At 63.1% G+C, this 56375-nt stretch carries 55 protein-coding genes, 2 tRNA genes and 2 pseudogenes (2 of these 59 only partly in view); 15 read left to right on the top strand and 44 right to left on the bottom strand.

The features are described from left to right. From mqo to AC25ND_RS17420, 7 genes are all read right to left on the bottom strand, one after another. Positions 1 to 603, bottom strand: partial view of a malate dehydrogenase (quinone) gene (gene mqo, locus AC25ND_RS17450; RefSeq protein ID WP_486976458.1) — the beginning only. The gene continues 1035 nt to the left of window position 1, outside the view; only the first 603 of its 1638 coding nucleotides appear in the window; it begins with the start codon at positions 601 to 603; the stop codon falls past the left edge of the window. Between the two features lie 253 nt (positions 604 to 856). Then, positions 857 to 2545, bottom strand: a complete 1689-nt coding sequence (locus AC25ND_RS17445; RefSeq protein WP_028693001.1) for a hypothetical protein — start codon at positions 2543 to 2545, stop codon at positions 857 to 859. 34 nt (positions 2546 to 2579) lie between these two features. Beyond that, positions 2580 to 3746: a hypothetical protein gene (locus AC25ND_RS17440; protein WP_186597193.1), complete on the bottom strand. Its 1167-nt coding sequence runs from the start codon at positions 3744 to 3746 to the stop codon at positions 2580 to 2582. Next, positions 3743 to 4486 carry a phytanoyl-CoA dioxygenase family protein gene (locus AC25ND_RS17435; RefSeq protein ID WP_051555777.1) on the bottom strand — a complete coding sequence of 248 codons (744 nt, stop codon included), beginning with the start codon at positions 4484 to 4486 and terminating at the stop codon, positions 3743 to 3745. The genes AC25ND_RS17440 and AC25ND_RS17435 overlap by 4 nt, the downstream gene beginning before the upstream one ends. Continuing rightward, a complete protein-coding gene (locus AC25ND_RS17430; RefSeq protein WP_486976457.1) occupies positions 4483 to 6903 on the bottom strand; it encodes a hypothetical protein in 2421 nt (806 codons plus the stop codon). Before AC25ND_RS17430 ends, AC25ND_RS17435 begins: the two co-directional genes overlap by 4 nt. Positions 6904 to 6915: 12 nt before the next feature. After that, positions 6916 to 8733: a hypothetical protein gene (locus tag AC25ND_RS17425; protein WP_096049526.1), complete on the bottom strand. Its 1818-nt coding sequence runs from the start codon at positions 8731 to 8733 to the stop codon at positions 6916 to 6918. Positions 8734 to 9106: 373 nt separating this feature from the next. Next, the gene (locus AC25ND_RS17420) at positions 9107 to 9298 is read right to left on the bottom strand and encodes a DUF4223 family protein (protein WP_023630554.1); all 192 of its coding nucleotides are present in this window, start codon (positions 9296 to 9298) and stop codon (positions 9107 to 9109) included. Positions 9299 to 9794: 496 nt separating this feature from the next. Between AC25ND_RS17420 and AC25ND_RS17415 the strand changes: the two genes are divergently transcribed. Both AC25ND_RS17415 and AC25ND_RS17410 read left to right on the top strand, forming a co-directional pair. Beyond that, complete coding sequence (locus AC25ND_RS17415) at positions 9795 to 10031, top strand: hypothetical protein (protein WP_186597187.1); 237 nt, start codon at positions 9795 to 9797, stop codon at positions 10029 to 10031. 28 nt (positions 10032 to 10059) lie between these two features. Then, entirely contained in the window at positions 10060 to 10350 is a 291-nt protein-coding gene (locus AC25ND_RS17410; RefSeq protein ID WP_186597185.1) for a DUF3077 domain-containing protein, read from the top strand. A gap of 67 nt (positions 10351 to 10417) precedes the next feature. On the opposite strand, the gene AC25ND_RS17405 is transcribed toward AC25ND_RS17410, so the two are convergent. The 7 genes from AC25ND_RS17405 to dapA all read right to left on the bottom strand — a co-directional run bounded on the left by AC25ND_RS17405 (position 10418) and on the right by dapA (position 15077). Further along, positions 10418 to 10660 carry a hypothetical protein gene (locus tag AC25ND_RS17405; RefSeq protein WP_028692999.1) on the bottom strand — a complete coding sequence of 81 codons (243 nt, stop codon included), beginning with the start codon at positions 10658 to 10660 and terminating at the stop codon, positions 10418 to 10420. 11 nt (positions 10661 to 10671) lie between these two features. Continuing rightward, positions 10672 to 11148: a hypothetical protein gene (locus tag AC25ND_RS17400; RefSeq protein ID WP_062360536.1), complete on the bottom strand. Its 477-nt coding sequence runs from the start codon at positions 11146 to 11148 to the stop codon at positions 10672 to 10674. Between the two features lie 228 nt (positions 11149 to 11376). Continuing rightward, a tRNA-Ser gene (locus AC25ND_RS17395) sits at positions 11377 to 11466 on the bottom strand. A gap of 91 nt (positions 11467 to 11557) precedes the next feature. After that, positions 11558 to 12268 carry a phosphoribosylaminoimidazolesuccinocarboxamide synthase gene (purC, locus tag AC25ND_RS17390; protein ID WP_004375217.1) on the bottom strand — a complete coding sequence of 237 codons (711 nt, stop codon included), beginning with the start codon at positions 12266 to 12268 and terminating at the stop codon, positions 11558 to 11560. Positions 12269 to 12297: 29 nt separating this feature from the next. Next, positions 12298 to 13056 carry an MBL fold metallo-hydrolase gene (locus tag AC25ND_RS17385; protein ID WP_062360535.1) on the bottom strand — a complete coding sequence of 253 codons (759 nt, stop codon included), beginning with the start codon at positions 13054 to 13056 and terminating at the stop codon, positions 12298 to 12300. Beyond that, entirely contained in the window at positions 13057 to 14172 is a 1116-nt protein-coding gene (gene bamC / locus AC25ND_RS17380; RefSeq protein WP_028692996.1) for an NlpB/DapX family lipoprotein, read from the bottom strand. Between the two features lie 17 nt (positions 14173 to 14189). Next, positions 14190 to 15077 carry a 4-hydroxy-tetrahydrodipicolinate synthase gene (gene dapA / locus AC25ND_RS17375; RefSeq protein WP_028692995.1) on the bottom strand — a complete coding sequence of 296 codons (888 nt, stop codon included), beginning with the start codon at positions 15075 to 15077 and terminating at the stop codon, positions 14190 to 14192. A 260-nt stretch (positions 15078 to 15337) separates the two neighbouring features. Here dapA and AC25ND_RS17370 point away from each other — a divergent pair, with 260 nt between their 5' ends. Together AC25ND_RS17370 and AC25ND_RS17365 are read left to right on the top strand one after the other, a co-directional pair. Further along, complete coding sequence (locus AC25ND_RS17370) at positions 15338 to 15898, top strand: glycine cleavage system transcriptional repressor (protein WP_028692994.1); 561 nt, start codon at positions 15338 to 15340, stop codon at positions 15896 to 15898. 10 nt (positions 15899 to 15908) lie between these two features. After that, on the top strand, positions 15909 to 16382 hold the full coding sequence (locus tag AC25ND_RS17365; protein ID WP_028692993.1) for a peroxiredoxin: 474 nt from the start codon (positions 15909 to 15911) through the stop codon (positions 16380 to 16382). A 30-nt stretch (positions 16383 to 16412) separates the two neighbouring features. Here the strand turns inward: AC25ND_RS17365 and AC25ND_RS17360 are convergent, their stop codons facing one another. Beyond that, the gene (locus AC25ND_RS17360) at positions 16413 to 17483 is read right to left on the bottom strand and encodes an AI-2E family transporter (protein ID WP_028692992.1); all 1071 of its coding nucleotides are present in this window, start codon (positions 17481 to 17483) and stop codon (positions 16413 to 16415) included. A gap of 20 nt (positions 17484 to 17503) precedes the next feature. Next, positions 17504 to 17743 (bottom strand): sulfurtransferase TusA family protein, encoded by a 240-nt coding sequence (locus AC25ND_RS17355; RefSeq protein WP_028692991.1) that lies wholly within the window; start codon positions 17741 to 17743, stop codon positions 17504 to 17506. Between the two features lie 107 nt (positions 17744 to 17850). Here AC25ND_RS17355 and AC25ND_RS17350 point away from each other — a divergent pair, with 107 nt between their 5' ends. Continuing rightward, on the top strand, positions 17851 to 19287 hold the full coding sequence (locus tag AC25ND_RS17350; RefSeq protein ID WP_028692990.1) for a M48 family metalloprotease: 1437 nt from the start codon (positions 17851 to 17853) through the stop codon (positions 19285 to 19287). A gap of 152 nt (positions 19288 to 19439) precedes the next feature. Here AC25ND_RS17350 and nadA read toward each other — a convergent pair whose 3' ends face one another. Further along, positions 19440 to 20498: a quinolinate synthase NadA gene (nadA, locus tag AC25ND_RS17345; RefSeq protein WP_028692989.1), complete on the bottom strand. Its 1059-nt coding sequence runs from the start codon at positions 20496 to 20498 to the stop codon at positions 19440 to 19442. Positions 20499 to 20733: 235 nt separating this feature from the next. After that, on the bottom strand, positions 20734 to 22245 hold the full coding sequence (locus AC25ND_RS17340) for a YdgA family protein (protein ID WP_028692988.1): 1512 nt from the start codon (positions 22243 to 22245) through the stop codon (positions 20734 to 20736). Between the two features lie 429 nt (positions 22246 to 22674). Between AC25ND_RS17340 and AC25ND_RS17335 the strand changes: the two genes are divergently transcribed. The 7 genes and pseudogenes from AC25ND_RS17335 to AC25ND_RS17305 all read left to right on the top strand — a co-directional run bounded on the left by AC25ND_RS17335 (position 22675) and on the right by AC25ND_RS17305 (position 32318). Further along, positions 22675 to 24027 (top strand): APC family permease, encoded by a 1353-nt coding sequence (locus AC25ND_RS17335; protein WP_028692987.1) that lies wholly within the window; start codon positions 22675 to 22677, stop codon positions 24025 to 24027. 56 nt (positions 24028 to 24083) lie between these two features. Then, positions 24084 to 25352: pseudogene (locus tag AC25ND_RS17330) on the top strand (methyl-accepting chemotaxis protein); the annotation flags it as partial. 102 nt (positions 25353 to 25454) lie between these two features. After that, the gene (locus AC25ND_RS17325) at positions 25455 to 26210 is read left to right on the top strand and encodes a methyl-accepting chemotaxis protein (protein ID WP_373875692.1); all 756 of its coding nucleotides are present in this window, start codon (positions 25455 to 25457) and stop codon (positions 26208 to 26210) included. 960 nt (positions 26211 to 27170) lie between these two features. After that, positions 27171 to 28940, top strand: a complete 1770-nt coding sequence (locus AC25ND_RS17320) for a phosphoethanolamine transferase CptA (protein ID WP_082750443.1) — start codon at positions 27171 to 27173, stop codon at positions 28938 to 28940. A gap of 215 nt (positions 28941 to 29155) precedes the next feature. Then, the gene (locus AC25ND_RS17315) at positions 29156 to 29428 is read left to right on the top strand and encodes a hypothetical protein (RefSeq protein ID WP_139121060.1); all 273 of its coding nucleotides are present in this window, start codon (positions 29156 to 29158) and stop codon (positions 29426 to 29428) included. Then, complete coding sequence (locus AC25ND_RS17310) at positions 29425 to 30978, top strand: amino acid permease (protein ID WP_069016685.1); 1554 nt, start codon at positions 29425 to 29427, stop codon at positions 30976 to 30978. The genes AC25ND_RS17315 and AC25ND_RS17310 overlap by 4 nt, the downstream gene beginning before the upstream one ends. A gap of 53 nt (positions 30979 to 31031) precedes the next feature. Further along, positions 31032 to 32318, top strand: coding sequence for an NAD(P)/FAD-dependent oxidoreductase (locus AC25ND_RS17305; protein WP_486976456.1), 1287 nt, complete (start codon positions 31032 to 31034; stop codon positions 32316 to 32318). Positions 32319 to 32402: 84 nt separating this feature from the next. Here the strand turns inward: AC25ND_RS17305 and AC25ND_RS17300 are convergent, their stop codons facing one another. From AC25ND_RS17300 to AC25ND_RS17185, 24 genes and pseudogenes are all read right to left on the bottom strand, one after another. Next, complete coding sequence (locus tag AC25ND_RS17300; protein WP_186597175.1) at positions 32403 to 34349, bottom strand: response regulator; 1947 nt, start codon at positions 34347 to 34349, stop codon at positions 32403 to 32405. Then, positions 34339 to 35202 carry a sensor histidine kinase gene (locus AC25ND_RS17295; RefSeq protein ID WP_069016688.1) on the bottom strand — a complete coding sequence of 288 codons (864 nt, stop codon included), beginning with the start codon at positions 35200 to 35202 and terminating at the stop codon, positions 34339 to 34341. Before AC25ND_RS17295 ends, AC25ND_RS17300 begins: the two co-directional genes overlap by 11 nt. Then, complete coding sequence (locus AC25ND_RS17290; protein WP_062361230.1) at positions 35195 to 36205, bottom strand: ATP-binding protein; 1011 nt, start codon at positions 36203 to 36205, stop codon at positions 35195 to 35197. Before AC25ND_RS17290 ends, AC25ND_RS17295 begins: the two co-directional genes overlap by 8 nt. Then, a pseudogene (locus tag AC25ND_RS17285) lies at positions 36202 to 36606 on the bottom strand (anti-sigma regulatory factor). Before AC25ND_RS17285 ends, AC25ND_RS17290 begins: the two are co-directional and overlap by 4 nt. After that, positions 36603 to 36965 carry an STAS domain-containing protein gene (locus tag AC25ND_RS17280; protein WP_028692979.1) on the bottom strand — a complete coding sequence of 121 codons (363 nt, stop codon included), beginning with the start codon at positions 36963 to 36965 and terminating at the stop codon, positions 36603 to 36605. The pseudogene AC25ND_RS17285 and the gene AC25ND_RS17280 overlap by 4 nt, the downstream one beginning before the upstream one ends. 4 nt (positions 36966 to 36969) lie before the next feature. Continuing rightward, the gene (locus tag AC25ND_RS17275) at positions 36970 to 37821 is read right to left on the bottom strand and encodes an STAS domain-containing protein (RefSeq protein ID WP_062361232.1); all 852 of its coding nucleotides are present in this window, start codon (positions 37819 to 37821) and stop codon (positions 36970 to 36972) included. Between the two features lie 301 nt (positions 37822 to 38122). Beyond that, a tRNA-Lys gene (locus AC25ND_RS17270) sits at positions 38123 to 38198 on the bottom strand. Between the two features lie 61 nt (positions 38199 to 38259). Beyond that, positions 38260 to 38934: a 7-cyano-7-deazaguanine synthase QueC gene (queC, locus tag AC25ND_RS17265; RefSeq protein WP_028690578.1), complete on the bottom strand. Its 675-nt coding sequence runs from the start codon at positions 38932 to 38934 to the stop codon at positions 38260 to 38262. A gap of 10 nt (positions 38935 to 38944) precedes the next feature. Next, positions 38945 to 39592, bottom strand: a complete 648-nt coding sequence (queE, locus tag AC25ND_RS17260) for a 7-carboxy-7-deazaguanine synthase QueE (protein WP_028690579.1) — start codon at positions 39590 to 39592, stop codon at positions 38945 to 38947. Between the two features lie 160 nt (positions 39593 to 39752). Further along, positions 39753 to 40556, bottom strand: coding sequence for a tol-pal system protein YbgF (gene ybgF / locus AC25ND_RS17255; protein WP_186597171.1), 804 nt, complete (start codon positions 40554 to 40556; stop codon positions 39753 to 39755). 6 nt (positions 40557 to 40562) lie between these two features. Continuing rightward, a complete protein-coding gene (pal, locus tag AC25ND_RS17250) occupies positions 40563 to 41060 on the bottom strand; it encodes a peptidoglycan-associated lipoprotein Pal (protein WP_028690581.1) in 498 nt (165 codons plus the stop codon). A gap of 54 nt (positions 41061 to 41114) precedes the next feature. Further along, a complete protein-coding gene (gene tolB / locus AC25ND_RS17245; RefSeq protein WP_051555667.1) occupies positions 41115 to 42365 on the bottom strand; it encodes a Tol-Pal system beta propeller repeat protein TolB in 1251 nt (416 codons plus the stop codon). Between the two features lie 47 nt (positions 42366 to 42412). Further along, positions 42413 to 43489, bottom strand: a complete 1077-nt coding sequence (gene tolA, locus AC25ND_RS17240; RefSeq protein ID WP_186597169.1) for a cell envelope integrity protein TolA — start codon at positions 43487 to 43489, stop codon at positions 42413 to 42415. After that, entirely contained in the window at positions 43489 to 43941 is a 453-nt protein-coding gene (gene tolR / locus AC25ND_RS17235) for a protein TolR (protein ID WP_011535155.1), read from the bottom strand. The genes tolA and tolR overlap by 1 nt, the downstream gene beginning before the upstream one ends. 14 nt (positions 43942 to 43955) lie before the next feature. Continuing rightward, entirely contained in the window at positions 43956 to 44651 is a 696-nt protein-coding gene (gene tolQ / locus AC25ND_RS17230) for a protein TolQ (protein ID WP_028690584.1), read from the bottom strand. Between the two features lie 2 nt (positions 44652 to 44653). Further along, positions 44654 to 45106 carry a tol-pal system-associated acyl-CoA thioesterase gene (gene ybgC / locus AC25ND_RS17225; RefSeq protein WP_062361235.1) on the bottom strand — a complete coding sequence of 151 codons (453 nt, stop codon included), beginning with the start codon at positions 45104 to 45106 and terminating at the stop codon, positions 44654 to 44656. A 125-nt stretch (positions 45107 to 45231) separates the two neighbouring features. After that, positions 45232 to 46278, bottom strand: coding sequence for a Holliday junction branch migration DNA helicase RuvB (gene ruvB / locus AC25ND_RS17220; RefSeq protein WP_028690586.1), 1047 nt, complete (start codon positions 46276 to 46278; stop codon positions 45232 to 45234). Then, a complete protein-coding gene (gene ruvA / locus AC25ND_RS17215; protein ID WP_062361237.1) occupies positions 46275 to 46892 on the bottom strand; it encodes a Holliday junction branch migration protein RuvA in 618 nt (205 codons plus the stop codon). The genes ruvB and ruvA overlap by 4 nt, the downstream gene beginning before the upstream one ends. A gap of 108 nt (positions 46893 to 47000) precedes the next feature. Continuing rightward, positions 47001 to 47525: a crossover junction endodeoxyribonuclease RuvC gene (gene ruvC, locus AC25ND_RS17210; protein WP_028690587.1), complete on the bottom strand. Its 525-nt coding sequence runs from the start codon at positions 47523 to 47525 to the stop codon at positions 47001 to 47003. 133 nt (positions 47526 to 47658) lie between these two features. Continuing rightward, positions 47659 to 48411, bottom strand: coding sequence for a YebC/PmpR family DNA-binding transcriptional regulator (locus AC25ND_RS17205; RefSeq protein WP_186597167.1), 753 nt, complete (start codon positions 48409 to 48411; stop codon positions 47659 to 47661). A 110-nt stretch (positions 48412 to 48521) separates the two neighbouring features. After that, complete coding sequence (gene aspS, locus AC25ND_RS17200; protein WP_028690589.1) at positions 48522 to 50297, bottom strand: aspartate--tRNA ligase; 1776 nt, start codon at positions 50295 to 50297, stop codon at positions 48522 to 48524. A gap of 94 nt (positions 50298 to 50391) precedes the next feature. Beyond that, positions 50392 to 50613, bottom strand: a complete 222-nt coding sequence (locus tag AC25ND_RS17195; protein WP_003254776.1) for an FmdB family zinc ribbon protein — start codon at positions 50611 to 50613, stop codon at positions 50392 to 50394. A gap of 89 nt (positions 50614 to 50702) precedes the next feature. Continuing rightward, positions 50703 to 51023, bottom strand: a complete 321-nt coding sequence (locus AC25ND_RS17190) for a ribbon-helix-helix domain-containing protein (protein WP_051555674.1) — start codon at positions 51021 to 51023, stop codon at positions 50703 to 50705. A 193-nt stretch (positions 51024 to 51216) separates the two neighbouring features. Beyond that, positions 51217 to 51690, bottom strand: a complete 474-nt coding sequence (locus tag AC25ND_RS17185; RefSeq protein ID WP_028690591.1) for a Dps family protein — start codon at positions 51688 to 51690, stop codon at positions 51217 to 51219. Positions 51691 to 51957: 267 nt separating this feature from the next. Between AC25ND_RS17185 and AC25ND_RS17180 the strand changes: the two genes are divergently transcribed. Next, positions 51958 to 52551, top strand: a complete 594-nt coding sequence (locus tag AC25ND_RS17180) for a cold-shock protein (RefSeq protein ID WP_028690592.1) — start codon at positions 51958 to 51960, stop codon at positions 52549 to 52551. A 19-nt stretch (positions 52552 to 52570) separates the two neighbouring features. Here the strand turns inward: AC25ND_RS17180 and AC25ND_RS17175 are convergent, their stop codons facing one another. Continuing rightward, positions 52571 to 52783, bottom strand: coding sequence for a SlyX family protein (locus AC25ND_RS17175; RefSeq protein ID WP_036986089.1), 213 nt, complete (start codon positions 52781 to 52783; stop codon positions 52571 to 52573). Positions 52784 to 52785: 2 nt separating this feature from the next. Then, on the bottom strand, positions 52786 to 53205 hold the full coding sequence (locus AC25ND_RS17170) for an HIT family protein (protein ID WP_182323128.1): 420 nt from the start codon (positions 53203 to 53205) through the stop codon (positions 52786 to 52788). Between the two features lie 761 nt (positions 53206 to 53966). Here AC25ND_RS17170 and AC25ND_RS17165 point away from each other — a divergent pair. Both AC25ND_RS17165 and AC25ND_RS17160 read left to right on the top strand, forming a co-directional pair. Then, positions 53967 to 55283, top strand: coding sequence for an OprD family porin (locus AC25ND_RS17165; RefSeq protein ID WP_028690595.1), 1317 nt, complete (start codon positions 53967 to 53969; stop codon positions 55281 to 55283). Positions 55284 to 55440: 157 nt separating this feature from the next. Further along, positions 55441 to 56375, top strand: the 5' portion of a protein-coding gene (locus tag AC25ND_RS17160) for a proline--tRNA ligase (protein WP_186597165.1). It continues 781 nt past the right edge of the window; the window shows 935 of its 1716 coding nt (coding positions 1-935); it begins with the start codon at positions 55441 to 55443; its stop codon lies beyond the right edge, outside the window.

Raw genomic sequence — 56375 nt, 5'->3', positions numbered from 1 at the left:
GGTGCCGATCGGCGTCCAGGTCACGGCCAGCTTCTGGTTCGGGTCACGGCCTTCCATCATCAGCGGGACCCACTTGGCGATCTGCGCGTGGTCTTCCGAGTACTGCATCGGACGGAACAGCGGGCTGGCCTGCAGGGCGTCGTAGCGCTTCTTCAGGAACTTGATGTTGTCATCGCCCCAGACGAAGCTCATGTGCGGGGTGGTGTTGATGAACGAGTGCGGGTTCTTCAGCACGCCCTGGCGTACCTGCCAGGCCCAGAACTGACGGGAGATCTGGAACGACTCGTTGATCTCGATGGCCTTGGTGATGTTGACCTTGCCGTCTTTGTCTTCCGGAGTGTAATTCAGCTCGGCCAGCGCGGAGTGGCCGGTACCGGCGTTGTTCCAGCCGTTGGAGCTTTCTTCGGCGACGCCGTCCAGGCGCTCGACCATTTCCATCGACCAGCTCGGCTCCAGCTCGTTGAGCCAGACCGCCAGGGTGGAACTCATGATGCCGCCGCCAACCAGCAGCACGTCGACTTTCTTGGTGTCTTCGGCGTGCGCTTGCATGAAGCTCGCCGCGACTGCCAGACCCAGCAAGGTCTTGCCAGCTTTCTTGAACATTGATCGATTCCAGTCAGTAGAACGGAGGGTGGGCCTGTGGCTGGCCCAGGTATTCCATGTTCTTCAGCGCAGGCTTGTTGTGATCATTGTTCAGCAGCCAGAGAGACATTGGACGCGCCAGCCTTTGGTCGGATTGACCGACAAGGCTGAAACGATTTACGGATTGTAACCGAATTGCCAGCACAAACAAACGCGGCCCACCCTGTCAATGCGGCACTTCGCATCAGGGTGGGCCGCGCCGCTTTGTACTACCTCAGGCCTCCGGGAACACACCGTCCTCGAACGGCTCCTCGGTGCCGCCCTCGGTTTCCTCGGCAGTGTCGTTGACCTCTTCGGACAGCTCGGTCGCCTCGGCCTGCACCTCCACGGCCTCCTTCACCTGCTCCGCGAGTTCTTCACTCACCGCGTTGCCCATGTCTTCGACGATTTGCGGCAGTTGCTCATTGACCGTGGTGACGTTGGTGTTGGCCCCCGAGATATCACCGGCCTCGAGCTGGCCCTTGGCCTCGAGCAGGTTGTCGTTAGCCTCTTCCAACTGATCAGTCACCTCGATCTGGGCCAGGTCACTCACCTGTTCGGCGGCACTGTCGATCGCCCCGCCGGTATTGTCGCTGGCCACCGACTTGTACGCCGAACTGCCGCTGGCGCGCACTTCGGACACCGAGGAAGAGAAGTCCGCCTCGCTCGGCACCTCGGCCTGCACGTCGCCCGAAGCGTTGTCGAGCTGCGCCTGGTTGTCGGCACGGGCCTGGTCGCCAACCTGCTGGCCGTCGTTCTGCGCCTCCTGCACCTGCTCGGAAGTCGGGTCCTTGCCATCGTTCTCGTTGGCCTTGTCCTCGGCCAGCTTGTCATTCTTGGCAGTCAGTTTCTGCTTGAGGAAGTCCAGCGCCATCCACAATCCCATGGCTTCCATGAAGTACTTGAACACGGTGCCGAAGGTCAGGTTCGACCAGAACTTGTCCCAGCCAGACTCCGGCGCCAGCGGGATGGCGATCACCGACTTGCCCAGCATCGTGCCGGCCAGCAGGGTCAGGGCCGTGGTGTCCGAATCCTTGCCAGTGAAAGTGCCCTTGTAGCCAAAGGTGCAGTTCAGGGTAATGGCACCGCCGCTGCTGTCGATCAGCTGACCATTGGAGAACTGCAGCGTCTTGCTGCTGCCCTGGGACGTAAGGGTGATGGTATAGGCGCTCTGGCGGTCGCTGGGGTCGGCCGGCGACGGCGCGTTGGGTTTGCGGGTAAAGGTGATGGTGCCCTCGGAAGTCGCGCCCTTGGCATTCTGCCCGGTGGCCGCCGAGTACACATAGAAGGTCGCGCCCGGCTTGCCCTGGTCGTTCATTCCCCACAGATAGGCGAAGCCGCGCATCCAGGTGCTGACCGCGACATAGCTGGGGAAGTCCAGGCCGGCAAATGTCGGATACTGGTTGAAGAACGCCGCCATCTTGGCATTGCCATCGGCGACCGAACCGCTGCTGAAGGCATCTTTCATGGCCGACTGGAAGTTGGCCGACATCTGCGACGAAGGCGAGGTCATGATGTTCTGGCAGAACGTCAGGGCGGTCTGCATATTCTTCGCCGCCGCTGCGGTGATATTGATGTCGGGGTAGGTCTCGGTGTTGAAGTCGAGTTGCTCGCCCACGGTCATCACCGGAAACAACGAGTCGGTCCTGGACACCAGCAGGTTGTAGAGATGCGAAACGGCGGTCTGATGCTGGCTGTTGACGTAGGTGTCATGCAGCGTGGCGGTGGTGCTGGCACCGTTTTTCAGCACGTTGCCGCTGGCCATCGACAGGAACTTGAGGTCCTGCAGATAGCCCTGTTCGCTGGTGCCGCTGGCGGCATGGGCATCGAGCACCACGACATCGACACCGGACTGGTTGCTCAGCTTCACGGTCTCGTTGATTTGCGTGGCGGTGCTCAGTTTGGCGGTATTGGCAGTGTTCACGTTGCTCTCCTTGCTGGTTGCGGTGAATGACACATCAATACGCAATGCACGCCGTGGTGCTGCGCACCCCGGCCTGGTAGTGGGTGGACAGGATGCTGCCGCCGACCGGCAGGCCACGGCTGTCGAACTGCGCCCCGGCATAGTCCACATCGGTCACACGGATCACCCGCTGGCCGTCGCGGGCATACAGGGTCACCAGGGTGCGGCGAGGCGTGCCGCTGCTGCCCGGCTGGGTGAACCAGTCTTCGCGCCGCTGCAACAGGCTGCCGTCCTGGCGCCGCTGCACACTGCAGCGATCGGCGGCACGGTTGGGTGTCCAGGGGGCGCAGGAGCAGAGCAACGGCGCAGGCCTGACCCGCGTCATGACGCCTTCCAAATCCAACCGCTGCCGGCCCACCAGTTGCCCCTGGCGATAGCGCAGGGCCGTGGCGCTACGGGGTTTGCCGCAGGCGGCATAGGTGCGTACCACCAGTTCGCCGCCATGGACCTGGCGGCGGGCGTCGAACAGCACGCCGCCGTAGTCGGAGTTGATGTGCTCCAGCACGGCATTGCCGCCTTCGATGTAGCGTGTGCCGATCACCTGGTAAGGCACCCCAGTGGAACCCAGGTAGGACTTGGCGCTGTAGGTCCGTGTGCCTCGGCCATCGGAATGACTTACGGCAAGCATGCCCCCGGTCAGTCGGGTCCCGGCCATCTGCGCCTGTCCATAGGACACGCAGGTGCGCCCCAACAGACGGCCATCGGCATCGAACTGTCGGGTGCTGTAGCTGGCATAGCACTCCTCGTCATAGGCCATCTGCGCCTGGTGGACGAGACGCCCCTGGCCATCGTTTACCGACAGCGTGGCCAGGCCGTGGGATGGCGTGCCGGCGGCAGTGAGGTGCAGGGCATCGTACTGGCCGAACACCGAGCGCCGCACCTGGCCCTGGTCATCGAGCAGACGGGTGATCGAGGAACGCGCCCGCCCCTGGGCATCGATCAGCAGATGGCTGTCAGCATGGGGGATGCCCCCGCCGTCCACCGAGCGGTAGCGCACCTCCAGGCCGCCATCGGCCTGGCCGTGGTATTCGGCCCGGCCCCGGGTGGCGACGTTCACCCCGTCCGGGCCGTAGTGCACCAGCGACACCGCCTTGGGCGGCCGGGTGCCGTAGCCGGGATCGACCAGACCATCGAGCAGGCTCTGCAAGGCTTGGTTGTTCATGTCGGTACTCCTTCACTGACACTGTCAGGCGCGAGGATCCCGGCCAGGTGGTCGAGCAAGGCGACCCCTTCGGCGCGGGTGGTGGCTTTCTTGTAGGAGAAGCGCATGTCCAGGCTCACCCGGGTACGCTCGCTGTCGTTGCGCATCGAGCCATGTCCCAGGTAGCCGCCATCGAAGATCAACACCTGGCCGTAGCGCAGGCTGACCGGGCTGTAGTCGGCACTGCCATAGTCGCTTTCCAGCCACAGGGCGGCGCCCGCCTCGACATCGGTGAACGGCATCCAGAAGTTGACCTGGTCGATGCGCTCGGTAACACAGATATCGTGGTGGAACGAACTCACGCTGGGCGTGCCGGCCAGGTGCACGCGCAGCTTCGGATGGCTGGTATAGGAAATGCCACGCCCCACCAATGGCGCCAGCACCTGGAGCATGAAGGCATGGTAGAGGGTCCAGAAATCGGCCGTGGCAGGCTGACGCTCCATCATGTCGCTGAGCAGCAGGTTGTCCCTTGGGCGCAGCCGCGCCGGGCGGCCACGCTCGAGGTAGTGCTGGCGCAGATACAGGTGCAGCCGGTCCAGGCGCTGCACCTTGTACACGTCCCGTGTCAGCGCCGCGGCGAAGGGAAAGCGCCGGGTGTCGTAATCTAGGACCAGACGGTTGCGCCGTGGCCGGGCACCGGCCTCGGCCATCAGCCAGGCACGATCCACCCCGGCCAGCAACGGCTGCACGCGCATGTTCATCCGGCATCCTCCATTTCATCCTGGCGCAACCGCGCCAGCGCCTCGCGCAACTGGCGCAGGTTGCCGCGCGCGCGGTCATAGCCATGCCAGAGGAAGATCCCGCCCTTGTCGCTGGCCGCCACCATCACCGCCACCAGGTGCCGCCAGGCCCATTCGGGCAAGCCCAGCCGTGGCTGCTCGAGCAGTTGGTCTATCCACAGTGGCTCGATCAGGGCCATGCCGCGCAGTTGCACCTTGTTGCCCGCGGCGCTGCGACCCTGGCCATGCAACAGCGGCTTGAGCGTGATCGGGTCGAGGGTCACGTCCAACTGGCCGGACTCCACGGCCGGCGGCCCCCCCTGCCACTGGATGCGTCCCTCGCGAAATTCGGCGGTTACCGGCTTGCCGGCGATCTCCAGCCCGTAGGGTCCCAGGCGCAACGCCAGCAACTCAGCCAGGCGACCATGCACCAGGCGCAGGCGGTAAGCGCCCTGGGCCCACTGCGCCAGGTCCTCGAAACGACGCGTCGACAATGCCAGGCGTCGATCACCGATGCGTGTGTCACGTCCGTTGAACAGTACTTCGCCGGGCAATGCCACGCCCTCGCGCAACACATCCACCCCTTGGCTCGCCGAGGCCGATGGCACGATGCGCAGCGCCTCCCCGGCGACTCGATAATCCCCTACCGCCAGGCAGGCCGGACGCGCCAGCGATTGCCCGCGCAAGGCCACCTTGTAACCGCTCCCGGCCTGCTCCCCGGCGGGCCACACCAGCCCGATCCAGCTACGCCCGCCCTGCACCGAGAGATCCGATTGCAGGTAACCGGAACTGCCATTGCCGGCCTCGGCGCTCCAGGTCAGCACGCCCGACTGGTAGCGCACGCCCACCAGCGGTTGGCCATCGAGGTCGACACGCAGACCGGCGTTCTTCATGCGGCTGAACAACGAGAGGCTCATGCGCCGACTGCTGTCGAGATAGAAGCCGCTCCAGGGCGCCAGGCTCGACTGCAGCAGCGCATTGAGCTCGGCATTCATGCCCGGCCAGTCGATGCTCAGGCCAGCCTTGCGCGACCAGGCCGCGGCGGCAGCGCGCAGTTCGCCCGGCGCGGCGGCGCTGAGCGCCCGGTGCAAGGCGCTGCTGGCCGAGGTATAGGTCAACAGGTGCTCGACCCCTTCCCGATTGCCCGGATGACGCTGGGCATCGGCGCCCTTGGCCGCCAGTTGCACCGCGCCCGGGTCGCGTTGCCCCAGCAGATGCCGTTCGCGGGCATCCAGCCCGCCCCAGGCCTGCACCGCGGCCTGGGGGTCGTCGCGGTACTGCCGGCGCAACTCGGCATCGTCGGATAAAGCAAGAATGAAGCGCCCGGCACCGGTGTCGGCCTGCCACTGGTAGCTGGCCGGCACATCGAAGCGGGCGAAATCGCTGAAGGCACGACGTTCACGCTTGTCGTAGCGGTCGATCACCCGCAACGGATCACTGGCGGCGCGCACCGGTTGGCCGGGGCGGATCAATCCCAGCCGCTCAAGCATCTGCGGATCAGACTGCCCGGCGGTGCGCGGCGGCAGGTAGAAGGTGGAGATACCAGTCACCCATGATTGCGCCAGCGGATCGCGCAGGCTGGCCAGGGTCTGCCGGTCGATCAGCGGATCGATCCCCGGGTAGCGCGAACCGACATAGTTGATCACCGGATGCTCCGGGCCGTAGAGATCCTCCAGGTAGTCGAGCAGCACGGCAAAGTTGCTGTTCAGGTATCCCTGGCGTCGGTAGCCCAGTTCACCGATCAGGCCGACCTGCCAGAGCACCAGGTGCAGCCCCGGGTCCGGCTGGCGGCGACGGATCAGCATGTCGGTGGCTTCGTACATCTGCATGCCGGGTTGGCTGGGGTCCACGCCCAGGTCGGCACACAAGGTGTCGAGGGCGCTGACTGCCGCGCGCATACTGGCGTGGTGCCCTTCACGGCGGGCGATGGTCACGGCGCGATGGGTCGACAGCACGAAGACGCCGGGGTGGCCATAAAAGATCGCCACTACATGCTCGCCGTTGCGTACGTGATGCAGCATGGCCTCGGTCATCTGCATGTAGGTCAGGTAACGCGGCTTGCTGTCGTCGTAGAGCACATACAGGTCATAGGCGTCCGGACGCTGCGAGAGGATCCAGATCTTGGTGGCCGGGTCGGCGACGCAATAGAACACATGGTCGGCGGCGAGGATCCGTGCCTCGTCGCTGCGGCTGAAGTCCGAAGCCTCGATGCCCGAGCCGAGGATCTCGAGGGTGCCGGGGCGCTGCGGCGCAACCAGCAGCGCCGGGTCGTCGCTGATACTCGCGGCCCTGGCCGCGATGGCCTGGGCCAGCCGCCGCCAGCGACGACGGTGCTCCTCGGCACTCGGGTAATGGGTAGCTTGCGCGTGTTCGCGGTTGTTGCGGGTCGTCATGCTCATGCGGTTCGCTCCTCAGGCGCCTTGCGCGGCCAGGTACTTCATCGCAACACTCGCCCCCACCTTCACCGGCAGTGGCTTGCCCTGGTAGGTAGCGTTGCCGAGTATCACGAAGGCCTTGCAGGCCTGGTCACCGGTGTAGGGCGCCATGCTGGCCACCACCTGGTTCTCGTCGTCACTGGACCAGCGCCAGTTGGCCGCATCGTTGTCGGCCTTGGTGTTGCCGGTCTGCAACAGCGTGGAAATCGTCACCCCGACGGTCTTCGGATCACCCTGCACTTCGGCCACGTACTGGCTGAAGGTCTGCCAGCGAGCCGCCACCGGCTTGTCGTCCTGCAGCATGTAGTTGACCAGCACGCCCACCCCGGTGCTCTGGCGTGGTTGCAGGTTCTCGATGTCCTTCTCGTCCTGGTTCTTCCAGGCCTGGAAGATCGCGCCCACGCTCTGGAAGGCGACGTAGATCACCGCCCCTTCGATCAGGGTCGGCAAGGCCTTGGTCATGATCCAGTTGCCGACGCCGTTGACCACCTTCATCAGCGCGCCGGGCTCGACGTTCACATCGGTGTCGATGTCCACGTCGACGTCGATGTCGATATCCGTCTCGGTGTCGGTCACCACATCGATGTCCACGTCGATGTCCACATCCACGTCCACATCGACCACGGCGATGAAATCGACGTCCACATCGATGTCGATATCCACGTCGACGTCCACATCGATGTCGATGTCGATATCCACGTCCACATCGACGTCGATATCCACGTCGATGTCCACGTCGACGTTGACAGGATCCGCCGCGTCGCCCACGCCACTCCCGGCGCCGGCGGTGTCACCGGTGCTGTTGAGGCTGTCCTGGATGCGGCTGATCAGCTTGCCGGTGTTCTGCGCCAGCCACTGCATGCCGTTGGCCACGGTGCCCAGCAGGTTGATCGCGGCGTCGAGGGTCATCGCCAGCTGCACGGTGAACAGCGCGCCGTAGGCCATGTCGTAGGCCACCGCGTACCAGGGTAGTTGCGGGTTCTGGTAGGACTGGGCGATGAACTGCTGGCCGTCATAGGTACCGACGAAAGCCCAGGTGATCACGTCGGGTTTGCCCTCCCACGTGAGGTCGCGGATGAACCCGGTGGTGTTGAAGCCGTGCTTGTCGTCGGCGCCAGGGCTGGTCAACTGGCCGTACTGGAACTGCAGCGCAGTGCCGCCGCCCGTGCTGGGGCTGTAGTTGGCCTTGCCGCCGGCGATGGTCAGCGTGCCCACAGAGGTGGTGGGCAGGATGAAACCCATGGAGTTGCCGCTGGGCGGCTCGTAGCAGTAGTAGGTACCCGGATAGGCGTACAGCTGGTTGTTGGCCCAGTAGCCCAAGGCCGAGAACAGCGCGAAACTCACCCCGGGGTAGCCATTGGCGGCGAAGAAAGAGGCAGCCTTGTCGTTGAGGGCGTTGGCCGGGGTTTCACTGACCAGCTCGGAGAATTCCAGGGCGGTGGGGGTGAAGGGCTGGCTGATGAACGACTGGTAGAACGCCCAACCGGAGTTGGCCGTGGTCACATCCTGGTTGCCGACCTGAACCTGCTCCGAATCCGGCAGCAAGGCATTGGCCACCTGCACCAGCAAGGGAAACTGGTCGCTCTGGCGCACGATCACCAGTCGCGCCAGGCTCTCGGTAAGTGGCAGCGTGGTGCTCTGGTTGGCGCCCACCGAGCCTTGCAGGGTATACACGGCGGTATAGTCCGCCGGATTGGTGGAAGGCGGATCGGTCGCTGGGTTCTTGTTGAGGGTGGTGTAGATGTCCAGCGCCAGGTTGGTGTTGTTGGTGATCTGGACGGGGTAGGTGGCCATCTCGATGCATCTCCCTTGCCTTCGAACAGCGCCAGGGCGCCGGGTTGAGACTCGACGGGCCAAGGAAGAGGAAAGGAGCGCGAGCGCGCAGGCGTGCAGACGGCATACGCAGTGGGATGCGGGCCGTATGCCGTCCATGGTCGGGGATCCAGACTCGTCCTGAGGCTGTCAGTCAGGGTGTCATGCACTATAGCGAGCGGCCGAGTACGGCAATGGAACAGTTGGCGATATGCCAGCAGCGTTCAATTGCCAATGCGTACCCAGGGCGGAATTGTCAGGAAAGGCGGCCCAGACAAACAAAAACCCCCGGCCACATCCATGGTCGGGGGTTTTGGATCAGGCTGTGAACAACCCGATCAGGGTATTTCCAAGATTACTGCTGCTGAGGCAGTTTATCGATCGGGCCGCAGCCGCCGATGATCTTGGAGATGGAAACCGATGGGTGGAACAGGTAGTCGTACGAGCAGTTCTTAGGCTGGTTGTAGACTTGGCCAGTGCAACCGGACAGCAGGGCAACGCCCGAAACGACAGCAACAGCGACAGTAGCTTTGATCAGCTTTTTCATAAAAATCCTTTAAGTCCATGATCCACCATCAAACGGATGGCGCGCGGATCATACGGGAAAGGGCGGTGAGAATGAAAGGCGTTAGTACAGGTGCACTAGTTGACAGGGGTCAACTAACAAGTTGTTGGCACGGCAACTAGCGGGTTGAACTATTTGCTAAAACGTTACAGGCGGGTAATTCCTTTCAGCTTCCTACAGATTTTCATCAGATTTTCCTGATTCCCTGTAGTCCATTTCCCAAGCACACTTTTTCCCCATTCAAGCCGTTGCAGCTGCTCGATCTGCGACCTAGTCTCGACCCGTCGTTGCCAACTCAACGACCGGCTTTGACAGGCCGAATCTTACTCCGAGCACGTGCGCCCCTTATGGCGGCAGTACGTGGGGCACCTTGTGTGCGCCGGGTCTCGGAGTCCTCGGTCTGTCAACCCACGTACCGCTGCCACCCCCCTTGTTTGACAGCAAGCTTGTTGCAGCACCACCGACTCCGGAGATGCTTATGCGCAAGATGGTTCCAGATCCGCCAAACAGCTTTGGCGACGCTCCACATCAGATTGAAGATTTACTCGTTCAAATCGCCGAGTACCTCGTCTGCGCCCTCGCCGCCGCCCAGCACGCCGCCATGATCCACACCAAGCTGCCGGGCCAGGTCATGGCCCTGACCGCCGTGCACGAAATCGACAGCGCACGCAGCTTGGTCGAAATGGCCCTGAGCCGTGTACAGGCAAGGCATTGATCGCGCCCTGAGAACAAGGAGAACCGGCATGACTCAAGACAAGCGCATCACCACCGTGGGCATCGGCAGCTTTGGCGAAAGCGGTGAAGTCGACAACGAAACTCCACTGTTCCAGGTCGTTGCTGGCCACCCCATGGACTATGCCCTGGAACAATCCACCCACTTGATAACCTGCGCCTACACCCTGAGCGATATCGCACTGACTCAGGATCTGAAGAACGCGCCTACTTTGTTAGCCGCCGCCCACTACCTCACCGGCATGGCCAAAGCACTGTCGCAAGATGTCTCTCACGCAGTGACGAACTGCCCCGCTGTTTGATGCAAAAAGCCCCGTAGCGCGAACTACGGGGCTTTCAGCAAAGATATCGGTAAAGACCTTTATCGCATCAACCAAGCTGTTCGAATCGCCGCCGCCTGACGAACAGGCCCACGCCCAACCCCGTGGCAAGGACCGACAGCAATCCCAGGTCCAACCCGAACAAACGGGCTTGGCTAACAATGATGCAACCGACGACACCAATCACCACCAGCGCCACCCCCAGCCACTTGCGCAGCGGGTAAGGCCTGAGGAACCGATCCAGCAGGCCATAAAGCAACAGGCCGATGACCGCATAGGTAATTTCGGACACAGGCGCCTCCCTCAGGTCTTGATGATCAGGGTCGAAGTGGAGTGCTGCGGACCGATGCCGCCATTGACCTGCGCCTCGATGCTGACCAGCACATCGCCAGCATGGTAGGTAGGCAGGACGTCATTGGCATAGGCACGCACCCCCGCGCCCACCGGCACGCCAACGTAAGGAGAGGCTACAGAGCTGGCGGCGGCGAACGCCGAGGCGGCAAGGTTGGCAACCTTGGTGCGCTGGGCATTGAGGGTATCGCCCTGCTGGCGGGTCAACGGCTTGGAGATACCGATCTTCATCACGCACGGCAGCCCTTTGGCCAGCATCTTGTCGTACACCTCGACGACCTTGCTGTTGACCTCGTAGTGGGCACTCTTCGCTTCGCCAAAATGCAGCTCGCGCAATCGCCCGCGCTCGCTGTCGGTCAGGGTGATCTGCGAGACGTTGAAGACGATCCCGTGATTACCCATGTATTGAAAAGTACCCTCGAACTTCATTGCACGCGTCCTTACGAAACAAAGGTCGCGATTCTCTACGAGAGCAGCGCCGCTGCAAATCGTGGCAGGTTGCCAGCAAGCGCCGAAGGCCCGCGGTTTTCCTGCTGCCGGTATTCCTTTTTTCAGGACCGCGGACCCGATGCTGACGCACGCTATCAGCAAGTTGCCATAAAAAACACGGGCAATGAAAAAAGCCCCGAGACATTAATCTCGGGGCTTTTCCATGTATGGCGGAGAGATAGGGATTTGAACCCTAGGTACTGTTGCCAGTACAACGGATTTCGAATCCGTCCCGTTCGACCACTCCGGCATCTCTCCAATGGCGCGCATCATACCAGCGATTTCGTTTCTGGCAAACCTTTTTTGAAAAAAATTCGCGTGGTATCAGGCGCTTGCGTGAACGCGCCGCTTACAGCGGCACGCCCAGGCGTTTGGCAACTTCTTCGTAGGCTTCGATCACGTCGCCCAGGCCCTGACGGAAGCGGTCCTTGTCCATCTTCTTGCGGGTCTCTTTGTCCCACAGGCGGCAGCCGTCCGGGCTGAATTCGTCGCCCAGGACGATCTGGCCGTGGAACACGCCAAACTCCAGCTTGAAGTCGACCAGCAGCAGGCCTGCGTCGTCGAACAGCTTGCTCAGCACTTCGTTGACCTTCAGCGACAGCTTCTTCATCTCGGCCAGCTGCTCGGCGGTGCCCCAGCCGAAAGCGACAACGTGGGATTCGTTGATGAAGGGGTCGCCCTTTTCGTCGTTCTTCAGGAACAGCTCGAAGGTGGACGGCTCCAGCTTGATGCCCTCCTCCACGCCCAGGCGCTTGACCAGGCTGCCGGCGGCGTAGTTGCGCACCACGCACTCGACCGGGATCATGTCGAGCTTCTTCACCAGGCACTCGTTGTCGCCCAGCAGCTTGTCGAACTGGGTCGGCACGCCGGCTTCTTCGAGCTTCTGCATGATGAAGGCATTGAACTTGTTGTTCACCATGCCCTTGCGATCCAGTTGTTCGATGCGCTTGCCGTCGAACGCCGAGGTGTCGTTACGGAACAGCAGGATCAAGCGGTCGGCGTCGTCGGTCTTGTAAACCGATTTGGCCTTGCCGCGGTAGAGTTCGTCGCGTTTTTCCATGATGGGCTCCGCTTGCTTGAGTGGGTGGGCTAGGCGATTTGACGCCAGTCGAGCCCATGATCCTGATTCGCCACCTGGAGCCAGTCCGGGTCGCACCCGAGGGCGTCGACGAAGCACTGGCGGGCCAGATGTGGCAGGTTGTTCTTGCTGCTGAGGTGGGCCAGCACCAGGTGCTGCAGGTTCTGCCAGCCCAACTCGGCCACCAGGCTCGCGGCCTGGTGGTTGTTCAAATGTCCCTGGCTGCCGCCGACCCGCAGCTTGAGAAAGTGCGGGTAGTGCCCACGGGCCAGCAGGTCGCGGCAGTGGTTGGCCTCGATCAGCAGGGCATCGAGCCCCTGATAGCGCTCCAACAGCCGCGCGTCGTAACTACCCAGGTCGGTGAGCATGCCAAAGCGCCGACGACCATCGCTGATCACGTACTGCAGCGGCTCGTAGGCATCATGCTCGACCCGTGCCGCGCTGACCTGCAGATCGCCGATCTGCAGCACATCGCCACAACCGAGAAAACCGGCCACCTCGACCGGCTTGCGCATGCCGCGCAATGTGCCCTGGCTGAGGTAGACCGGTACATTGTAGCGGCGCGAGAGCAACCCCACCCCATGCACGTGGTCGGCATGTTCGTGGGTCACCAGCACCGCGCTCAACTGCGTGGCCGCCACCCCGAGCAGCGCCAGGCGCCGCTCGGTCTCGCGAAGGGAAAAGCCGCAATCGACCAGGATGAAGGTATCACCACTGGCGACGAGCGTGCCGTTTCCCTGGCTACCGCTTCCTAGAACTGCGAAGCGCACTTAGCCCAGGTGGTCCTGGATCGCGCTCAGCACGCGGCGGGCGACATCGGCCGGGGCCACGGTGTTGATGTTCTTCTCGACGGTCACCTGGACGTTTTCGCCGACCTTGCTCAGGCGCACCTGGTAGCGCTCGGCACGGGCTTCACGCTCTTCCTTGCTCGGCTCGCTGCCGAACAGGCGGCTGAAGAAGCCAGGCTCCTTCTGCTTGTCGTCGGGCTTCTCGGACAGGTTGATGTAGTACAGGCCCAGGCTGCGGTTGATGTCCTCGACACGCCACTCGCCCTGCTCCAGGGCGCGGCCGACGCCAGACCAGGCGCGGTCCAGGTCGGAACCCAGGAACAGCACCGGGTTGCCGCTGCCGTCCTCGCTCAGGCTGACCTGGCTCGGGGCATCGAAGTCGCGCGCGGCCAGCAGCGAGACCGAACCGCCCTTCTCGGCGCTGCGGTTCATGCTGGCGAGCATTTCGTCGACCAGCAGCGCGTCGGTGCCGGTGTTACTGGAGGCGGACGGAAAATCAGGCTCGGCAGTGCTGCCGGCCGGACGCTCGACGCTGACCACATACACCTCGGAGGTGTTGCGCTGCACGCCGGGCTCCATGCGCACCCGCACGCGGACTTCGCTGTCCGGGCTGCTGGAGGTACTGGCCAAGCGCTGGCCGAGGGAGGCCGACAGCTCGTCGAAGCGCTGCCAGGTGGTGTTGAATTCACCGGTCTGCGGGCGCTCTTCAGCGATGCGGAAACCGTTGTCCTCGAAGAACTGGCGGGTCACCGGCCAGACTTCGGCGGGCGAGCGCTGGGCCAGCACCCAACGGCTGTTGCCGCTGCGCTGCAGGCTGAAATCGCTGATGTCGGCGGTGGCCGACAGCGGCTGTGGACGGGGTACCTCGAACTCGCCGGTGGCGCGATCGTCGGCCACGTTGCGCGGGATCGGCAGCAGCGGATCCAGGCGCTTGACGTTGCTGGCGTCCGGCGGCAGCTGCATCGGCGCGGTCGGTTGCGCCTGCAGGTAGTCGCTGCCACGGTCGCGGAAATAGCCATCCTCGCCCCACAGCCAGCCGCACCCGCTGGTGCTGGAGATGATCAGGGCGAGAGCGGAAAGACCAGCCAGTCGCTTCATGCGGTGTACTTCCTCGATTAAACCAGTACGCCGGACTGGCGCAAGGCAGTACGGACTTTTTCGTGACAGCCTTCGCTCAGCCAGGTCAGTGGCAGGCGAATGCCCTGCTGCATCAGGCCCATTTCCACCAGCGCCCATTTCACCGGAATCGGGTTGGCTTCGCAGAACAGGTCTTTGTGCAGCGGCATGAGTTTTTCGTTGATCGCGCGGGCCTTCTCGGCATTGCCCTCAAGGGCGGCCTCGCACAGATCGGCCATTTCGCGCGGGGCGACGTTGGCGGTGACGGAGATGTTGCCCTTGCCGCCCATCAGGATCAGCTCGACGGCGGTCGGATCGTCGCCGGACAGGACGATGAAGTCCTTGTCGACGCCGTCCAGGATGGCCTTGGCACGGACCAGGTCGCCGGTGGCTTCCTTGATCCCGATGATGTTCTTGACCTTCGACAGGCGGATCACGGTGTCGGCCTGCATGTCGCAGGAGGTGCGGCCGGGGACGTTGTAGAGGATCTGCGGGATGTCGACAGCTTCGGCGATGTGCTTGAAGTGCTGGTACAGGCCTTCCTGGGTCGGCTTGTTGTAGTACGGGACCACCAGCAGGCAGGCGTCGGCGCCGGCATTCTTGGCGTTCTTGGTCAGGTGCACGGCTTCGGCAGTGGAGTTGGCACCGGTACCGGCGATTACCGGGATCCGCTTGTTGCTGTGCTTGACCCGCTCGACCACGTGCTTGATGACCAGGATGTGCTCTTCGACATCCAGCGTGGCGGACTCGCCGGTGGTGCCGACAGCTACGATCGCGTGGGTGCCGTTTTCCAGGTGGAAGTCTACAAGCTTGTCGAGGCTGTCCCAGTCCAGACGCCCTTGTGCATCCATGGGAGTGACCAATGCCACCATACTGCCCGCAATCATGTAACTGCTCCTGCCGGAAAAAGAGAGCGGTAATGGTACTGGCGCCATCGGCCTTGCACAAGCGAAGCAGGCGGGCGGAGCATTCCCCTTCGCGCCGCTTTTCGCTACCCTTGATCCTTTGATCGGTGCAGCACGGCCCGCCGGGCCGTCGACAGTGCTACCGGCCTGCGTCCACAGCCGCCAAAACCGGCCCGGGCCCTGCTGATGCAGGAGGCTTGCCCCCGTCCTGCACCGACCGCTCATCGCTTTAGGAATGCTGCATGTCCACCCCCACCGTTCGCGAACAATTTCTCGTCATCAGCGCCTTGGGCCCCAACCCCATGGAGCTGGCCAACGTTCTCAGCCGCGCGGCCTTCGACAACCGCTGCGCGGTAGTCACCTCGCGTCTGTCGCGCCACGGCGAGACCAGCGCCCTGGTGCTGCAGGTCGGCGGCAGCTGGGATGCCCTGGCCCGCCTCGAAGCCACCCTGCCGGGCCTGGGCAAGAAGCACGGCCTGACCCTGGACGTGGTGCGCAGCGCCGACCAGGAAGTACGCCCGCAGGCCCTGCCTTATGTGGCCTACGTCAGCGCCGCCTATCGCCCGGACATCATCAACGAGCTGTGCCAGTTCTTCCTCGACCACCGCGTCGAGCTCGAAGCGATGACCTGCGACACCTACCTCGCGCCGCAGACCGGCAGCAGCATGCTCAACGCCCAGTTCACCGTAATCCTGCCGGCCGGCACCCAGATCAGCTGGCTGCGCGATCAGTTCCTCGACTTCGCCGACGCCCTGAACCTGGACGCGCTGATCGAACCGTGGCGCCCACAGAACCCCATGTAAGGAAGCTCCCATGGCCGTAGCACTCGACCAACCCGTCGCCGATTTCCAGGTCCAGGCCACCAGCGGCCAGACCGTCAGCCTTGCCGACCTGAAGGGCCAGCAGGTGGTGTTGTACTTCTATCCCAAGGACAGCACCCCGGGCTGCACCACCGAAGGCCAGGGCTTCCGCGACCAATACGCGGCGTTCCAGGCGGCCAACACCGTGGTGTTCGGCGTGTCGCGCGATGGCATCAAGTCGCACGAGAACTTCAAGGCCAAGCAGGCGTTTCCCTTCGAGCTGATCAGCGACAAGGACGAAGCACTGTGCCAGCTGTTCGACGTGATCAAGCTGAAGAAGCTGTACGGCAAGGAGTATCTGGGCGTGGACCGCAGCACCTTCCTGATCGACAAGGACGGTGTGCTGCGCCAGGAATGGCGCGCAGTGAAGGTGCCGGGGCATGTGGATGCCGTATTGGTGGCGGCGCAGAACCTCAACAAGGCTTGAGATCGTTGGGGCTGCAAAGCAGCCCCAGACCTACAGCATCGGCGCCACAGACCTGTCCTGCCGCGGCCAGGCATCCAGCACCGCCTTGAACAGCGTCGCCAGCGGGATCGCGAAGAAGATCCCCCAGAACCCCCACAGTCCGCCGAACAGCAGCACCGCGCAGATGATCGCCACCGGGTGCAGACTCACGGCCTCGGAGAACAGCAGCGGCACCAGCACGTTGCCATCGAGTGCCTGGATGATCGCGTACACCGCCATCAGGTAGATGAACTGATCGCCCCAGCCCCACTGGAACAGCGCGATCAGCGTCACCGGCACCGTTACCACCACCGCGCCGACATACGGCACCACCACCGACAGGCCCACCAGCAGCGCCAGCAAGGCGGCATAGTTGAGGCCAAGGCTGATGAAGGCGATATAGGTGGCAATCCCGCAGATCAGGATCTCGATGCCCTTGCCGCGAATGTAGTTGGCGATCTGCCGGTTCATCTCGTCGCCCACCCGGTTTAGCAGCGTACGCTCGCGCGGCAGGTAGCCGCTGACCCAGCGCCCGATCAGCTCGCGGTCCTTGAGGAAGAAGAACACCAGGATCGGCACCAGCACCAGGTAGATCATCGCATTGACCAGCAACGGCAGGCTCGACAGCGAGAAGGTCAGCGCCCACTGGCCGAACTTGCCGATCTCGCCGCGCACCGATTCGATGGCACGCAGCACCTGCTCATCCGACACCAGGTGCGGATAGCGCTCGGGCAACAGCAGCAACAACGACTGCCACTTGCCGAGCATCCCCGGCAACTCGTTGAACAAGGTGATCAGCTGATGCCAGAGCAGCGGCACCAGCACCAGCATGAACACTGCCAGCGCACCCATGAACAGGGCGAACACCAGCCAGACCGCCAGCCTGGACGGCACCTTCAAGCGCTCCAGGGCATTGACCAGGCCCTGCATGAGAAACGCCAGGACCATGCCCGCCAGCACCGGCGCGAGCATGCCGCCCAGGGTCAGCACCACGGTGAAGGCCAGGAACAGCAGGACCGCCAGCACCACGGCCTCCTCGTCGGAGAAGTAGCGCTGCATCCAGTCGCGAAGCACTTTGAACATTGACGATCCTTGGAAAAGACTCAGGCCTTGCGCAGCCAGTAGGTGTAAACGCCGGCCTCGGCCGTTTCATGCAGCAGCGTATGGCCGGCCAGTTGGGCGAAAGTGCGGAAGTCGCGCTGGGAGCCGCCGTCGGTGGCGATCACCTTGAGCACCGCGCCACTGGCCAGGCGATTGAGTTCCATCTTGGCCTTGAGCAGCGGCAACGGGCAGTTCAGCCCGCTGGCGTCAAGCTCGGCGTCGCTGGTCGGGGTATCACTCATCGGGCGCGTCTCCGGGGTATGGACAGAAAGGTCCGGTAGGATACCGCCACTGGTCGGCATCGCGCGACCCGGCTACAGTAAGGCTTTTGACCGACGCGAGCTTCTGCATGAATCTACTGCGCCCCACCCTGTTGACGCTGGCCTGCCTGATGGCCCTTCCCGGCCACGCCGACGACCTGCCGTCACTGGGCGACGCCAGCTCCGCGATCGTCTCGCCGCAACAGGAACACCAGCTCGGCCGCGCCTGGCTGAGCCTGTTGCGCGGCCAGGTCAACCAGCTGAACGACCCGCAGCTCAAGGACTACGTCGAGACCACCGTGTACAAGCTGGCCGAGACCAGCCAGCTGCAGGACAGGCGCCTGGAGTTCATCCTCATCGACAGCAAGGAGCTCAACGCCTTCGCTGCCCCGGGCGGTATCGTCGGCGTCAACGGCGGATTGTTCCTCAATGCGCAATCGGAGGGTGAATACGCCTCGGTACTGGCTCACGAACTGGCGCACTTGTCGCAACGCCACTTCGCCCGCGGCGTCGAGGCCCAGCAGCGCATGCAGTTGCCGATGATGGCGGCCCTGCTGGCCGGTATCGTCCTGGCCGCGGGTGGTGGTGGCGATGCCGGCATCGGCGTGATCGCTGGCACCCAGGCCGCCGCGATCCAGGAGCAGCGGCGCTTCTCACGGCAAAACGAGCAGGAGGCCGACCGCATCGGCATCCTCAACCTGGAGAAGGCCGGCTACGATCCGCGCAACATGCCCAGCATGTTCGAACGCCTGGCCCGCCAGTACCGCTACGATGCCAAGCCGCCGGAGTTCCTGCTGACTCACCCGGTCACCGAATCACGTATTGCCGACACCCGCAACCGCGCCGAGCAGGCGCCCAAAGGTGGCGTCGAGGATAGCCTGCGCTACCAGCTGATCCGTGCGCGGGTACAGCTCACCTACGAAGGCACCCCGGGCCTGGCCGCCAAGCGCTTCCGCGCCCAGCTCGACGAGAATCCACAGATGGACGCCGCGCGCTATGGCCTGGCGCTGGCGCAGATCAAGGGTGGCCAGCTCAACGAAGCGCGGGAGAACCTCAAGCCGCTGCTGGCCAAGGCGCCCAACGACATTACCTACAACCTCGCGCAGATCGACCTGGACATCACCAACAACCGCCTGGCCGATGCCCAGCAACGCGCCCAGCGCATGCAGGCGCTGTACCCGGCCAACTATCCGTTGAAACAGGTGCGCGCCGACCTGCTGATCAAGCAGAACAAGCCGGCCGAAGCGGAAAAGGTGCTGGACGACCTGGTCAAGAATCGACCCGACGACCCGGACGTGTGGTACGACGTTGCCGAAGTGCGCGGGTTGTCGGGCAACACCATCGGCCTGCACCGTGCCCGCGCCGAGTACTTCACCCTGGTCGGCGATTTCGACCAGGCGATCCAGCAGCTCGACTACGCCAAGCGCCGCTCGGGCAGCAACTTCCCGCTGGCCTCGCAGATCGACCAGCGCCAGCGCGAGATCATGGAGCAGCAGCGAATGGTCAAGGAGATGATGGGGCGCTAGGCCTGGCACTGATCACGCTGTAGGAGCGGTCTTGTGTCGCGAAAGGGCCGCGAAGCGGCCCCTGTTTCCTGCGTGAACCTGAACATCTTGTGGCCGCTGTGCGGCCCTTTCGCGACACAAGGCCGCTCCCACAGGATGATGCTCACCTTGCTTCAGGCGTTGCCCGACAACTTCAACCGCGCCGCCTGGGTGAAATCGAGCATGCGGTTCAGCGGCTTGATCGCCTTGGGAATCAGCGCAGGCTCGACGAAGATCTCGTTGCTGCCCTTGCGCAGGCAGTCCAACGTGCGCTCCAGGGTGTTCATCGCCATCCACGGGCAATGCGCGCAGCTGCGACAGGCCGCGCCATTGCCGGCGGTTGGCGCCTCGACGAACTCCTTGTCCGGGCACAGCTGCTGCATCTTGTAGAAGATGCCGCGGTCGGTGGCGACGATGAAGGTCTTGTTCGGCAGGGTCTGCGCCGCCTTGATCAGCTGGCTGGTGGAGCCCACCGCGTCGGCCAGCTCGATCACCGCTTCCGGGGACTCCGGATGGACCAGGATCGCCGCGTCCGGGTACAGCGCCTTCATGTCGGCCAGCTGGCGCGACTTGAACTCTTCGTGAACGATGCAGGCACCGTCCCACAGCAGCATGTCGGCACCGGTCTGCTTCTGGATGTAGCGGCCCAGGTGCTGGTCAGGGCCCCAGATGATGGTCTCGCCGTTGTCCATCAGGCTTTCGACGATCTCCAACGCGCAACTGGAGGTCACCACCCAGTCGGCACGGGCCTTCACCGCAGCGGAGGTGTTGGCATAGACCACCACGGTACGCTCGGGATGCTGGTCGCAAAACGCCGAAAACGCCTCGACCGGGCAACCGAGGTCGAGGGAGCAGGTCGCCTCGAGGGTAGGCATCAGCACGCGTTTTTCCGGGGTGAGGATCTTCGCGGTTTCGCCCATGAAACGCACACCCGCCACCACCACGGTCTCGGCCGGGTGGTTCTTGCCGAAGCGCGCCATCTCCAGCGAGTCGGACACACAGCCGCCGGTTTCCTCGGCCAGGGCCTGGATCACCGGGTCGCAATAGTAGTGGGCCACGAGCACGGCATTCTGCTTTTTCAGCTCGGAGGCGATGGCCGCACGGTATTCGGCCTCCTGCGCGGGCGTCAGCGGGTTGGGCTGCTTGGCATCGAGGTGGGCCTGGACCAACAGGCGTTCGGAAATCTGGGTCATGATCGCTGGACCTGCGGGGCGCTTGAGCGCGTCAGTCGAGTGTATCACCCGGCCCTGGCAGATCGGCTAATGGTGCCGGACGGCCAGCGTCTCGGCCCCTCTGCGGGCGCGGATTCTTATCGGACGCGAAGGCTACAGGCAATCGGAGGGATGCAAAAGGGGTTTTTGCGGGGAGGGCCCATCGCGGGGCAAGCCCGCTCCCACGAAGACGACGGGAGCGGGTCTGCCTGAGGGATCAGCCCTGCGGCTGGAGCGCGGCCAGGTGGCCGCTGATCAGCATGGCGAACTCTTCGACAGTCATCTTCTTGCCGTTGAAGTCGACCATGCCGTCGGCGTATTGCAGGCTCGACACCACGTCGCTGCCCTGCACCGTGGCCATGCCGCTCTGCAGCGCCATCATGCCGACCATTTCACCGGCCTGGCTGGACTGCTGGGCGATGGCCTGGGCATCGGTCTCACCCTCAAGCAGCGCCTGCAAGGTGGCCAGGTCGGCGACCATCGGCTTGGAAACGCTGAGCTTGGCCTTCAGTTGCGTCAGCAACTGCTTGCCCAACTGATCAGGCGGCAGGTCGAACGAGCTCGGGCTGGCAAAGTCCATCGCCAGGTTGAAGCGGCTCTCGCCATTGGCGGTCTTGAACGCCAGCTTCTCCACCGCCACCTGCGGCTTGGCCACCAGCAGCTTCTGCAGGTCACCCTGGACCTTGGCCTGCTCCTCGGGGGTCATTTCCAGCGACGGCGCCTCGCCATCGGCGGCGGCCTGCTGCATCTGCGGCAGCTGGGTCTGGTACCACTCCATCAACGCCTGCATGGCCGGGATGTCGATGGATTTCATGGTCAGGACCATTTCCGCGCTGCCCACCTTGCGACCGGCGTAGCTGATCTCATCGACCTTGTATTCCAGGCGCCCGGCCAGCTTGTCCTTGGCCTCGCCCTCGGCGTTGTACAGGTTGTTCTGCTGCAGGCCCTTGAGCACCAGCACTTCCTGCTTCGGCCCGAAGGTCACCTGGGTGTCGGCCAGGGCCAGATCGAAGTTGCCGACATAGACCATGTCATGGGCGGTCTCGCTGAGCTTGCCACCGGCCTTGAAACCGTTGAGCAGGATCTTCACTGGCGCCTGCTGCTCGTCGACGAAGTTCAGCTCGAGGTGCTCGGCGCTGCTGTGGATCTCCACCGCCTTGCCTTCACGGTCGCCGCGCAGCTTGAGCTGCAGGCCGGAGAAGTCCAGGACATTGCCGCCGTCTTCCTTGAGCGTGACCGGCGCCAGGCGAATGTCGCTGTCGACGCTGCCGCCGTAACCGAGGCTGACCTGGGCGGTGACCGGCGACTTGTCGCCGGCGGCGGTGAACCAGCCGCTGGTGAAGTCATCCTTGTCCAGCGCGCTGTTGCTGGTGGCCATGACCGGCATCAGCTTGAAGGCCTTGACCCGCGACCAGGGGAACGGGCCGTGCTCGATCTGGTCGGTCACGCCCACCTGGAAGTTCAATGCCTCGGCTTCGCCGAGCTGGACGTTCTCGGCCTTCAGGCGGTAGTGCGCGGTACTGGTAAAGAAGTGCTGGTCCAGCGAGACCAGTTCGATGGTCATGCTGCCGCCGTTGCCGGCCAGGGCTTTCTTCAGCTCTTCGTTGCCGCGGGCGACGGAGCGTTCCAGCTCCGCGGGCAGCTGCTTGCCGGTGTACCAGGCGCCAGCGGTGGTTGCGACGGCGATGGCCACGGCCAGACCGGAAAGGATGCCTACTGATTTCTTCATGAATAGAACCGATTGCTGTCCATAGGGAGATCGTTGGAGCGGTCCACGGAAACGAGGCCGCGCTGGAGATGGCAAGAATACCACTGGCACCCGGCCCACGCGGTAATGCGTGAGGCATTTTGTCTGTCGCCACACCGCCGGGCACGGAGCTCACCGGAACAAGGCTTGTAAATTTTTACGAACATCAAAATCGACTTACGATCTGCTCAATCGGCCAAAAGCGCTGCATAACGGCCAAATAAACCGATTAACCTCCCATCCGTTTGGCACTCTGTCATGTTTAACTTGACACTCAAACGACCATCGTTGTTTATTTCGCGCACCCCGCAGCTCCAACATAAAAGGTGAACAACATGGAGCCCATCCGCTCGACCTTGTCGTGCCCGTCATCTGCCGTGCCCGTTGTTTCGATCAAGGAGCAGCGCCCGCATGCAGCCTGACCACAGCGCCCCCGGCAACACCCAGTTCCGCAAGTCCCTGCGCCTCTGGCATGTGGTGATCATCGGCCTGGCCTACCTCACCCCGATGACCGTCTTCGACACCTTCGGCATCGTCTCCGGCATCACCGCCGGACATGTACCCAGCGCCTACCTCCTGGCCCTGGCCGGTATCCTGTTCACCGCCGTGAGCTACGGCACCCTGGTGCGGCGCTTCCCACAGTCGGGCTCGGCCTATACCTACACCCAACGCGCCATCAACCCGCACGTGGGCTTCCTGGTGGGCTGGTCGTCGCTGCTGGACTACCTGCTGCTGCCCATGGTCAACGCGCTGCTGGCCAAGCTCTACCTATCGGCAATGTTCCCCGAGGTACCGGCCTGGGTATGGGTGGCCGGGTTCGTCACCCTGATCAGCCTGATCAACATGCGCAGCGTCAACCTGGTGGCGCACTTCAACCTGCTGTTCGTCGCCGTGCAGGTGGCGATCATCGGTGTGTTCATCTACCTGTGCTGGCGTGGACTGGGCCACGGCGAGGGGCTGGGCACCGCCTGGAGCCTGGTGCCGTTCGCCGACGACCAGACCCAGTTCGCCGCCCTCGCCGCCGGTGCGACCATCCTGTGCTTCTCGTTCCTGGGCTTCGACGCGGTGACCTGCCTGTCGGAAGAGACTCGCGACCCGGGCAAGACCATCCCACGGGCGATCTTCCTCACCGCGCTGATCGGCGGCGTGGTGTTCATCGGCGTGTCCTACTTCATCCAGGCCTACTTCCCGACCATGGCACGCTTCCACGACCAGGAGGCGGCCCTGCCGGAAATCGCCCTGTACGTCGGCGGCAAGTTGTTCCAGTCGATCTTCATCGCCTGCACGGTGATCAACACCATCGCCTCGGGCCTGGCCTCGCAGACCAGCGTGTCGCGCCTGCTGTACGTGATGGGTCGTGACAACGTGATCCCGGCCGGTGTGTTCGCCCGCCTGCACCCGCGCTACAAGACCCCAGTGCTGAACATCGCCGTGGTCGGCCTGATCTCGCTGTCGGCAATCTTCTTCGACCTGGTCACCGCCACCTCGGTGATCAACTTCGGCGCGCTGGTGGCGTTCAGCTTCGTCAACCTGTCGGTGATCAACCACTGCTACATCCGCGAGGGCCAGAACAAGGGCCTGACGAACAACCTCAAGTATCTGGTGGCGCCGACGATAGGCTTCTGCATCATTGTCTCGCTGTGGCTGGACCTGAACGAACACTCGCTGTTGTTCGGCGGTGTCTGGGCCCTGCTTGGCGTGCTCTACCTGGCCTGGCTGACCAAGGCCTTCAGGGTAGCGCCACCGAACTGCATCGCCGACTGACCCCACCGACGCCCGCCTGACCGCGGGCGTCCTGTTTGCCCGAGAAGGAAAAGCCCATGTTGCTGCGCCGTCTCTCCATCCAGTGGAAGATCACCCTGCTCGCCGGTCTGTGCCTGCTGGCCATCGTCGCCCTGCTGGTGGCCACTTCGCTCACCCAGGCCCGACGCAGCGCCGAGCAGGTGTTCCTGGCCAACACCGAGCTGCTCGACCACAGCGCCCGCCTGCGCCTGCAGGCCCACGGCGAGACCCAGGCCCTGCGTATCCAGCGCTACTTCATGGACGCCTACCAGTACGGCAACGGCTTCGCCCGCCTGGTGCAGGCGCTCAAGGCCCGTGGCGGCAGTGACCTGCGCGCCGACCTCAGCCGCGAGGCGCGCGCCGCCCTGGCTGGCAACGCCGACCTGATCGGCCTCTATCTCGTGTTCCAGCCCAACGCCCTGGATCATCAGGATGCTCGCTTCGTCGGCCAGGCCGACAACGGCAGCAACGACAGCGGCCGCTTCTCCCTGTACTGGTCGCAGCCCGGCACCGGTACCCTCGAGGTGGAGGCAATGCCGGAGTCGATGCTCGCCGACACCAGCATCGGTGCCAACGGCTCGCCCTACAACCGCTGGCTGACCTGCCCGCTGGAGACCGCCAAGGCCTGCGTGCTCGACCCGTACTTCGACGAGGTCAACGGCCACCAGGTGCTGATGACCAGCATCGCCCTGCCGCTGCTGGAAAACGGCAAGGTGGTGGGCGTGGTCGGCCTGGACATCGGCCTGGACAACCTGCAGCAACTGAGCCTGGCCGGTCGCCAGGAGCTGTTCGATGGACAGGGCCAGGTCAGTATTGTCAGCCCTTCGGGCCTGCTCGCCGGCCACAGCCAGGACGCCAGCCAACTGAGCAAGACCTTGCAGCAGGCCTTCGGCGCCAGCGCCACCGCGCTGCTCGGCCCGCTGCGCGCCGGCCAGGCGGTCGAGCGCCTGGACGGCGGCACCATGCGCATTTCCCGGCCTTTCACCCCGATCCCCGGCGCGGCGCCATGGCAGGTCCTGCTCGAGCTGCCTGAACAAGTGCTGCAGGCCCCCGCTGTCGCCCTCAATCTGCGCCTGGACAGCCAGAACCAGAGCGCCAACCTGGTCAGCCTGCTGATCGGCCTGGGCGCCGCCGTGCTGGGGCTGCTGCTGGTGTGGCTGACTGCCCGCGGCGTGACCCGGCCGATCCTGGCCGTGGCTGCCCGCCTGCAGGATATCGCCAGTGGCGAAGGCGACCTGACCCGTCGCCTGGACTACGCCCGCGACGACGAACTGGGCCAGCTGACCGGCTGGTTCAACCGTTTCCTCGACAAGCTCCAGCCGGTGATCGCCCAGCTCAAGGGCTCCCTGCAAGAGGCCCGTGGTACGGCCGACCAGTCGGCGCTGATCGCCAGCCAGACCAGCGACGGCATGCAGCAACAGCACCGCGAGATCGAGCAGGTGGCCACCGCCGCCAATGAGATGAGCGCCACTGCCCACGACGTCGCCCACAATGCCGCCCAGGCAGCGCAAGCGGCGCGCGGCGCCGATCAGGCGACCCGCGACGGCCTGGCGCGGGTGTCCGCCACCCGTGAAGCGATTGGCGCACTGGCCGGCGGCATGGACGCGGCCATGGAAGAGGCGCGTGCCCTGGAAAGCCGCGGCGAGCAGATCGGCTCGGTGCTCGAGGTAATCCGTGCCATCGCCGAGCAAACCAACCTGCTGGCGCTCAACGCCGCCATCGAGGCCGCCCGCGCCGGCGAGGCTGGGCGTGGTTTCGCGGTGGTCGCCGACGAAGTGCGCAACCTGGCCCAGCGTACGCAGGTCTCGGTGGAGGAGATCCGCCAGGTGATCGAGGGGCTGCAGCAAGGCACCCAGGACGTGGTGGGCGCGATGCACGCCGGCCAGCGTCAGGCCCAGGACAGCGCCGCGCAGATGGAACAGACGCTGCCGGCGTTGCAGCGGATCGGCGAGGCGGTGGCGGTGATCACCGACATGAACCTGCAGATCGCCTCGGCGGCCGAGGAACAGAGCGCCGTGGCCGAGGAGGTCAACCGCAACGTGGCGGGGATACGTGATGTGACCGAGTCGCTGGCCGGACAGGCCGACGAGTCGGCGCGGATCAGCCAGGCGCTGAACCGTCTGGCCAACCAGCAGCAGGTGTTGATGGAGCAGTTCCGGGTATAGCCGTTGTTTGATCTTGATCTTGATCTTGATCTTGATCTTGATCGCAAGGTTAACCCCTTCCCCACTAGCGACAGCTACGCCAGTCCAGGCGCCGCCCGTAACTTCGCGACTTCAGGAGGCCGAACGCAGGCCTTGCGCAGGGAGGTGACGGGCATGGATGCCCGTCAAGCGCTGGGGCCCAGGATGGGCCCTGCAGCGCGGTCCTCCCGGGAGCAAGGCCGGAGTGAGGGAACCCCGGAGCGAAGCGTAGGGGCCGGATGAACGGAGCGCAGCGTTTTTTGGTTACTTTTTGTCGCGTTTGACAAAAAGTGACTCGCCGTAAGGGCGAAAAGGTGACTCTGCGTCACCATCGCAAATGAATGCGCTTACAACAATAAATACCGACACCGACCGTCTTTGACTTTGACTTTGACTTTGACTTTGACTTTGACTTTGACTTTGACTTTGACTTTTAAATAGTTTGTTTTAAAAGTTATACGCGCATCCATTTACGATGGTGACGCAAAGTCACCTTGCCGCCCTTACGGCGGGTCCCTTTTTGAAGGATCAAAAAGGAACCAAAAAATCCTCGCTCCATTCATCCGGCCCCTACGCTTCGCTCCGGGGTTCCCTCGCTCCGTTCTTGCTCCCGGGAGGACCGCGCTGAACGCCCCATCCTGGGGCGCAGCGCTTGACGGGCATCCATGCCCGTCACCTCCCTACGCAAGAACTCCACTCGGCCTCCTGAAGTCGCAATTGGTGTTGCCTGATCTACCGCGCGCTTAAAAGCAAACAGCAAACAGCAACAACAAGAGCGAACAACAAGAGCGAACAACAAGAGCGAACAACAAGAGCAAGTTACTCGTATCTCACTCGTCGGCCTCTCCAGGACTTTCATGAATTGTTGACGATCTTTTCACACGGTCCCCTTTAGCGTCGCCTGCCAACCGATCCGGCAGGCAACCGCGCTCTGAGGCACACGTGTCCCGTACAACTCCCCCCGCTAGAAAATCCATCGACTGGCCCGGCCTCGGCTGGCTCCTGCTGTTCTTTTGGTACTTCTCCGGCATCACCCAGGCTCTGCTGTTGTTCAGCGGCACCACCGGCTTCGCCGGCTTCCGTGACGCCCTGTTCCTCAGCAGCCTGTGGCTGGCACCGGTCCTGCTGCTACCCCGCCTGACCCGCCCCCTTGCCGCCCTGATCGGGCTGGTGTTGTGGGCCAGCTCGCTGGTCGGCCTGAGCTATTTCGCCATCTACCGCCAGGAGTTCTCGCAAAGCGTCATCTTCGTGATGTTCGAGTCCAACACCGCCGAGGCCGGGGAATACTTCAGCCAATACTTCAGCGTCTGGCTATGCCTGGGGCTGCTGCTCTACAGCGCGATCGCCGTGCTGCTGTGGCGGCGCATCCGCCCGGTCACCCTGCCGCTTTACAGCCGCCTGCCGGTGGTCGCCGTGTTACTGACAGCAACCCTGGGTTACCCGTTCTACAAGCAGATGGTCTCCCAACAACGCAGCTTCGCCGACGCCCGGGAAAAGGTCGAACAGCGCATGGCGGCCGCGGTACCTTGGCAACTGGTGGTGGGCTACCGGCAATACCGCCAGCAACTGGACAACATGCAGGCTCTGCTGGAGCAGAACGCCGCCCTGCCGCCACTGCAGAACCTCAAGGATGCCAGCGGCGACGCGCCACGCACCCTGGTGCTGGTACTGGGTGAGTCCACCACTCGCGAGCACATGCACCTCTACGGCTACAACCGCGACACCACACCGAATCTCGACACCCTGGCCGCCAGCGACAAGGGCCTCACCGTGTTCCGCAACGTCGTTTCGCCACGCCCGTACACCATCGAAGTGATGCAGCAAATCCTGACGTTCGGCGATGAACAGCATCCTGATCGCTTCCTCACCGACCCGTCGCTGATCAATTTGATGAAACAGGCCGGCTACAAGACCTTCTGGATCACCAACCAGCAGACGATGACCAAGCGCAACACCATGCTCACCACCTTCTCCCAGCAGACGGACATGCCGGTCTACCTGAACAACCAGCGCAACCAGAACGCCAGCCAATACGACAGCGTGGTCCTGGCGCCTTTCGAAAAGGCCCTGCAGGACCCGGCCGGCAAGAAGCTGATCATCGTCCACCTGCTCGGCACGCACATGGATTACCGCTACCGCTATCCGGCCGGCTTCGACCACTTCAAGGACCACACCGGCGCGCCGGCGGCGCTGTCCCCCGACCAGCTACAGACCTACAACTTCTATGACAACGCCGTACGCTACAACGACTTCGTCGTGTCCGACCTGATCAAGCGCTATTCGGCCAGCACACCGAACGGCTTCCTGCTGTACCTCTCCGACCATGGCGAGGATGTCTACAGCTCAGGCAATCATGATCGCCTTGGCCGCAACGAAGCCGACCCAACCCGGCCGATGTACACCATCCCCTTCCTGCTCTGGACCTCACCCAGCTGGCAGGCGGCGCACCCGCGCGACCTGCAGTCGATGGCCAACCGCCCTTACAGCAGCGCACACTTGATCCACACCCTGTCCGACCTGGCGGGCCTGAGCTACGACCGCTACGAGCCGGCCAAGAGCCTGGTCAACGAAGCGTTCACCGCCAGCCCACGCTGGATCGGCGACCCGTATGCGAAAAACGGGCTGCATGAATTCGACAAACTGCCCGGCGCCCGAACGAAACAGGAGCAGCGGACCGCCAGCAGCGACACGGTTCGCCCTGACGAAGGCTGACGACTCGGGCACGGCCTACCATTCATCCCCACCCCTTCACTTGAAGGGATACCTTTCGAAAACCGATATCTGGTCCCCCAGGTATCGGTTTTTTGTTGCATCGATGATGAATAATTTTCCGCCATATTGTTTCGTACATTTCCTGAGAATTACAAAATGACAATATCGCGCTCCAGAATGACGGACTCGTGCCTCAGTAATCATGGGAAACTCAGATGAATACGGACAAACATCACCTTTCGCATAGGATCAAAACGACGAAATTAAACATTCCAAAAGGGAATGATGTAGCAACTAATTGTCGTTTGTTGAGAACGCCTTTCAACGCCAATACTGATTTCAATCAAAGCAATCGCAACTGCCACGGCATTGGAGAAGCCGTCAGCCGACCGGCGCCCAGCCCGCGCCCGTCACCTGCAACTGGAAGTGGTCAGATCACAACAAAAACAACAACTCACCCGAATGCAGATCCAATAGGTTGCCCATGACCCATTCGAACAACAATGCAAACTTGACTGCCGCAACCCCGCCTTCCGGACACCTCAAACGCACCCTCACCAGCCGCCACCTGAACATGATCGCCATCGGCGGCTCCATCGGCACCGGCCTGTTCGTCTCCTCCGGTGCCACCATCGCCCAGTCAGGCCCCGGCGGCGCGCTGCTGGCCTTCGCGGTAATCGGCCTGATGGTCTACTTCCTGATGACCAGCCTCGGTGAAATGGCCGCGTGCATGCCGGTCAGCGGCTCGTTCTCCACCTATGCCTCGCGCTACGTGGAAGAAAGCTTCGGTTTCGCCCTGGGCTGGAACTACTGGTACTCCTGGGCCGTGACCATCGCCGTGGACCTGGTGGCCGTGCAGATCATCATGCTCTACTGGTTCCCGGACACCCCCGGGGTGATCTGGAGCGCGGCCTTCCTGGTGCTGCTGTTCGCCCTCAACGTCGCCTCGGTGCGCTTTTTCGGCGAGGCGGAGTTCTGGTTCGCCCTGATCAAGGTCATCACCATTCTCATCTTCATCGCCGTGGGCGTGCTGATGCTGCTGGGCATCCTTGAAGGCGGCCAGGACGGCGGCGCCCACCTCTGGCAGATCGGCGACGCGCCCGTTGCCGGCGGCCTGCCGGCGCTGATCGGCGTGGCGATGATCGTCGGCTTCTCGTTCCAGGGCACCGAATTCGTAGGCATCGCCGCCGGCGAAACGGAAAATCCGGGGCGCAATATTCCCAAGGCCGTGCGTCAGATCTTCTGGCGCATCCTGCTGTTCTACGTGCTCACCATCGTCGTGATCGGCCTGCTGATCCCCTACACCGACCCACGGCTGCTCAAGGACGGCCTGTCGGACGTCACCATCAGCCCGTTCACCCTGATCTTCGCCAAGGCCGACATGCTCGCCGCCGCCGCCGTGATGAACGCAGTGATCCTGACCTCGGTGCTGTCCGCCGGCAACTCGGGCATGTATGCCTCCTCACGCATGCTCTACAGCCTGGCGCTGGAGCGCAAGGCGCCGGCCATCTTCGCCCGGGTAACCCGCAGCGGCACGCCGGTCTGGGCGCTGCTGGCCACCGCCGCAGTCGCCGGCCTGTGCCTGCTGAGCTTCCTGTTCAGCCCTGGCAAGCTCTACCTGTGGCTGCTCAACACCTCCGGCATGCTCGGCTTCATCGCCTGGCTGGGCATCGCGATCAGCCACTACCGTTTCCGCCGCGGCTACCTGTTCCATGGCCACGACCTGGCGAAACTGCCGTATGTCTCGAAGTACTTCCCGTTCGGCCCGCTGTTCGCCTTCGGCCTGTGCATGGTGGTGATGCTCGGGCAGAACTACCAGGCGTTCATCGGCGGGCAGATCGACTGGATCGGTGCCTTCGCCACCTATGTCGGCCTGGTGCTGTTCGTGGTGGTCTGGTTCGGCCACAAGCTGGTCACAGGCTCCAGGGTGGTGCGCTACAGGGAAATGGACTTCTCCAGCATCGAGATGCGCAAGGCCGAACGTAGCAAAGCAGAGCCTTCCGGCAACGCGGTCGCGGCCAGTCAGCAGCCCGCCTGAAAACTCCATTGGCGGACCCGCCCCGGTCCGCCCATCACTGCTCCGGGACCCTGATGAACAGCACCTTCGACTCTTACTACGAAGCCACCGCCAGCAGAACCCTCTACCCTGACCAGAGTGGGCGCACCGATACCCGCGTGTGCATACTCGGTGGCGGCCTGGCCGGCCTGTCGACCGCGATAGGGCTTGCCGAGCGCGGGGTGAGCGATGTGACGATCCTCGAGTCGCAACGCATTGGCCATGGTGCATCGGGACGCAACGGCGGCTTCGTCTTCGGCGGCTACAGCCTTGGCAACGCCGACCTGCTATCGGCGCTGGGCGCCAACGAGGCACGCAAGCTGTATCGACTGACACTCGACGCCGTCGACCTGATCCGCGAACGCACCCGCCGCTACACCATCGACTGCGACCTGGTCGACCAGGGCGTGATCCTCGCCAACTGGTTCAACGACCCGTCGCGCCTGAAGAATCCGCGCCAGCTGATGAAGCAGGCCTATGGCGTCGACTGGCAATACATCGCCCCCGGCGAACTGAAGGAACAGCTCAGGACCGAGCGCTATTACGGCGGATTGCTGGAGCGCAACGCATTCCACTTCCACCCGCTCAAGTACGTCTGCGGCATCGCCCAGGCTGCCGCCCAGGCCGGGGTGACGATCTACGAGCAGTCGCCGGTGACCGGCATCGAGAAGAAGGCAGGCGGCTACATCGTGCGCACCGGCCAGGGCGAAGTCCATGCCGAGGAAGTGGTGTTCAGCGCAGGGGGCTATGCCCGTGGCATCTACGCCCCGATCGAACGCGCCGTGCTGCCGATCGCCACCTACGTGGTAACCACCCCGCCATTGGGCGCGCGCTTGCCGGACGCCATCGACTGCCAGTCGGCCATCTACGACACACGCTTCGCCTTCGATTACTACCGCCCACTGAAAGACACCCGAATCCTCTGGGGCGGACGCATATCCATCCTCGATCGCGGGCCACAGGCCATCGCCAAGCTGCTCAAGGCCGACCTGGTGAGCGTCTATCCGCAACTCGAGGACGTGGCGCTGGAATACGCCTGGGGCGGCCTGATGAGCTACGGACGCCACCAGATGGCGCAGATCGGCCAGGACGCCAACGGCATCTGGCACGCCGTCGGCTTCGGCGGCCACGGCATGGCACCGACCACGGTCGCCGGCGAAGTCCTGGCGGACGCCATCGCCCGTCGCCTGCCGATCCCGAGTGGTTTCAGCCGGTTCGGCCTCGAACGCACCTTTGGCCTGGCCGGCCTGGTGGCAGCTCAGGCCACCTACACCGCCTACCAGGCACGCGATGCCTTCGATGCTCGGCGGCTGAACCGTTGACGCCGGTATTCCATTGATGGCATGCCGATCATGCGCATCGGGGTAACCCAAGCGCGTACAGCGGCGAGAAGGTCACGGCGCCCCTCAGCCCAAGCGCACTACCGCGTGCTTGACCTTGTCGAGCAACTCCGACATTTTGAATGGCTTCACCAGCATTTCCATCCCTGTCCCCAGGAACGCCTGGCGGTCCAGCGCCGCATCGGCGTACCCGGTCATGAACAGCACCGGCAACCCTGGTCGATGCAACCGTGCGATGTCAGCCAGCTCTCGCCCACTCATGGTCGGTAGTCCGACATCGGTCAACAGCAGGTCGATGCTCTCCTCCTGCTGCAGGTATTGCAACGCCTCATCGATGGTCGACGCCAAGGTGCATCGGTACCCGGCCTCGCCCAGCGCCTCGGCCACCGACAGTCGGACCGAGGCCATGTCCTCGACGATCAACACGTGCTCGCCATTGCCCTGCTGGTCATTCCCGACCTCGCGGTCCAGGCTGACCGCCGCCTCGTCGCTGGCCGGCAGCAACAGCGTCACCTCGGTGCCCTTGCCAACCACACTGCGCAGCTCCACATGGCCACCCGACTGTCGGGCGAAACCGTAGATGGTCGACAAGCCCAGGCCAGTGCCCTGGCCGAGAGGCTTGGTGGTGAAGAACGGATCGAAGACCTTGTCGAGCAACTCGGCCTCGATTCCACTGCCGTTGTCGCGCACGGTCACGGCCACGTAGGCGCCATCGGCGAGGTTGGCGTCGCCGTGGCACCAGGCCGCCGAAGTGTTGACCCAGATTTGCCCGCCCTTGGGCAGCGCATCGCGGGCGTTGATGACCAGGTTTAGCACCGCGCTTTCCAGTTGCACCGGATCGACCAGGGCGATGGCCGGCAGGGTGGACAGCTCCAGGGTGAGGGTGACTCGCTCACCGATCGTGCGGGTCACCAGTTCCTCCAGCGAGCGTATGTGCTGGTTGACGTCCACCGGACGGGTGTCGAGCGGTTGCTGGCGGGCAAAGGCCAGCAGCCGCTGGGTGAGCACGGCGGCGCTGTTGGCCGAGCTCAGCGCCACCTCGGCATACTTCGGCACCTTTTCCACACGGTTTTCCGCCACTCGTTTGCGGATCAGCTCAAGGCTGGTGATGATGCCGGTCAGCAGGTTGTTGAAATCGTGGGCGATGCCACCGGTGAGGCTGCCCAAGGCATCCATTTTCTGCAACTGCAACAGTTGCGCCTCGGTGCGCACGCGCTCGGCCACTTCCCTGGCCAACTGGCTGTTGGCATCTTCCAGGCGTGCCAGGTGCGAGCGCTCGCGGTGACGGTGTTCGGTGATGTCCTCGACGAACACCAGACACAGACCAGGCGCCTGGTACGGCGACAGTTGCCACTCGGTGTCGCGCGGTTGCCCCTGCAGGCGCATGCCCAGCGTGCCTTTCCAGCGCTCCCCCGCCGCGAGGTGCTGGCGCAACTCCTCGAGCGCCTTGACCTGGCCTTCGGCGAAGCACTCGTGCAGACACAGCGGGTCGCGGTTGTCCTGCACCAGATGGGCGAAGGCGTGGTTGCATTCGTGCACCTTCAAGTCGCCATCGAGCACGGCGATGGGGGCGGACACACCCCGGAAGATTTCCTGGAACCGCGCTTCGCTCTGGCGCAAGGCCCGCTCGGTGTCGCGCACTCGCAGCAGGGTGCGCAGGGTGGCGAGCAGCACGTCCGGGTCCACCGGGTGGATCAGATAAGCATCGGCACCGGCGTTCAGGCCAGTAATGATATCGCCGCTCTGGATCGATGCCGCCGACACGTGGATCACCGGCAACAGCGCCGTGCGACTGTCCTCGCGCAGCAACCGGACAATGTCGAAACCGCTCATGTCCGGGAGGTTGACGTCGAGAATCAGCGCATCCACTTGCTCGTCACGAATCAGCGCCAGCCCCTCCCCGCCGGTGCCCGCTTCGAGCACTTCGTAGCCGTGCGCGCCGAGGCGGCGGCGCAGGGCGTAACGGGTGGCGACGTTGTCATCGACGATGAGCAGGCGCAGGTCAGGTTTCATCCACACTCTCCTGGGCTAACGCCAGCGGAATGATCACGAAGAAAGTGGAACCGACCCCTGGCTCGCTGTGCACGCCTACCTCCCCGCCCAGCAGCGTGACGAAACGCTTGCATAACGACAGCCCCAGGCCGGTGCCACGCAGGCGTTTCTGCAAGGGTGAATCGAGCTGTGCGAAATCCTCGAACAACGTGCCCAGCAGCTCCGAGGCAATGCCAATGCCTGTATCGCTGACGGCGAAGCGGATGTGCTGCGCATCGACGAGTTGCGCCGACACTCGCACTTCACCGCGGGTAGTGAACTTCAAGGCATTGGAGATGAAGTTGCGCAGGATCTGCGCAAGCTTCTTGTCGTCGGTATAGAGGCGCGGCAGGCCCACCGGCTCTTCGAAAATCAGGTCGACCGCCGTGGCGTCGACGATCGGCCGAAACATCCCGCGCAGCGCCGCGAACAGGTCGAACATATCGAACCAGGCCGGCGAGATGGTGATGCGCCCGGCCTCGATCTTGGCGAGGTCGAGGAGGTCGTCGACCATGTCCGACAACTCACGGGTCGCATTACTGACAAATGCAACCTGGCGGTGCTGCTCTTCCGACAGCGGCCCGTCCAGCTCGTCGGCCAGCAGGCTGGTGATGCTCAGTATCGAGCCCAGCGGGGTGCGGAACTCATGACTCATGTACGACAGAAAGCGACTTTTAAGGTCGGACGCCTGGCGCAAGTGCTCAGCCTGGATGTCCAGCTCGGCATACAAGGCCAGCACGCCTTGATTGGTTTCTTCGAGCTCGGCGCGCAGGGCCTCGTTTTCGGCCTGCAGCCGCGCGAACTGCTCGGCGTCTCGCATGGTAGGCTCAGCCATGGTCTGGCTCCAGGTCGATCACCAGCACCGTCACATCGTCCCGCCCCCGGCAGAAATCCCGATGCAGCACGGCAGCAATCACCGCCGGGTGGCGATGCACCAACCCAGGGTAGTCTTGTAGATTCCAGCGCGACTGCAGGCCGTCGCTGTAGAGGATCAGCAGGTTGCCCGTCACGTCAGCGTAGTCGAAGACCTGGGCTTTGCGGTATTGCCCGCCGACGATACCTGGAAGCGAGGGCATGCCGCGCATGCGGGTCGGCGCCACCAGACTGGCGCCGATGTTGCCGATGCCAGAGAAGGCCATATGGCCGCTGTGCTGATCGTGCTGTGCGATGGCAACCGCGCCGCCCCGGGTGCTGCACATCGCCAGGTGCAGCCGCTCGATCAGCAAAAGTGGGTCGAGAAAGGCATCCTCGGCGAATGCCGCTGCCGCGCTCTGGGCCGCCTCCTCGGCATCCGGGCCATGCCCCAGGCCGTCGACCAGCAAGGCGCTGAGACGCCCGTGGGTGAGCGCGACGTGCCAGGTGTCGCCGCAAGCCGGGTCGTCATGCAGCGCGTGATGGCTGACGCCGATGCGCAGGTCACGACTTTCGGCAGCGCGTTGGTACACGCGGGCCATGATTACCGAGCCGCGGGCGTCGGTGTGCATGTCGAACACCTTGGCCATACGTGCCACCGCGCCCAGGCCGATGCCCTGTGTACCACCGGTGGAGTAGCCATCGACGAGGCATGTCTGGGCATCGAACCCTTGGGCCCGGTCCACTGCCAGCAACTCGATGCCCAGGCCGTTGGCACCGGGCACGCTGCGCAAGTGCAATGCACCCGCTCCGGCGTGCTTGAGCACGTTGCTGGCCAGCTCGGTAGCCAGCAACGCCACACGGCCGGCGTCCTCGCTGTCGAAGCCTTGTTGCTCGGCCAGGCGCTGAGCGGTGCGCCGGGCGTGGCCGATCTGGGTGCCCTCTTCCAAGGGCAAGACCAGCGTCCTGCTGGCAGAAATATTCATATCCATCGCGTGATCGTCACCCGCGTGCCCTCGCCTGGCACGCTGTCGAGCTCGAACTCGTCCACCAGACGGCGAGCGCCGGTCAGGCCCAGGCCCAGGCCATTGCCGGAGGTCCAGCCATCGGTCAGGGCCAGCTTCAGGTCGGCGATACCCGGCCCTTCGTCACGGAACAACAAGCGCACTCCGGTGCGACCCGCTTCCTCGAGCACCTGCCAATCCATGTCGCCCCCGCCGCCATAGATCACGGTGTTGCGCGCCAGCTCGCTGACAGCGGTGACCAGCTTGGTCAGGTCCACGAGGCGCATGCCGCAATCGCTGGCCAGTTTGCGCGCCAACTACCGGGCCAGTACCACGTCCTGCTCGATGCGTACCGGCAGGCTGCCACTGTGCTCGCCGCTCATGGGTGCCTCACGTGCTGGCTGAGCCGCTGCATGCCTCGCTCCACATCCAGTGCCGTGCTCACCCCAGGCAGGGTCAAGCCCAGTTCCACCAGGGTAATGGCCACGGCCGGCTGCATGCCCACCACCATCACCTGGGCATCCATCAGCCGCGACAGGCTGGCGATGTCAGCGATCATCCGGCCAATGAACGAGTCGACCATGTCCAGCGCCGAGATGTCGAGCAACACGCCCCTGGCGGAGGTGGCGCTGATGCGGTCGGTAAGGTCGTCTTGCAAGCACATGGCCAGCTTGTCATGCATGTCGACCTGGATGGTCACGAGCAGAAACTCGCCCATCCGCAGAATCGGGATACGGTCCATGGGCTCAGGCCTGCTCGCCCAGGTTCACACCCAGGCGCTTGAGCGCGAGCTTCAGCGCATCAGCGAGGTTAGCCTTGGTAGTCAGGGTGCCCAGGTCCAACCCCAGGTGCACGATGGTCTGCGCGATCTGCGGGCGCACCCCGCTGATGATGCAGTCGGCGCCCATCAGCCGGATGGCGGTGACGGTCTTGAGCAGATGCTGGGCGACCAGGGTATCGACAGTCGGCACACCGGTGATGTCGATGATGGCGATTTCCGAGCCGGTGTCGACGATACGTTGCAACAACGACTCCATCACCGTCTGGCTACGCTGCGAATCGAGCGTGCCAATCAGCGGCAGGGCCAGCACGCCATCCCACAGCTTGACCACCGGAGTGGACAACTCCAGCAGCTCTTCCTGCTGGCGCTTGATAACCGCTTCGCGGGTCTTTTGATAGGTGCGGATGGTGTGCATCCCTAAAGTGTCGACCAGCTCGGAGATCAACCACAATTGCTCGGCCAAGCGAGCCGGGTCGTCGCTGAAATGCGTTTGCAGCAGGCTGAACAGCGGCCCCTTGAGGGCGAAGATGAAATACACCGCCTGGTGCGAGTCGTGCCCCAGTTGGGCGCGGCTGGCCGAGAGTTTTTCCAGGAACCGGCGGGTTTCATCCCAGTCGCTGATGGCGATGTCATTGCCACTGCCTGTCTGCAAGACATCGACCAGCAGTTGCAGGAAATCGCGGGTTTCCTGCAACAGGGTCTGTTCCTTGATATTGCGGGTAGCGCCATTGGCCTCAAGCGCTGCCGTCCATTGCTCCAACAACTGCGCCTGGTTGTGCTTGATGGCTTCCAATGTGCTGCCGTGCAGTGCTGCCATGTGTGTTCGCTCCTATGCGGTTAGGCCGGCATCCCCATGAACAGCCGACCTGCAAAGAATGACATTTAGCGCTGCAAATAGTTGTAGAGTTTGAAAAGATAATTGCAATGAGCCACCGCGTCATGGCTCCTGGCTTGGGGCAGAGGAAAAGTGAGTGAGGAACGGGTTCCGCGGCAACGCGCAATAGAGCGTGTAAGCTCAAAAAGCGCCAAGTCCTTGCTTATTTGGCCTGGAAACGAAAAAACCCGCCTATAGGCGGGTTTTTCGTATCAACCATTCCAGACTGGAACGGTTGAGAATATGGTGGGTCGTGTAGGATTCGAACCTACGACCAATTGGTTAAAAGCCAACTGCTCTACCAACTGAGCTAACGACCCGTTGGATGGCGCGTATATTACTGATTTCTCAGAGGAAATCAACACCCCATCGCAACTTTTTTCAAAAATACCGGGTGGGATCCTCTACACCGGCCGCCTTGAAGCCGTCGGCCCGCAGGCGGCAGCTGTCGCACTTGCCACAGGCACGCCCGTCGTCGTCGGCCTGGTAGCAGGAAACGGTGAGGCTGTAGTCCACGCCACGGGCAATGCCCGCCTGGACGATCTGCGCCTTGCTCAGGTTCTGCAACGGTGCCTGGATGCAAAAGCCCTGCCCTTGCACGCCGGCCTTGGTGGCCAGGTTGGCCATGCGCTCGAAGGCTTCGACAAATTCCGGGCGGCAGTCCGGATAACCGGAATAGTCCACGGCGTTGACACCAATGAAGATGTCACGGGCTTCGAGCACCTCCGCCCAGCCCAGGGCCAGGGAAAGGAACACGGTGTTGCGAGCCGGCACGTAGGTGACCGGAATTCCCTCGCTTGGGGCCTCGGGCACATCGATGCTGCTGTCGGTCAGGGCCGAGCCACCGATGCCGTCGAGGTTCAGGCCGATCACCTTGTGTTCGACCACGCCCAGGTCACGGGCCACCCGTGCCGCGGCGTTGAGCTCGGCGCGATGGCGCTGGCCGTAGTCGAAGCTCATGGTGTAGCACTGGTAGCCGTCGGCCTTGGCCATGGCCACCACGGTGGCCGAGTCCAGGCCACCGGACAGCAGGATTACCGCGCGTTTGTCAGTCATGTTTTTCTCCTCAACGTCCGGGTTCGTCGTTCCACAGCAACTTATGCAACTGCAGCTGGAAACGCACGGGCAGGTTGTCGGCGACGATCCAGTCGGCCAGGTCGGTAGCGCTCACCTGATGGTGGCTGGGCGAGAACAGCACCTCCCCGGCACGCTCGGCCAGGTTGTACTGAATCAGCTTGGAAACCGCCCAATCGTAGTCCTCGCGGGAACAGATGACGAACTTGACCTGATCGTTGCCGGTCAGCAGCTCGATGTTCTCGTAGCGGTTGCGATGGGACTCTTCCGAGCCTGGGGTCTTGAGGTCAACCACACGGCTGACCCGGGTGTCGACGCCACTGATGTCGAGGGCGCCGCTGGTTTCCAACGACACGTCATAACCGGCATCGCACAGGCGCTGCAGCAACGGCAACGCGTTGGGCTGGGCCAGCGGCTCGCCGCCGGTCACGCAGACGTAGCGCGGCCTGAAGCCGGCGACCTGCTCGAGGATCGAATCGAGGGTGCGAATAGTGCCGCCACTGAAGGCGTAGGCACTGTCACAGTACTGGCAGCGCAGGGGGCAACCGGTCAGGCGCACGAAAACCGTGGGCAGCCCGGCCGTTCGCGTTTCACCCTGCAACGAGTAAAACACTTCGGTGATGCGTAATGTGTCTTGCATGTTCGCCACGGGCGTGACAGCTGAACAGGCTGTCCGCCTCCGTCAGGCACTGTCGCGGACTCGACATGGCGTTATCCGCGGCAGCGTGTTTACGAAAAAAGGGCCGTGATTCTAACGAAAAAACCCGCGGCAGGCGCGGGTTTCTTCATCAACGGATCGCTCAGAGCTTCTGCAGGTCGCGCTGGGCCAGTTGTGCGGCGGAAGTGCCGGGGTACTGGGTGATGACCTGCTGCAGGATGCCCTTGACCTTGTCGGTGTGGCCCATGCGGCGCTCGACATCGGCCAGCTTGTACAGCGAGTCCGGCACCTTGCTGTGTTTCGGGTACTTCTGGCCGACTTCGGCGAAGGCCTGGCTGGCGCCTTGCAGGTCGCCCTTGGCCAGGTTGACCTCGCCGAGCCAGTACTGGGCATTGCCGGCGTACTGGCTGTTGGGGTACTTGCGCAAGAAGGCGTTGAAAGCCTGGCTGGCCTTGTCGAAGTCTTTCTGCTTGATCAGGTCGAAAGCGGCGTCGTAATACAGCTTCTCTTTCGCCGGATCACCCGGCTCGCTGCTGGCGGCCGGTGGCTGCGCGGCGCTGGCGCCGGCACCCGTGGCTGCGTTGTTCGCGCCACCGGTGGAGGAATTGTCTGGAGTCGCGGCAGGCGCGGCACCGCTGCTGATGCGGCGGTCGAGATCCTGGTAGCGCTCGAGGTTTTCCTGCTTCATGCGCGACACATCGTTCTGCAACTCTTCGATGATGCCTTGCTGGCGGGAAATCTGGTCCTGCATCTGCTGCAGCTGCATGAACAGCTGGCCATTTGCAGAAGCAGGGGCCGAAGCCCCTGCTCCGGCATAGGCGCCGCTCGTGCCATAACCCGCAGGTGGATAGCCACCCGCGTTGTCATCTACTACGGGAACCGCAGCCCACGCCGAAAGGGGCAGGCTGAGTGCGAGGACGGTTACAGCACGACGGCACATACGCATAAGAACTTACTTACGCAGTTCTACGCGACGGTTCTGAGCCCAGGACTGCTCGTCGTTGCCGGTGGCAACTGGACGCTCTTCGCCGTAGGAAACCAGTTCCAGTTGAGCAGGGGAAACGCCCTGCAGAACCAGGTAGCGCTGAACGGCCTTGGCACGACGCTCACCCAGAGCCATGTTGTACTCGCGGGTGCCGCGCTCGTCGGTGTTGCCTTCCAGAACAACGCGGTTGCCGTTGGCTTTCAGGTCCTTGGCGTGAACGTCCAGGGAGCGCATGGCTTCTGGCTTCAGATCCGAGCTGTCGTATTCGAAGTAGAAGGTGGTGATTGCGCGCAGGGCGGCTTCTTCGCTCAGGGAGCCGTCGACAGCGCCAGTGTTGGCACCGTAGCCAGCGTTCGGGTCAACAGCGCCTTCACCAGCGTTGTCACCGCCCTTCGAGGAGCAACCTACAGCTACGGCCATGGCCAGAGCCAGCGCAGCGAATTTACCAAACTTCAGCATTTCCATCGTGAAACTCCTAATGAAACCCCAGTGTGTTAAGCAAAAAATGTTACGCCGCAATCAGTTCAGGTAAGGGGACCAGGACGGTTCTCTGACTTCGCCTTGAGCGGTAGGAAGTGGGAGCCTCACACGGCCGTTAAGCGACACGAGCATCAAGACTCCCCGGCCCTGCTGGCGGGTGGCGTAGATTAGCATGGTGCCGTTTGGCGCAACAGTGGGAGACTCATCAAGACTGGTCTCGGAGAGAATCTTTACACTTCCGCGTTGCAGGTCCTGAGCGGCCACCTTGAAGTTGGTGAAGCCCTGCTGGCGATGGATCATCACCAGGGTCTTCTCGTCCGCCGACAGTTTCGGGTTGGCGTTGTAGTTGCCAACGAAGGTCACGCGCTCGGCACCACCGCCACCAATCGACTGTTTATAGATCTGCGGCTTGCCGCCACGGTCGGAGGTGAAGTACAGGGTGTTGCCATCCTTGCCCCAGAACGGCTCGGTATTGATGCCCGGGCCTGCGGTCACGCGAGTGATCTGGCGCGAGGCCACGTTCATCACGTAGATGTCCGGGTTGCCATCCTTCGACAGCACGAACGCCAGACGGGTACCGTCAGGCGACCAGGCTGGAGCGCCGTTCAGGCCTTCGAAGTTGGTGATCTGCTCGCGGCGGCCGGTGTCGATGTGCTGGATGAATATGCGCGGGCGCTTCTGCTCGAACGAGACATAGGCGATACGCTTGCCATCCGGCGCGAAACGCGGCGACAGGATCGGCTCACGCGACTGCAACAGGGTCACTGCACGGGCACCATCGTAGTCCGAACGCTGCAGGGTGTAACGGGTGTTGTTGGTCGAGAAACGCTCGGCGGTCACGTACAGCATGCGGGTGGAGAACGCACCCTTGATCCCGGTGAGCTTTTCGAACGACTGATCGGCGATGTAGTGAGCCATGTCGCGCAGCTGGTCGACGCCGCCAGCAACACTGCCGGTCAGCACTTGCTGCTCGGTGGCGACGTTGAACAGCGCGTAGCTCACCTGCAGGCGACCACCTGCCGGCACGATGTTGCCGACCATGACGTACTGGGCGCCCAGGGCTTTCCAGTCACGGAAGATCACTTCGCTGGCCTGGGTAGGCAGGCTGATCATGTTCTGCCGCGGAATCGGCCCGTAGTAACCGGAGTTGCGCAGGTCGTTGCTGATGATGTCAGCCATGTCCTCGGGCAGCACGCTGCCGCCCTGCACGCCGAACGGCACTACCGCAATGGGAGTTGCCCGGTCGCTACCACTGGTGACCAGGATGTTCTTTTCTTCTGCCATGGCCATGCCTGCCACGCAGCAGAGCAAGACCAGGAGTCCTCTCAGACGTTTAATCACAACGCTAGATCCTCAGGTGTAAATGTCATCTTGAATGAACGATACGGATTGAAATCGCTCGGCTTCAAGCCCTGCATCTCGGTCAACCGACCAATGTTCTTCACCGCGGCCACGGCCGAGCTGTCGAACGGGGCGTCGCCGCTGGACTTGGCCACACTCACGTTGGTGATGGTGCCGTCCGGCAGCATGTTGATCTGCAGAACTACCGTCATGCCCTTGCGCGCAGATGGCGGACGCGCCCAACCTTCGGCCGCGCGCATGCGAATCAGGTCGTCGAAGTCGCCGGCCACCTGGTCACCCTGCTCGTCGGCCAGCGCCTGCTGCCGCTCGGTGGTGTCGGACAACAGCTCGGCGAGCGCCTGGGCCTTCTTGTCTTCCGCCGCTTTGCGAGCTGCTTCCTGTGCCTTTTTCTTCTGGGCGTCTGCCGCGGCCTTTTTCTTGGCCTCTTCAGCTGCCTTCTTCTTCGCCTCCTCGGCCGCCGCTTTCTTCTTGGCGTCCTCGGCTGCTTTTTTCTTCGCGTCTTCGGCGGCTTTCTTCTTCGCCTCTTCCGCGGCTTGTTTCTTGGCTTCTTCCTCGGCCTGCTTCTTGGCCTCTTCCTCAGCCTTCTTCTTGGCGATGTCGGCCTGTTGCTTTTCAGCGGCCTTCTTCGCTTCCTCGGCTTTCTTGGCCTCGGCGGCTTTCTTCTGCTCGGCGGCCTTGGCGGCCTCCTCAGCCTTCTTCGCCTCGGCGGCTTCGCGAGCCTCCTCGGCCTTTTGAGCGGCGTCGGCTTTCTTTTGTTCCGCGGCCTTCACGGCCTCCTGCTCGACCTTCTTCTGCTCCATCTGCTCGACCTCGGTCTGGCGCGAAGCGGTCTTCTTCGCCTCCCCGGCAATCTTCTGATTGGTCTGGGTAGTCGCCTGACTCTTGGACTTGAGCTGGTAGAGCGTGGCCTGGACGATAGGTTTGGCAGGCGGCAGCTCTGGAGTCATGGCGAAGCTGACGAACAGCATGCCGAACACCAGCACATGCAGCGCAATGGCCCAGACACTGGGCCAGAAGTAGCTTTCCGAGGCGGATGGCTCTCGCTGTTGCATCAGGGCGCCTCGGTAATCAGGCCAACGTTACCGACACCGGCCTTCTGCAACCCGCCCATGGCGCCCATGACCGCGCCGTAGTCGACGGCCTTGTCGCCACGGATGAAGACCTGGGTCTGCTTGCCCTGATCACGGCCGGCGGCGATGATCTTGGTCACCGCCCCAGTCATTTCCGGCAAGGTCATGGCCTTGTCCATCTGCTTGTCGGTGTCGACTTCGCTGCCAAGGTTCCAGTAGTAGGTCTTGTCGGCCTTGATCGAAATGGTCAGGACCTGGACGTTGTTGTCCTGCGGCAGGGCTTCGCTGGAAACCTTGGGCAGGTCCACCTTCACGCCCTGATTGAGCATGGGGGCGGTCACCATGAAGATGACCAGCAGCACCAGCATCACGTCGATGTAGGGCACCACGTTCATCTCGGCGACCGGCTTGCGTTTGTGGCGAACTCGGGCCATGGGTTTCTACCTGATCACTCTTCGCTGGTGTGTACTTTGCGGTGCAGGATCGCCTGGAACTCATCGGCGAAGGTGTAGTAGCGGCCAATCAGCACTTCACTGCGCGCGGCAAAACGGTTGTAGGCGATAACGGCGGGGATCGCGGCGAACAGGCCGATCGCGGTGGCAACCAGCGCCTCGGCGATGCCGGGTGCCACGGTGGCCAAAGTAGCCTGCTGGGCGCTGGCCAGGCCGCGGAACGAGTTCATGATGCCCCATACGGTACCGAACAGGCCGATGTACGGGCTGGTGGAACCGACGGTGGCCAGGAACGGCAGGCTCTGCTCAAGCTTCTCTTCCTCGCGGGAGATGGCTACGCGCATGGCACGACCGACACCTTCCATGACCGCGTCCGGGTCGACACCCGGCTGCTGGCGCAGGCGCGAGAACTCCTTGAAGCCGGCGCGGAACACCTGCTCGACACCCGAGTCCGGATCAGGGTTGCTGCCCGCCTGACGGTAGAGCTTGGACAGGTCGATGCCTGACCAGAAACGCTCTTCGAAAGCGTCCAGTGCACGACGACCGGCGCGCAGCATGGTGCTGCGCTGGAAGATCATGATCCAAGAGGTCACCGAGGCTGCCACGAGGGTCAGCATCACCAGCTGAACCACGATACTGGCATTGGCGACCAGGCTCCACATGGAGGTATGGTCGACGACGTTTGCTTCCACGCTTATTCTCCTGCGTTCGATTGAGTACCCGTGCCGTCCGCCAGGAAGGCGTCGCGCAGTTCTGGCGGAATGGCCCGGGGTTTGAAAGTGTCGGCGCGCACGGCGGCCACCAGGAACTGCCCCTCGCAGAGCAGCACTTCATCCTGTGTTCGCCACACCTGCTGCACGAAGCGCAGGCTGGCACGATTCAATTCAAGCACTTGCGCGGTCACCCGCAGCTCATCGTCCAGGCGGGCCGGCGCGTGATAGCGCGCCTCGCTGGAATGGACCACGAACAACAGGTTGTCCTGCGCCAGCTGGGCCTGGGAGAACCCAAGGTGCCGCAGCCGCTCGGTGCGGGCGCGCTCCATGAACTTGAGGTAGTTGACGTAATACACCACGCCACCGGCGTCGGTATCCTCGTAATAGACGCGACAACGGTGTGCGAACGGTTCCAGCCCATTTTGCGCGCGCATACTCTAGTGGTTACTCCTGAACTTGCCAATCCGCCCCGGCAACTGTTTTTGCATCGATAATGTCGTATTGCCAGCGAGCCTGCGCCGTGCCAGCGGTAGGACCACGAAAAACCCGATTTGATCTGTCATATGTCGTCCTGGGCGGCATATTCACCACCTTCGCAGAAGCGCCCGGGGATGTTCAGGCCGAAATGCAGGTAGGCGTGCCGGGTCACCACGCGGCCTCGCGGAGTACGCATGATGTAGCCCTGCTGGATGAGATAGGGCTCGAGCACGTCCTCGATGGTGTGACGCTCCTCGCCGATCGCCGCGGCAATGTTGTCGAGCCCCACCGGGCCGCCGTCGAACTTCTCGATCATGGTCAGCAGCAGACGGCGGTCGGAATGATCAAAGCCACGTTCGTCGACATCCAGCAGGTTCAGCGCCATGTCCGCGACCGCCTTGGTGATTTCGCCCTTGCCACGCACTTCGGCAAAGTCGCGCACCCGCCGCAGCAGGCGATTGGCGATGCGTGGCGTCCCCCGCGCCCGGCGGGCGATCTCGAAGGCGCCCTTGTCGTCCATCGGCAGCCCGAGAATGCCGGCCGAACGGCTGACGATGGTGGCCAGGTCCTTGTTGCTGTAGAACTCCAGGCGCTGGACGATGCCGAAACGGTCGCGCAGCGGGTTGGTCAGCATGCCGGCACGGGTGGTGGCGCCGACCAGGGTGAACGGCGGCAGGTCGAGCTTGATCGAGCGCGCGGCGGGGCCTTCGCCGATCATGATGTCCAGCTGGAAGTCTTCCATTGCCGGGTAGAGCACTTCCTCGACCACCGGCGACAACCGGTGGATCTCGTCGATGAACAGCACGTCATGGGGTTCGAGGTTGGTCAGCATCGCCGCCAGGTCACCCGGGCGTTCGAGAATCGGCCCCGAGGTGCTCTTGACCGACACGCCCATCTCCTGGGCGATGATGTTGGCCAGGGTGGTCTTGCCCAGGCCTGGCGGGCCGAAGATCAGGGTATGGTCGAGGGATTCGTTGCGCCCGCGCGCGGCCTGGATGAATAGCGCCATCTGCTCGCGCACCACCGGCTGGCCGATGTATTCGTCCAGGCGCAGCGGGCGGATCGCGCGGTCCTGGACTTCTTCACGGTCGCGGCCACTGGCGGCGATCAGGCGGTCGGTCTCGATCACTTGGCAATCATCCCTTTAAGGCTGCGACGGATCAGTTCCTCGCTGCCAAGGCCAGCCTTGTCCTTGATCGCGGCAATCGCCTTGCTCGCTTCCTGTGGCTTGTAGCCCAGGGAGACCAGGGCGCTGACCGCGTCGGCCTCGGCCGAGGACTCGCTGGCCACCGGCAGCGGGCCGTCGGAGACCAAGGTGAACATCGCCGGGGAGGTTTCCCACGCCTTGAAGCGATCCTTGAGCTCGACCAGCAGGCGCTCGGCGGTTTTCTTGCCGACGCCGGGCACGCGCACCAGGACCGAGGCGTCCTGGGCCTGCACACAGCGCACCAGCTCGTCCACTTCCAGGCCGGACATCAGCGCCAGCGCCAGCTTCGGCCCCACGCCGTTGAGACGGATCAGCTCGCGGAACAGCTCGCGCTCGCGCTTTTCGGCAAAACCATAGAGCAGGTGGGCATCTTCGCGCACCACCAGGTGGGTGTGCACGGTCACTGGCTCGCCGACCTTGGGCAGGCGGTACAGGGTAGTCATCGGCACTTCCAGCTCATAGCCTACGCCGTTGACGTCGATAATCAGGTGCGGCGGCTGTTTTTCCGCCAGGGTGCCACGCAAACGTCCAATCACGTTCCGTTCCTTCCTCTCGGGCGCCGGTCGAAAACCGGTCCACCCTATCAGCAAATGCGCCGGGAGCGCGCGCCCCCCGGACAAAATGTGTATCAGCGCATGAAGCGGTTACAGACGCAAGCGCCCGCCACGCCGCCGCGCTGTCGCCAACCCATGGGGAATCAGGCTGGAACGGGTATGGGCGTGGCACAGGGCGATGGCCAGGGCGTCGGAGGCGTCGATCTGCGGTTTCTGGGTCAGCTTGAGCAGGTGCATGACCATCATCATCACCTGCTCTTTATTGGCCCCGCCGGTGCCGGCAACGGCCTGCTTGACCTGGCTTGCGGTGTACTCGGCGATCTCCAGGCCGGCCTCGGCCGCAGCGACGATGGCCGCGCCCCGGGCCTGGCCCAGTTTGAGCGCCGAATCGGCGTTGCGCGCCATGAACACCCGCTCGATGCCCATGGTCACCGGGCCATGCTCGCGGATGATCTCGCTCACCCCGCGAAAGACGATCTGCAGGCGCTCGTGCAGCTCGCCGCCGCCGGTGCGGATACAACCCGACGCCACGTACTCGCAGCCACGGGCGGTCTGGCGGACCACGCCGAAGCCGGTGATGCGCGAGCCAGGGTCGATACCAAGAATGAGAGTCATAACGCCTACAAAGATGTGCGAATTTGCCGGCCATATCGCAGGACAAGCCCGCCCCCACAAAAACTACACCGCCATCTGGCGCACGTCTTGTGGGAGCGGGCTTGCCCCGCGATCAAGCCGATAGCCGAAACGATCAGCCCAGCGTTTCCATGATCTCATCGGAGATCTGTGCATTGGAGTAGACGTTCTGCACGTCGTCCAGGTCCTCGAGCATGTCGATCAGCTTGAGCACCTTCTCCGCGCCGTCCTTGTCCAGCTCGGCACTGGTGGTCGGCTGCATCACGATCTCGGCGTCCGAGGCCTTGAAGCCAGCCTCTTCGAGCGCATTGCGCACGGCATAGAAACTGTTGAACGAAGTGAACACCTCGAAGGAGCCATCGTCGTTGGCCACCACGTCATCGGCGTCGGCCTCCATCGCGGCTTCCATCAGCGCGTCCTCGTCGACCGTAAGCTCGGCGGCGAAGCTGATCTGCCCCTTGCGCTCGAACAGGTAGGCCACCGAGCCGTCGGTGCCCAGGTTGCCACCGCACTTGGTGAAGGCATGACGCACGGCGGCGGCGGTACGGTTGCGGTTGTCGGTCATGGCCTCGACCATGATCGCCACGCCGCCCGGGCCGTAGCCCTCGTAGCTCAGCTCTTCGACGTTGTCGCTTTCGTTGGTGCCGGCACCACGGGCCACGGCGCGATCGATGATATCGCGGCTCATGTTGGCCCCCAGGGCCTTGTCCAGCGCCAGGCGCAGCCGCGGGTTGGAGGCCGGGTCAGGACCGCCCTGCTTGGCCGCGACGGTCAGTTCGCGGATCCACTTGGTGAAGACCTTGCCTCTCTTGGCATCCTGGCGCTCTTTGCGGTGCTTGATGTTCGCCCACTTGGAATGACCAGCCATAACGACTCCGAATCCTTGAAACAGAAACAGGTTCCGCCCCGAAGGGCGGAACGTGAAAAATCCTGCGCCTCAAGCGCGGGGGCACCCCGTTGCCGGGGCACCCCGGTCGATCACTCGACCTTGGTCTGCTCGCGCAGACGGATGTGCAGTTCACGCAGGGCCTTGGCGTCGACCATGCCTGGGGCCTGGGTCATGACGCAGGCGGCGCTCTGGGTTTTCGGGAAGGCGATCACTTCACGGATCGACTGGGCGCCGGTCATCAGCATGACCAGGCGATCCAGGCCGAAGGCCAGGCCACCGTGAGGTGGTGCGCCGAACTTCAGGGCGTCGAGCAGGAAGCCGAACTTCTCTTCCTGTTCTGCCGCTTCGATACCCAGCAGGCGGAAGACCGCTTGCTGCATCTCTTTACGGTGGATACGAATCGAACCGCCACCCAGCTCGGTGCCGTTCAGGACCATGTCGTAGGCACGCGACAGCGCGGTGGCCGGGTTGGCCTCCAGCTCTTCAGGGGTGCACTTCGGCGCGGTGAACGGGTGGTGCAGCGCGGTGAAGCTGCCGTCTTCGTTCTCTTCGAACATCGGGAAGTCGACGACCCACATCGGCGCCCACTCGCAGGTCAGCAGCTCGAAGTCGTGGCCCAGACGGATACGCAGCGCGCCCAGGGCCTCGCTGACGATCTTGAACTTGTCGGCACCGAAGAACACGATGTCGCCATCCACGGCACCCACGCGGTCGAGGATGTTGTTGAGGTTGGCCTCGGGGATGTTCTTGACGATCGGCGACTGCAGACCCTCGACACCCTTGGCGCGCTCGTTGACCTTGATGTAGGCCAGGCCCTTGGCACCGTAGATGCCGACGAACTTGGTGTACTCATCGATCTTGCTGCGCGGCATGCTGGCGCCGCCTGGCAGGCGCAGGGCGGTGACGCGGCACTTCGGATCGTTGGCAGGGCCGGCGAAGACCTTGAAGTCGACGTCTTTCAGCTGGTCAGCGACGTCCACCAGCTCCAGCGGAATACGCAGGTCCGGCTTGTCGGAACCGTAGCGGCGCATGGCTTCTTCGAAGGTCATGTGCGGGAATTCACCGAACTCCAGGTCCAGCACTTCCTTGAACAGCTTGCGGATCATGCTTTCGGTCAGGCCCATGATCTCGGACTCGTCGAGGAAGCTGGTCTCGATGTCGATCTGGGTGAATTCCGGCTGGCGGTCGGCGCGCAGGTCTTCGTCGCGGAAGCACTTGGCGATCTGGTAGTAGCGGTCGAAGCCGGCGACCATCAGCAGCTGCTTGAACAGTTGCGGCGACTGCGGCAGGGCGAAGAAGCTGCCAGCGTGGGTGCGGCTCGGCACCAGGTAGTCGCGCGCGCCCTCAGGGGTGGCGCGGGTCAGGATCGGTGTTTCGACATCAAGGAAGCCGTTCTCGTCGAGGAAGCGACGGATGCTGCTGGTGATGCGCGAACGCAGGCGCAGCTTGTCGGCCATTTCCGGACGGCGCAGGTCGATGAAGCGGTAGCGCAGGCGGGTTTCCTCGCCGACGTCGGAGTATTCGTTCAGCGGGAACGGCGGGGTTTCCGCTTCGTTGAGCACGTTCAGCTGGTAGCCGAGGATCTCGATGGCGCCCGAGGCCATGTTGGCGTTCACCGCGCCTTCTGGGCGCTTGCGCACCTTGCCGGTGATCTGCACGACATATTCGCTGCGCACGCGGTCGGCGGCGGCGAAGGTTTCGGCGCGATCCGGGTCGAACACGACCTGGGCCATGCCTTCGCGGTCACGGATATCGAGGAAAATCACCCCGCCGTGGTCGCGGCGACGATGGACCCAGCCGCAAAGGGTGACTTCCTGGCCGTCCAGGGACTCGTTCAGTTGGCCGCAATAATGGCTGCGCATCATGATCGTGGTTTCGCTTCTCGTGATTCGTGTGTTCGGTGGAGGTCTTGGCCGCCCAAGGGGCTAATACTGCAAGACCCGGCGGGTGCAATTCAACTCAGTCGGCCTTGTCGCCGCCTGCCAGATTCTTTTTTGCCCCGGTCTTGAAGTCGGTCTCGTACCAGCCGTTGCCACTCAGGCGAAAGCCGGGGACCGACAGCAGCTTCTTCAATGCCGGCGCCTGACACGCCGGGCAATCGGTCAGCGGCGCGGCACTGATCTTCTGCAACACCTCCATTCGGTGTTCGCAGGATGCACATTGATAGTCATACAGGGGCATGGGTGTCTCTCGTCAACCACATCGCACGCTGCCCAGGGCAGCAAAGAGCGGGATTATATATGGTAAAGAAGAGCAGCGCAGCCCGGCGATCAGTGCGCGTCCCGCGCTTCCTGCAGCCAGGCGACACAGATCACCCTGACCAAGCCGCTGAAATTGCGCACCCCACCATGACGCAGGTGCACCTCACGATCCACATAGGACAGCACGGCGCTCACCGAACAGCGGTTGGCCTGGGCGATGCGCTCCAGGATGCGCCAGTACACCACTTCCAGGCGCAGGCAGGTGGCAAAGCCGTTGAGCCGCACCGAGCGTGACACGGGGCCGGCCTGGGCCATGTCGAAATCCCGCCTGAACGGATCAATCCGGGGACTGCCTCCCCCCTGCCTTGCATTGCCATCGATACCACGCATCGGATCGCCCATCGCACCGCCCCATCGTCACGAAACACACCCCGTTCGTCAGCAAACGGGTCCATGACTGTCATGAAGCGCCACCCACCAGGCCGATAGCAGCGGCAAAGCCTTCCCCACAAACACCCGGGCCCGATACCGCCGAACGGTATCGGGCCCGGGTGCATTCGGCAGAACGACAAGCAACCGGCAATCAGTTCCCGTCGAGCAGGACCCGCAACATCCACGCCGTTTTCTCGTGGACCTGCATGCGCTGGGTCAGCAGGTCGGCGGTCGGCTCATCACTGACCTTGTCCACCACCGGGAAGATGCTGCGCGCGGTGCGCACCACCGCCTCCTGCCCCTGCACCAGTTGGCGGATCATTTCCTCGGCAGGCGGCACCCCCTCCTCTTCCTTGATGGAGGAGTGGCGGGCATAGAAGGCGTAGGAACCCGGTGCCGGGAAGCCCAGGGCACGAATACGCTCGGCAATCGAATCGACCGCCAGGGCCAGCTCGTTGTATTGCTCCTCGAACATCAGGTGCAGAGTACGGAACGACGGACCGGTGACGTTCCAATGGAAGTTATGGGTTTTCAGATACAGCACATAGGTATCCGACAACAGGCGGGACAACCCATCGACGATGGACTTGCGATCTTCTTCACTGATACCGATATCGATTGCCATGAAGCTCCCCTTTCCATAAGGCTTGATCATCAAGCGGGCAGCAAACACTCTAACAAGAGTTGCCGCCCGGCGCATGCGGCACAGGGCCGCCCGTGCCAACCGGTTTGAGAAGCCTGCGCCTTTGCTGTTAAATAGGCAGTGTGCCACCCGTGCGGATTGTCAGTGCCGGGTGCATAGGCTGGCCCGCCACGTTTTCGCGCCTACCGTTCACGCGCACCGTGCGACCAGCTCATCCTGTGATCGGCCTTATCAATGTGAGCCAAACCAATGTTCAAGATCGTCCATCTGGTGACGGGCCTGGCGGCGTTGCTGCTATCGCTCATACCCAGCCTGAAAGCTGACGCAACACCCTTCCTGCAACAACCCGAGGCCGTCTACCTGGCGCTGCTCGGGCTGCTCAACCTGGTCATTGCCCCGGTACTGCCGCAGTACTACAAAGGCATGCGCCAGCAATTGCAACACGCCGCCAGCCTGCTGCTGGTGCTGGCTGTGGTGCTGCAGACCGTCACCCTGCTGGCCCGTCCGGAGCTGGGCAACCTGCCAGCCCTGGCCTGTGCTGTCCTGGCCTGCGCCCTGCACCTGATTGCCGGCTTCGTTCGCGGCACGCGAAAGGCCCGCTCCACCCAAGGCACTTCGCATGACGCCGGCAATCGCGATACCGGCACCGTGAAGTGGTTCAACACCTCCAAGGGCTTCGGCTTCATCTCCCGCGACTCCGGTGACGATATCTTCGTGCACTTTCGCGCCATCCGTGGCGAAGGCCACCGGGTGCTGGTCGAAGGCCAGCGCGTGGAGTTCTCGGTGATGCACCGCGACAAGGGCCTGCAGGCCGAAGACGTGGTCGCCGTCGCCCGCCGCTGACCCTTTGCCGCCGCCGCGCTCAATAATGAGGCGGCGGCGCTTCTTCTTCCCCGCCGCCCTGCTGGCCGGCCATTTCCTCGTAGCGCTTGATCAGCTCCGCCATCTGCAATTGCAAGCGTTCGATCACTCGACTTTGCTCGACAATCACATCATTGAGCGCCTGCAAGCTGTCGTCCTGGAACGCCTGACGGGTCTCCAGTTCGACCATGCGCATTTCCAACTCCTGCGACATCCTCAAGCCCCCTTGAAGCTTTCGCCCAGCAGCGCACGCACGTGCTGGCGAATGCCGTCGATCTGTTCCTCGGTGTAGCCGATGGCCGGCACCTTGCCCCAAACCGGGGCAGGCCAGGCAGCATCACCCTGGCGGCGCACGATCACATGCATGTGCAACTGGCTGACCACGTTACCCAACGCCGCGACATTCATCTTGTCGGCGGCAAAAGCATCCTTCAGCGCTTCGGCCAGGGCGGTGGTCTCGACCCACAGTTGCTGCTGGTCCGCTTCCTCGAGCTCGAACAATTCGGTGATATCGGCGCGACGCGGCACCAGAATGAACCAAGGGTAGTTGGCATCCTTGCTCAGCAGCAGGCGGCACAGCGGCAGGTCGCCCAGCACCAGGGAATCCTCCTGCAGACGCGAATCGAGGGTGAACACGGCAAACCTCCTTAAAGCGATTCAGCCCTTCCGAGCGGTCGGGCACAGGCGCGCAAGGATACTCCGCTTCGACCGCTGCCACACCCGTCGACGTCGATCCTGGGCATTTGTGGCACGCGAATGACAACATCAACGCCCTGCTTCGGTAACACTGCGCTACTTTTCGCACCAAAATGATGCCGCTCGCCAGACCTTCGCCACACATCCTTCACATAAAACAGCCAGGATAAACAATCGGCGGTAACACCTTGACTTGGAAGGCAGCTTCACAAGCAAACACAAGGAGGGATCGCGACCCACCGACGAACCGGTCGCGCCCCGTGTTTGCGGAGGTTTCCCAGCCCCGCTCAAGGCAAATGTGAAAATTTCATCAAGCGTTCGTGATTTTGAGCACGCTTGTTGCATTCGTTTCACGCCAAGTCGGCACGACCCCTGCATTGTAGGGTGGACGCGACAAATAACAACAGCGGCATCGGATAAACCAGGGAGTTTCACAAGCCGTACTTTGTATTTATACAAAAATGACGGTTTCGAGACAGCGCTGGAGTTGTACGCCCTTATATGACAGGCGTGATTTGCGACATGGAGACAACCAACAGCGACATGGCCATAAAGTTACCGAAAGGTTGTTTCTGCCCATATCGCCAAGAATAGTCCGCGTGATATACATTTTCGCCGACATAACAAGAAAGAGCCGGCCCCATAACTAAAATACCCGGGTGCGGCGGTACTCTTCCTAAAAACCAAAGGAGCAAATCACGATGCGCGTGATGAAGTGGAGCATGATCGCCCTGGCCGTAGCGGCAGGGACTTCGCAACTGGCTGTCGCCTCTTCGCAGGACGAGTCCAAGGGTTTCGTCGATGACAGCACGCTGAACGTGAAAATGCGCAACCTGTATTTCAGCCGCGACCGTCGCAACGATGACCGTGACCCGGAGACAGGTGACCGCCAGAGCCGTCAAGCCGAATGGGGCCAAGGCTTCATTGGCACCTTCGAATCCGGCTTCACCCAAGGCACCGTTGGCGTCGGCGTCGACGCCATCGGCCTGCTGGGCATCAAATTGGATGGCGGCCGCGGAACCACCAACACCGGCTTGTTCCCGGTCGACTCCGAAGGCCGCCCGGAAGATAGCTACTCCAAGGGCTACGGCGCGGTAAAAGCTCGCATCTCCAACACCGTGCTGAAATTCGGCGGTCAGTTTACTGCACTGCCAGTCTTCGCCACTGACGATAGCCGTCTGCTGCCTGAAGCCGCCGAGGGCTTCCTGCTGACCAGCAAGGAGATCGAAGGCCTTGAGCTCAACGCGGGTCACTTCACTCGCCTCGACGCACAAGCCCAGAGCTACAAGGACAGTATCCGCGGACGCAACGATGCCGGCATCAAGAACGGCGGCCTGACCGAAGCGAACATCTTCGGCGGCACCTATGCCATCACCGACGGCCTGAGCACCAGCCTCTACTACTCCAAAGTCGAAGACTACTGGCGCAAATACTACGCCAACGTGAACTGGGCAGTACCGCTGTCCGATAAACAAGGCCTGGTATTCGACTTCAACATCTACGACACCAAGAGCAGCGGCGCCGCCAACGTCAAGGCGTTCGATGGCGACAAGCTCGACAACCGAGCCTTCAGCCTCTCGGCCGCCTATAACGTAGGCGCGCACACCTTCACCCTCGCCTACCAGAAGGTCACCGGTGATGGCGACTACGCTTACGGCATCGACGGCGGCGGCACCGTGTTCCTGGCCAACTCCATCGCCCGCTCCGACTTCAACGCCGAAGACGAGAAGTCCTGGCAGGCACGTTACGACCTGAACTTTGCCGAGTACGGCATTCCAGGCCTGACCTTCATGACCCGTTACGCCCGCGGCAGCGACGCCAACGTCGCCGGCACCACCAACGGCAAGGAATGGGAACGCGACATCGACATCAAGTACGTACTCCAGGAAGGCCCGGCCAAAGACCTGAGCTTCCGCGTGCGCCAAGCCACCTACCGCTCCGCCGACGGTGTCTACTATGGTTCCCCGTCGCTGGACGAACTGCGCCTGATCGTCGAGTACCCGCTGAGCATCCTGTAAGCCCTTGCTTGCATCGCTCTGCGAATGAAAAAGCCCGGCAATCGCCGGGCTTTTTCCTGGCTGACAGAAAAGCCTGACTGCTGCATTCTGTACGCTTTCGTTTCGCCCCCGTACAATGCGGGGTCATTTCACATTCAGGCAATCGACACGGCCCACCATGCGCACCAGTCAATATTTGCTCGCCACCCAGAAAGAAACCCCTGCCGATGCAGTGGTCATCAGCCACCAGCTCATGCTGCGTGCCGGCATGATCCGCAAACTGGCCTCTGGCCTGTACACCTGGCTGCCGATGGGCCTGCGGGTGATGCGCAAGGTCGAAGCCGTGGTCCGCGAGGAAATGAACGCCGCCGGTGCCCTCGAAGTGCTGATGCCGAGCATCCAGCCGGCTGAACTGTGGCAGGAATCCGGCCGCTGGGAGCAATACGGCCCCGAGCTGCTGCGCCTGAAGGATCGCCACCAGCGCGAATTCTGCGTCGGCCCGACCCATGAAGAGGTCATCACCGACCTAGCGCGCAACGAGCTGTCCAGCTACAAGCAGTTGCCGCTGAACATGTACCAGATCCAGACCAAGTTCCGTGACGAGATCCGTCCGCGCTTCGGCCTGATGCGCGGCCGCGAGTTCATCATGAAGGACGCCTACTCCTTCCATGCCGACCAGGCTTCCCTGCAGGAAACCTACGACCGCATGCACCTGGCGTACTCCAACATCTTCACCCGCCTGGGCCTGGACTTCCGTCCGGTGCAGGCCGATACCGGTTCCATCGGTGGCAGCTACTCCCACGAGTTCCACGTGCTCGCCTCCTCCGGCGAGGACGACGTGATCTTCAGCGACACCTCCGACTACGCCGCCAACATCGAGAAGGCCGAGGCCATCCCGCGCGAAACCGTGCGTCCGGCGCCGACCGAAGAGCTGCGCCTGGTCGACACCCCGAACGCCAAGACCATCGCCGAACTGGTGGAAAACTTTGGCCTGGCGATCGAGAAGACCGTCAAGACCCTGATCGTGCACGGCGCCGAGGAAGGCAAGCTGGTCGCCCTGATCGTCCGTGGCGACCACGAACTCAACGAGATCAAGGCCGCCAAGCTGGAACA

The organism is Pseudomonas sp. P110(2024) (genome assembly GCF_057480795.1).
Note: the sequence above shows the minus strand (reverse complement) of the source record. Positions and strands in the feature narration are given on the sequence as shown.

Coding starts and splice junctions, on each gene's coding strand:
- AC25ND_RS17440 (WP_186597193.1), bottom strand. CDS start 3,746: ATGAACAACCAAGCCTTGCAGAGCCTGCTCGATGGTCTGGTCGATCCC.
- AC25ND_RS17435 (WP_051555777.1), bottom strand. CDS start 4,486: ATGAACATGCGCGTGCAGCCGTTGCTGGCCGGGGTGGATCGTGCCTGG.
- AC25ND_RS17430 (WP_486976457.1), bottom strand. CDS start 6,903: ATGAGCATGACGACCCGCAACAACCGCGAACACGCGCAAGCTACCCAT.
- AC25ND_RS17425 (WP_096049526.1), bottom strand. CDS start 8,733: ATGGCCACCTACCCCGTCCAGATCACCAACAACACCAACCTGGCGCTG.
- AC25ND_RS17420 (WP_023630554.1), bottom strand. CDS start 9,298: ATGAAAAAGCTGATCAAAGCTACTGTCGCTGTTGCTGTCGTTTCGGGC.
- AC25ND_RS17415 (WP_186597187.1), top strand. CDS start 9,795: ATGCGCAAGATGGTTCCAGATCCGCCAAACAGCTTTGGCGACGCTCCA.
- AC25ND_RS17410 (WP_186597185.1), top strand. CDS start 10,060: ATGACTCAAGACAAGCGCATCACCACCGTGGGCATCGGCAGCTTTGGC.
- AC25ND_RS17400 (WP_062360536.1), bottom strand. CDS start 11,148: ATGAAGTTCGAGGGTACTTTTCAATACATGGGTAATCACGGGATCGTC.
- purC (WP_004375217.1), bottom strand. CDS start 12,268: ATGGAAAAACGCGACGAACTCTACCGCGGCAAGGCCAAATCGGTTTAC.
- bamC (WP_028692996.1), bottom strand. CDS start 14,172: ATGAAGCGACTGGCTGGTCTTTCCGCTCTCGCCCTGATCATCTCCAGC.
- dapA (WP_028692995.1), bottom strand. CDS start 15,077: ATGATTGCGGGCAGTATGGTGGCATTGGTCACTCCCATGGATGCACAA.
- AC25ND_RS17370 (WP_028692994.1), top strand. CDS start 15,338: ATGTCCACCCCCACCGTTCGCGAACAATTTCTCGTCATCAGCGCCTTG.
- AC25ND_RS17365 (WP_028692993.1), top strand. CDS start 15,909: ATGGCCGTAGCACTCGACCAACCCGTCGCCGATTTCCAGGTCCAGGCC.
- AC25ND_RS17360 (WP_028692992.1), bottom strand. CDS start 17,483: ATGTTCAAAGTGCTTCGCGACTGGATGCAGCGCTACTTCTCCGACGAG.
- AC25ND_RS17355 (WP_028692991.1), bottom strand. CDS start 17,743: ATGAGTGATACCCCGACCAGCGACGCCGAGCTTGACGCCAGCGGGCTG.
- AC25ND_RS17350 (WP_028692990.1), top strand. CDS start 17,851: ATGAATCTACTGCGCCCCACCCTGTTGACGCTGGCCTGCCTGATGGCC.
- nadA (WP_028692989.1), bottom strand. CDS start 20,498: ATGACCCAGATTTCCGAACGCCTGTTGGTCCAGGCCCACCTCGATGCC.
- AC25ND_RS17340 (WP_028692988.1), bottom strand. CDS start 22,245: ATGAAGAAATCAGTAGGCATCCTTTCCGGTCTGGCCGTGGCCATCGCC.
- AC25ND_RS17335 (WP_028692987.1), top strand. CDS start 22,675: ATGCAGCCTGACCACAGCGCCCCCGGCAACACCCAGTTCCGCAAGTCC.
- AC25ND_RS17325 (WP_373875692.1), top strand. CDS start 25,455: ATGCAGCAACAGCACCGCGAGATCGAGCAGGTGGCCACCGCCGCCAAT.
- AC25ND_RS17315 (WP_139121060.1), top strand. CDS start 29,156: ATGAATACGGACAAACATCACCTTTCGCATAGGATCAAAACGACGAAA.
- AC25ND_RS17310 (WP_069016685.1), top strand. CDS start 29,425: ATGACCCATTCGAACAACAATGCAAACTTGACTGCCGCAACCCCGCCT.
- AC25ND_RS17305 (WP_486976456.1), top strand. CDS start 31,032: ATGAACAGCACCTTCGACTCTTACTACGAAGCCACCGCCAGCAGAACC.
- AC25ND_RS17300 (WP_186597175.1), bottom strand. CDS start 34,349: ATGAAACCTGACCTGCGCCTGCTCATCGTCGATGACAACGTCGCCACC.
- AC25ND_RS17295 (WP_069016688.1), bottom strand. CDS start 35,202: ATGGCTGAGCCTACCATGCGAGACGCCGAGCAGTTCGCGCGGCTGCAG.
- AC25ND_RS17290 (WP_062361230.1), bottom strand. CDS start 36,205: ATGAATATTTCTGCCAGCAGGACGCTGGTCTTGCCCTTGGAAGAGGGC.
- AC25ND_RS17280 (WP_028692979.1), bottom strand. CDS start 36,965: ATGGACCGTATCCCGATTCTGCGGATGGGCGAGTTTCTGCTCGTGACC.
- AC25ND_RS17275 (WP_062361232.1), bottom strand. CDS start 37,821: ATGGCAGCACTGCACGGCAGCACATTGGAAGCCATCAAGCACAACCAG.
- queC (WP_028690578.1), bottom strand. CDS start 38,934: ATGACTGACAAACGCGCGGTAATCCTGCTGTCCGGTGGCCTGGACTCG.
- queE (WP_028690579.1), bottom strand. CDS start 39,592: ATGCAAGACACATTACGCATCACCGAAGTGTTTTACTCGTTGCAGGGT.
- ybgF (WP_186597171.1), bottom strand. CDS start 40,556: ATGCGTATGTGCCGTCGTGCTGTAACCGTCCTCGCACTCAGCCTGCCC.
- pal (WP_028690581.1), bottom strand. CDS start 41,060: ATGGAAATGCTGAAGTTTGGTAAATTCGCTGCGCTGGCTCTGGCCATG.
- tolB (WP_051555667.1), bottom strand. CDS start 42,365: ATGGCCATGGCAGAAGAAAAGAACATCCTGGTCACCAGTGGTAGCGAC.
- tolA (WP_186597169.1), bottom strand. CDS start 43,489: ATGCAACAGCGAGAGCCATCCGCCTCGGAAAGCTACTTCTGGCCCAGT.
- tolR (WP_011535155.1), bottom strand. CDS start 43,941: ATGGCCCGAGTTCGCCACAAACGCAAGCCGGTCGCCGAGATGAACGTG.
- ybgC (WP_062361235.1), bottom strand. CDS start 45,106: ATGCGCGCGCAAAATGGGCTGGAACCGTTCGCACACCGTTGTCGCGTC.
- ruvC (WP_028690587.1), bottom strand. CDS start 47,525: ATGACTCTCATTCTTGGTATCGACCCTGGCTCGCGCATCACCGGCTTC.
- AC25ND_RS17205 (WP_186597167.1), bottom strand. CDS start 48,411: ATGGCTGGTCATTCCAAGTGGGCGAACATCAAGCACCGCAAAGAGCGC.
- aspS (WP_028690589.1), bottom strand. CDS start 50,297: ATGATGCGCAGCCATTATTGCGGCCAACTGAACGAGTCCCTGGACGGC.
- AC25ND_RS17195 (WP_003254776.1), bottom strand. CDS start 50,613: ATGCCCCTGTATGACTATCAATGTGCATCCTGCGAACACCGAATGGAG.
- AC25ND_RS17190 (WP_051555674.1), bottom strand. CDS start 51,023: ATGCGTGGTATCGATGGCAATGCAAGGCAGGGGGGAGGCAGTCCCCGG.
- AC25ND_RS17185 (WP_028690591.1), bottom strand. CDS start 51,690: ATGGCAATCGATATCGGTATCAGTGAAGAAGATCGCAAGTCCATCGTC.
- AC25ND_RS17180 (WP_028690592.1), top strand. CDS start 51,958: ATGTTCAAGATCGTCCATCTGGTGACGGGCCTGGCGGCGTTGCTGCTA.
- AC25ND_RS17175 (WP_036986089.1), bottom strand. CDS start 52,783: ATGTCGCAGGAGTTGGAAATGCGCATGGTCGAACTGGAGACCCGTCAG.
- AC25ND_RS17165 (WP_028690595.1), top strand. CDS start 53,967: ATGCGCGTGATGAAGTGGAGCATGATCGCCCTGGCCGTAGCGGCAGGG.